Here is a 53,940-nt window from a genome sequence, read left to right as displayed (position 1 = left end):
TTGACCCCAACACCTGGTACTACCTCTATGAGTTCCAGCCCGGTCGGGGCGACAAGGAGCGCAAGGAGCTGACCCTCAACTTCGTGGGTGACAGACTGGCCACCGTGACCGGTGATTTCCCTCTCCCTGCCGCCTTCACCACACCGCTCTAGATGACATCACAAAACCGGCTTCTGCCGGTTTTGTTCTCTCTGGCCCCGGTGATGTCGCCGGGCCACACTCTGGATGCCTCATTGCCCCGAGGAGATCATCATGAGTCGATTCCTGATTGCCGGCGCCACCGGTCTGATTGGCAAAGCCTTGCTGCGCGAGCTGGGGACGGAGCACGACCTCCTCCTGCTCTGCCGCAAAACGGGCGACCCCGCTCCGGGACGCACCTGGCTGCCCACCTCGTTCGACGCGCTGGATAGATTGACGCTGCCCTCCCCTGTGGACATTGCCTTCTGCTGCCTTGGCACCACCCGCAAGGATGCCGGCTCGGCCGAGGCATTTCGCCGGGTCGATCTCGACTATGTGCTGGCCTTTGCCGCGCTCGCCCGTCGCCACGGCTGCCGCCGTCTGCTGGTGGTCTCCAGTCTGGGCGCCAACCCGGGTTCCCCTGCCCTCTATCCCCGCACCAAGGGCGAGATGGAGCAGGCCCTGCTGGCCCAGGAGTGGCAGCGGCTCGTCATCCTGCGCCCGGCCATGCTGCTCGGCCATCGCGAACCTGCGCGCCGTTCGGAGCAGATCATCCAGGCCATCTATCCGCTGGTCAAGCCCCTGCTGCGCGGGTCGCTGCGCCGCTGGCGTGCCATCGAGGCCAGTCAGGTGGCGCACGCCATGGTGCGCCTTGCCATCCAGGAGAGCGGGATAGAGACGGTGGAAAACGAGCGCCTGCTCACCCTGTGATGCCCCGTGCCGGGCGAGACGATCACAAAGGGGCGCCACGGCGCCCCTTGTCACAACCCATCACCCGTCAGGTGCCGGCATCGTCTCGCTTGCGGTGCACATCGGGCCGCCCGCCGGTGACCACATCGGCACGCCCCTCTTCCTTGGCTTTTTCCGCCCGCTTCTTGCGCATCTCCTTGGGGTCGGCGATGAGAGGGCGGTAGATCTCGATGCGATCCCCCTCCTGCACCGACTCTGTGCCCTTCACCGGACGGCTGTAGATACCGAACTTGTTGACCGACAGGTCGATCTCCGGGTGCTTTTGCAGGATGCCGGACTGTTCGATGGCCGCCAGCACGCTGGTCTCGGGCGCGACCCGGATGCACAGCACCGTCTGCCGCTCGGGCAGGGCATAGGCCACTTCGATATTGAGGAGCTCAGACACCGTAAACCACCTTGGCACGATTGGAGAAGGCAAGCACCATGGAGCTCACCAGCTCGCGGAAGATCTGGCCAAAGGCCAGCTCAATGAGCTTGGAGGTGAACTCGAAGTCGAGATCGAACTCCACCTTGCAGGCATCCACGTCCAGGGGCGTGAAGGTCCACCAACCCGCCAGCTTGCTGAAAGGCCCCTCCACCAGCTCCATCTTGATGGTGCGATTGGCATCGAGCTGGTTGCGCGTGGTAAAGGTCTTGGCGATACCCGCCTTGGCCACATCGACCGAGGCCATCATGTAGTCTTCACCCGACTCATGAACACGGCTGCCGACACAGCCGGGCAGGAACTCAGGATAGGCATCAACATCATTGACCAGCCGGAACATCTGTTCCGCGCTGAACATCACCAGGGCACTGCGAGTAATACGGGGCATGGGTTTTCCTCATCCAATCGGCCCGATTTTATCACCTTGTCAGCCAAAATCACCGCCGAAACTGTTCGCGGGTCACCAAGCAGGGCAATCGCACACTTTCCGGCCAGTGTGGTCCGCTCTCGCACCGCCCTTCCCTCAAAATCGTCATCAAACTGCTCACAAAGCCGCCACTCGGAGCGCTGTGCGTTTTACAGCCGCCGCCACCCACGTATAATGCGCCTTCCTAAACATTGCCTAAGGCCCCCGTCATGAGCAAAAAGAACAGTAAAAACAAAGCCGGGTCCAGCACCATTGCACTCAACAGAACCGCCCGTCACGAGTACTTCATCGAAGAGCGCTTGGAAGCCGGCCTGTCCCTGCAAGGGTGGGAAGTGAAGTCCCTGCGGGCGGGCAAGGCCAACATCAGCGAAGCCTATGTCATCTTCATGCAGGGGGAAGCCTTCCTGTTCGGCTCCAGCTTCCTGCCGCTGAACGCCGCCTCCAGCCACGTGGTATGCGATCCGACCCGCACCCGCAAATTGCTGCTCAGTCGCCGTGAACTCGACAAGCTCGAGAGCCTGACCGCTCGTCAGGGCTACACCATAGTGCCGCTGGCCCTCTACTGGAAAGCGTGCTGGGTCAAGGTCGAGATCGGCCTGGTGAAAGGCAAGAAAGAGCACGACAAGCGGGAAGACACCAAGGCACGGGAATGGGACCGTGAGAAGGCCCGCATCATGAAGAACAAGCACCGCGGTTGATTGTGCGCCGCCGGCCCCCATGCGGCGACCAATAAACCAGCAATCGACCGGCCAAGGCCGGTCGATTGCCATCAACGCCTTGCCATGACAGGATTTTTGCGTACAATCCCTTTTGACAACTTGGGGCTGATTCTGGATTCGACAAGATTCACGAAACCCAAGGTGCATGCCGAGGTGCGGTAGGCCTCGTTAATAAACCGCAAAAAAATAGTCGCAAACGACGAAAACTACGCACTCGCAGCTTAATAACCTGCGCTGAGCCCTTCTCCCCTAGCTTGCCTGTGTCCTAGGGAAATGGAAGGTCATCCTTCACAGGATCGTGTGGAAGTCCTGCTCGGGGCGGAAGCATTAAAACCAATCGAGCTAGTCAATGCGTGGCGTGTCTCTCCGCAGCGTGTTGGCGAATGTAAAGAGTGACTAAGCATGTAGTACCGAGGATGTAGTAATTTTGGACGGGGGTTCAAATCCCCCCAGCTCCACCAAACGTTTGGAAAGGGCCACTTCGCAAGAAGTGGCCCTTTTTGTATCCTTTTACTCACCTTCAGAGGCTGTATCCGCCCCGCGAGTGCTGTGCATCTCCAGACCAAGGGCCAAAGGCTCTGCGGGGGGTGGCTGCATTTGGCATGGGCCAGCTCCAGGTGGCGTCGCCAGCAAAAACCGGCGAGTGGAGCAGCAATTTGCCCGGGAGCTGTGGGCCACGCCATCAGCCCAGCGCCTCCATGGGGTTGAAACAACCTCGAGGGTTCGCCCCCGAGAACCTTCCACTAGCCGTTGGCTGTGGAAGGCTGGGTCAGATGAACGACGGGATTTTCGGAGAAGAGGTAGCGGTCATCCTCCATTTCGTCATCGAAGATGGTGGCCTGGAAGCGCATCTGCTTGGTGTTCTCTAGGTGCTGCCACATGGCCAGCTTGGCCGCCTGCGGATCCTTGCGCATCAGGGCCTTGAGGATCTGGTCGTGATCGTCGCACCAGCTGGAGATGGCCTTGTCGTCGATATGCTCGTGGAGCTTGCGCCAGTAGGGGTTGCGCTCGCAATGCAGCCAGGGAGCCAGGGCTTCGGGGTGGGCGAGATCGTCGTCAAGCGCGGCTCTGAGCCTTGCCTGGTGGTCACGGCAGCGCAGCGGATCGAAATCGCCGCCCTGCGGTTGTCCGCCGAACAGGTGATCGACACCACGGCGGCGGGCGCCGACTTCATCGTCAGCCCCGGCTTCAACCCGACCACGGTGCAGTACTGTCTGGACAAGGACGTCACCATCATCCCCGGGGTCAACAACCCCAGCCTGGTGGAGCAGGCCATGGAGATGGGGCTTCGCCACCTCAAGTTCTTCCCGGCCGAGCAGTCTGGCGGCACCGCCATGCTCAAGGCCCTGGGCGCCGTCTATCCGGTGCGCTTCATGCCCACCGGCGGCGTGACGCCGGCCAATCTGAAGGAGTATCTGGGGCTGAATGCCGTGATCGCCTGCGGCGGCACCTGGATGGTGCCGGCCAAGCTCATCGACGAGGGCAGGTGGGAAGAGCTGGCCGCCCTGGTAAGAGAGGCCGTGGCGGCCCTGTGATCATCGGTTGAGCGGGGGAAGGTCTGCCCTCCCCCGGATGTGTTGAAGAGCCACTTCCCGCGAAGTGGCTTTTTTATGCCCTGCCAGGGCTGGAGATCAATGTGCGGTGCGGTTGCCGCAGTCTGCCAGCGGCTTATTCCCCTGCGTCATCGGGCGTCAGCACCAGCCTGCGCCAGGGCCCCGTGATGTCGCAATGACCCGTCTCTTCGGTGTTCTCCCAGCCCAGGCGATGATAGAAAGCCATCGCCGTGGTGTTGCGCATGGCCACCTTGAGGGAGGCCGGGGAGGGGTATCCGGCCAAGCCGGCGGCAAGCAAGGCCCGCCCCATGCCCTGCCCATGCCAGTCCGCCACCACGTAGAGATGATGCACGAAGCTCTCGGCCCCCCAGATTGAGACGAATCCGCACGGGCTGCCCCCTTTCTCCGCCACCCAGATCTCCTCGCCCCGGGTCTGCTCGGCAAAATCCTCGAGCCGGAACAGGGCGGGATCAACCCAATGGAAGGCCTGGCGCCTTCCCTTGAGGAAGAGCTGCGCCAGCATGGGCTCGTCAGCTTCCGTCATCATTCTGATCATGACACCATCCTTGCGTTGCGTGCTTGTCGCTTCCCACTCTCGATGGATCCCGCCGTGCTGTCAAATCGGCAATGTGGACCCTCTTGAATACGTAACCGTGTGACACAGGGCTGCCTATTTTATCGCCTCAGGGGCTATACTGCCGAGGTCCCGTCCATGACTGGTTTGAGGTTCACTGATTTATGGATAACAAGCAAATTGAAGGCAGTATTCTGGTACCCGCCCACATTGACGATGTCTGGCGGGCCTGGACCACGGAGAGCGGGCTGCGCAGTTTTCTGGCGCCGGAGTGCCTCATGGTCCCGGAACCCAACGGACCGTTCGAGATCTATTTCAGACCCGATGCTCCCCTCGGCGAGCGTGGCAGCGAAGGGTGCCGGGTGATGGCGGTCATGCCCCATGATCTGCTCAGCTTCAGCTGGAATTTCCCTCCCCAGTTTCCCCACATTCGTCAGCAGAAGACCCAGGTCAGCCTGCGCTTCGTGCCGGAGGGCCAGGGCACCCGGCTCCACTTCCTGCAGACCGGCTGGGCGCAGGATCCGGACTGGGACCAGGGTTATGCCTACTTCCGGGAGGAGTGGCTGGAATTGAGTCTGCCAAGGCTTCAGTACCGTTTCACCCACGGCCCCATCGACTGGAACAACCCGCCGGGCAAGCAGCAGCTGAAATCCCTGGCCCAGTGACGTCCATTCAAGCGATGGGCATGGCACGAAAAAGGACCCGCTCAGGGTCCTTTTTCATGGATGGGCAGGCGGTCACTCCACCGGCTCTTCATCGAACAGGGGGTGATAGAGCACCTCGCCCCTTACCCCGTCGAGCCCGCCGGGTTGCAACTCCATCGCCATGAAACACTCCGCCGGCACCTCGTAGATGCAGTGCAGGCCGAAGTCGCTGGCAGGCCGAAAGCCGAAACGGGCGTAGTAGGCGGGATCCCCGAGCACCACCACCGCCTTCCAGTCCATCTCCAGTGCCGTGTCCAGCCCTTCCCGCACCAGATCCGAGCCAATGCCCTGTCCCTGCCAGTCGGGATGCACGGCCACGGGTGCCAGTCCCAGCCAGGGCCCTTCCTGTCCCTCAATGGTGATCGGGCTCAGCATCAGGTGCCCCATGAACTCGTACTCTTCCTCCTCGACCATGGTGACCACGGCGGCCCCACATTCTCGCAGGCGGTTGACCAGTTCGGCCTCGTCGGGACGACCAAAGGCGGCACTCACCAGCTCATAGACTGGCAGCATGTCGCCGGGACGCTCGGTTCTCAACATACAGCGTTACTCCTCGTACAGCAGGGCGGCCATTATTCCACAGAAGTGGGGCGCCTCTTCACTGCCTTTGTCTGAAAATGGGAGGGCGGACTCAGGAAAACGCCTGACAGACCCCGCACCAGGCTTCGCGATGACCGCCCTTGCGCAAGCCATCAGCGTCCGTCGTCAGGCTGTCGCAATCGCCGCAGATAGGCGAGGCCCAGATCCCCGCACTCCTTGAGCAGGGCGCCACCACCATGGGCCTGCACCCCGGGTGCCTCTGGCGCCAGCATGGCCAGGGGATAGCGCCGCACCGTCAGCCCGCTGAGTGTCTGCTCGCCCTCTGTCGCCTCCCCCGCCATGAAGAGCGCCACCCCCTCATCGTGCAGTATGGCCACGACCACTTCCTCGTCATCCAGCCAGGGGGCCAGCGCCTCTTTGCGTGCATCCGTCAGGCGCGCCGGGCGATCCAGCCGCCAGTGATCGAGCTCGAGGGCGCCATCGGCCGGATCTGGCCGACGCCCGTCATGGTGCATGCCAGTCTTTTCCATCACCCGGCCTGAGGCGAGGTTGCCCGGCATGTGGCGGGCGGTGAGGGCAGGCAGGTGCCACTGCTCGAAGGCAAACGCCCTGACCAGGCTCGCGGCCCGGGTGGCCAGCCCCCTGTTCTGCCAGGGCACGCCGACCCACCATGCCAGCTCCCCGTGCCAGTGCAGGGAGAGGGAGCCGACCAGGGGAGCGGGCTCGTCTTCACGCCCCTGGGGCAGAGTCAGGGCCCAGGTGCATCCCAGCCCGAGAGCAGCCTTGCGCCCGCTCAGGGCAAGCCAGTCCCGCGCCGCCTCCGGCGAATAGGGGTGGGGGATGTTGAGGGTATAACGGGCGAGCGCCGCATCCGAACAATAACGCAGGATGGCGCTCTCATCGCCGGGCAGCAGGGGGCGCAGCACCAGCGCGTCCTGCCCGCCAGGCTCGCGCAGCACCGGGGTCATCAGGCGGCGGGCAAGCAGGCGTTGCAGGGCAACCCCGAGGTCGTCATCGGCACCGAGGCGATGATCCGCCCCCGCGGGCCCCAGGGTGAGCAGGCCGCTCTCTCTGGCCAGGGTCAGCAGGGAGCCGGAGGCAGCGATCAGGATCTGCCGGTCCGGCTGTGTCGCCATCAGCGGGGAGGCGGCCTCACCCAGCCAGGCGGCAAGCAGGTCGCGGGCACGGAGAATGCCATCTGGCGGGCTGACCGACCAGGGAGCCATCTCCCTCGCCTCCCCTTTGCCAAGCAGCAGCCACCAGCGGTTTCCCTGGTGCTGCCAAGCCTGCAACGCCGCTTGCCAGGAGGGGCGCCAGAGCGCACCCTCGATCAACAGATCCATTCCTTCCTCCACATCCGCCCCCCGGATCAGGCACCGGGTGCCCGGGCGGCACCACACTCCTGTCTGAGGCAGCATAAGCCGCTGCCAATGAGTTGTTAAACCATATGTTTACCATGGTTAAACGGCATACCCCATGAAAAAATGCCATATGGCTGACTTGATGGCGGTCACATTCCTTCCCCTCCTCGCTTCCTATCATGCCCCCATCATGGCGTGACCAAAGACGCCCATGAAGGACAACGGATAACAAGAGAACACACTATGCAGCCAACCAGCCCACTCAAAACGGTAGTAGTCAGTACCCTGGCGACCGCCCTGCTGATCTTCGTGGCCCAATCCCTCATCGGGAAGCAGGAGATCAGACTCGGCATCGCCATCATCCCCATCCTGCCCATGCTCTTTGCCGTCATCATCGGCATGATCGTCTCCGCCAAGCCCGTCAAGGATCGCATTCCCGGCTGGAAGAGACTCTTCACCGAGCGAGAAGAGGGCTTCTGCGGCAAGATGGTGGGTTTCAGCCTGCTGATCCTCGGGACCCAGTATGCGGGGATGATCATCCCCAACCTCAAGATGATCCTGAGCGTCGGCGTACCGCTCTTCCTGCAGGAAATAGGCAACCTCCTGCCCATCCTCATCGCCATTCCGCTGGCGGTGAAGTTCGGCTTTGGCCGCCGCGCCATCGGGGCCTGCTCCTCTATCAGCCGTGAACCCTCGGTCGCGGTGATCCAGGGCAAGTTCGGCACCGGCTCCCAGGAGTACATCGGCGTGCTCGCCATCTACCTGTGCGGCTCCGTCATCGGCACCCTCTGGTTCAGCGTGCTCGGCAGCATCGCCCCCCTCACCGGACTGCATCCTCTGGCCCTGGCCGCCGGTTCCGGCGTGGGATCCGGCTCCATGCTGAGCGCCGCCTCCGGTGCCCTCATCAACGGCCTCGACGAGGCGATGGCCCAGCAGGTGCTCAGCATCGCCGCCGCCTCGAACCTGCTCTCGTCGGCCCTGGGAGCGCTCTCCCTCACCTATCTGGGTCTGCCGCTCGCTGAAAAAATCTATGCCCTGACAGCCAAAGGAAAGAAAGCATGAAAAGCATCGTGATGGATATGCGCTTCGTCTTCCTGGCGATCCTGCTGGCCATGTTCACCCAGACCCTGACCTCGGGCCTGCCGCTGTGGCAGATGGGGGACAGCTTCATCGCCATGTCCCTGGTGGTGTTTGCCTCCCTGGTGACCAAGCGCTACCTGCCCTCCTCCCTGCCGGCCTTTGCCTATGCCACCATCATCGGCATTCTCATCTGCCTGCCCGAGACCCCGGTGCGCGGCCTCTTCATCGATGCCGTGGCCAAGATCTCCTTCCTCTCCTGCTGCGTGCCGCTCCTGGCCTTCGCCGGCCTCTCGGTGGGCGGTCAGCTGGAGGAGCTCAAGAAGATGTCGTGGAAGGTGATCCTCATCTTCATGATCGTCTCCACCTGCTGCTTCTTTGGCGCCTCCCTGGTTGCCCAGCTCGGTTTCTCCATTCAAGGGATCATCTGATGAACCACTACCATATCGAACCTGACCTGTTGGCTCTGCGCGACTTCAGCTACGAAGTGCGCCACCACCTGCACCGCATCCCGGAATACTCCGGGGCCGAGTTCAAGACCTCTGCCTACTGCCGTGGGTTGATGGAAGAGTTCGGCTACAGGATCACCCTGTATCCCGGTTTCACCGGTTTTCACGGGGATCTGGCGGTCGACCCCACCCTGCCCACCATTGCCTTTCGTGCCGACATGGATGGCCTGGAGATGCACGACATGAGCGAGGTGGCGTTCAAATCCACCCATGAGGGGATGGCCCACAACTGCGGCCACGACTCCCACATGGCGATCGCTCTGACCGCCGCCAGGTTTCTGGCCGCCAACCGCGATCGCCTGCGGTACAACGTCCGCTTCATCTTCCAGATGGCGGAAGAGGACATGCGCGTCCCCGGGGCCGAAAAGATGGTGGAGCTTGGCTGCATGAAGGGGGTGGACGAGGTCTATGCCCTGCACAACGACGGCGCCATGGAGACGGGCACCATCAAGTTCAACCAGGGGGTCATGTCCTCCTGGGGGTCAGCCTGGACGCTCGATGTGCACGGCATCTCCGCCCACGGCTCCACCCCCCACAAGGGGCTGGATGCCATCCGGGAGGCAGTGCGGATCATCGAGGACATGGACTACATCGTCGCCAAGCGCACCAGCCCGTTCAGCCCGGCGGTCTTTGGTTGCGGCATGATCAACGGCGGCACCATTCCCAACGCCATCGCCGATCATGTGCAGGCCCGTGGCACCATCCGCGCCATGGATGCCGAAACCGACCAGATCCTGAAAAACAGCTTCAGGGACATCATCGCCCAGAGCGAGCTGCGCGGCTTCAAGACCACCATGGTCCATGCCGGCTACCCGGCGGTGGAGAACCACCCCCAGGCCTGCGAGCGCCTGCAACAAGCCGCCTCGGATGTGTTGTCCAGCGACGGGATCAACGCAAAGGGCCAGCCCATGACCGGCAGCGAGGACTTCAGCTACATGATCAACGCCACGCCAAGCCGCATGGGGGCCATGTTCTTCCTCGGCAGCGGCAATCAGGCCAAGGGGATCTGCAACTACCTGCACGCGAACCCCTATTACCTGGACGACGACTGCCTGCTGATCGGTGCCCAGATCTTCGTCAATCTGGCGACCCGAGCCGCCTGAGGGGTCAGTACAAGGGGATAGCAATGCAAAGAGAGGCCAACGGCCTCTCTTTTTTATGTCTCGGCGTCAGAGCCAGGGCAGAGTCGCAGACGGAGCGGGCGTTCCCTGGTTGAGCAGCGCCAGCTGCACCGTCTCCCGGCTCACATGGGGGGCATAGAGGTGGATGAAGTCGTACATGTAGTCCCGCAGGTGGGCGTGCCTGCGCAGGCACACATGGGCCACGCTCGAGGCGATCAGATGATCGATGTTGAGGCAGACCAGGCTCTCCCTGTCCCCTTCGTCGAACGCCGAGGTGGCGATCACTCCGACTCCCATCCCCAGGCGCACATAGTGCTTGATGATGTCGCTGTCGGTGGCTGTCAGCACGATGCGGGGGCTGAGACCATGGCGACCGAACGCCTTGTCCATCTTGGAGCGGCCGGTGAAACCGAACACATAGGTGATGAGGGGATACCGGGCCAGATCCGCCATGGCCAGCGGCTGGCAGTCCAGCAGCGGATGGCCGTGGGGCACCACCACGCTGCGCCCCCAGCGATAGCAGGGCACGGTCGCCAGCTCGTCGAACAGGTGCATGGACTCGGTGGCGATGGCCATCTCCACATCCCCGTTTTGCGCCATCTGCGCCAGTTGGGCAGGGGCTCCCTGATGCAGCTGGATGCTCACCTCGGGGTAGCGGCGGGAGAATTCGGTGATGACCGCCGGCAGCTTGTAGCGGGCCATGGTGTGGGTGGTGGCGATGCGCAGCACCCCGCTGGTGGCCAGCTGATCCCCGAGGGAAAGCTGGCCAATTTGCTCCACCTGGGCCACCACTCCCCTGGCCAGCTCCATCACCTGCTCCCCCATGGGGGTCAGGCCCGCCAGGTTCTTGCCCTTGCGGGTAAACAGCGCCAGCCCCAGCTCCTCTTCCAGCATCTTCATCTGCTTGCTAAGGGTCGGCTGGGAGGTATAGAGCTTCTCCGCCGTCGCCGAGATGTTGAAGTTGTTCTTCACTATCTCGGTGAAATTCTTGAGCCGGGCGATGTTCATCAGGGCGCCAGGCGCTCGATGTGCCAGCCGTCCCCCTCGCGTGTGTAATAGAAGCGATCGTGCAGACGATGCTCCCCGCCCTGCCAGAACTCGACGGTGTCGATGCGCACCCGGAAACCACCCCAGAAGCTCGGCAGCGGCACTTCGCCATTGGCAAACTTCTGCTTGAGTTCGAGGAACTTGGCCTCCAGCACGCCACGGGCCGAGATGCGGGTCGACTGTTTGGAGACCCAGGCGGCGATCTGGCTGTCCTTGGGACGGCTGTGGAAATACTTCATCACCTCGAAGGTGCTCATCTTCTCCACCCGACCGGTCACGTGCACCTGTCTGTCCAGGGTGTGCCAGGGGAAGAGCAGGCTGATACGGGGGTTGCCCTCCAGCTGATGCGCCTTGCGGCTGCCCATGTTGGTGTAGAACACCATGCCGTCGGCATCGTAGTGCTTGAGCAGCACGGTGCGCTGCCAGGGCTGACCATCAGCATCCACGGTGCCCACCACCATGGCGGTGGGATCGGTCAGTTTGGCCTCGCACGCCTGGGCCAGCCACTTCTCGAACAGGGCGAGGGGCTCGGCCGGCAGATCGGCCCGGTGCAGTCCACCCCTGGTGTATTCGCGACGCAGATCAGCCACATCCATCATCTTGATTTTCCTTCTCTCTTTCTCTGCCGCCCGTGCGGCGATGGGTGCAGGCATTGTGCGACGAGCGCGCCATGGGTACAAGCCTCGGGGCGGCCAAATGGCGGAGCAAAAAGAGAGGGAGGCTCATGCCTCCCTCTTTATGCCGATGACCGTCAGCCTACTGCTTGCCGTCAACCGGCGGGCAATGGGCCAGCATGCGCCGGTTGTAGTCCGCCGCATAGGCGCTCAGCCTGGCATGGGCCTCCTTCTGATCCGGCTTGATGACATCCCCGAATCCATCGAGATAGCGCACGCCGCAGCGCGCCTTGGCCGCCGCCTGCTGATCCGCCGCGATCCCGGGCGCCACCTCGCCGCGCCCGGCCCGCACGATCAGCCGGTAATCCTGCCTGGCAAGGCTGGCGCTGACCGCCTGATCCAGGGTGTCTGCATCGGCCTGACAACCGCCGAGCAGGGTGAGCAGCAGCACCCCGGCCAGTCTCATGCCCGCCTCCGCTGCCAGCCCAGCAACGCCAGGGCCAGGGTCCAGAAGCCGAGGGCCCCGCCGCCACCGCTTCCTCCCTCTTCACCGCGCTGGGTGACCGAGAGCTTGAGGGGACTGATGGCGAAGAAGATGTTGTCGCTGCACGCCACCTTCAAGCGTGCAGTGCCATCCTGGCCCGCCGGGATGGTGACGCTCGCCGAGCCCGAGTTGGGTTTGCCGCTGGCAAGGGAAGTCCAGTTTGCCCCCTCGTCCCGGGTCATGAAGAGATCCACCTTGCTGCAGTTGATGGGGGCTGCATTGGTGCCGGCCACTTCCCAACTGATGGTCTGCGTCTTGCCCGCCCCCAGGGGGGTCACCACCGGGCTGGTCAGGGCAAAGGCCTTGCCGGTGTTGACCACCTGGATCTTCATGTCATCGCTGGCGACACCGCCCTTGCCGTCCCGCGCCGTGAGGCGGAAGTTCAGGTCCCGGTTGGTGGCAGGCCAGGCCTCCCCTATCGCCAGGGTGTTGGTGAGCAGGGAGGTGAGACTCGGCAGGGTGCGCTCCGGCACGCTGGTCGGCGCCACGAAACGGAACAGCGGACGGCTGCCGTCGTCCACCATGGTGGCCGGGCTGCTCGACTCCGTCCCCAGATCGATCTGCTCCCAGGTGTAATTCAGCGGATCGCTGTCAAGATCGGCCCCCGCCCCCTTGAGCACGAAGGGGGTGTTGGCGGGGATGACGTAGTCATTGCCTGCCGCCACCTGGGGCGCATTGTTGACCAGCGCCAACGGGGTGCCGCAATTTGGCTCCGTGGCCATGTGGGCCCGCATCTGCTCGATGGACTTGCTGTGGAAATAGGGCTCGCTGTGGGGCTGCAGATCTTCGTCTCCGCAGATCCCCGCATAGGCCATGATGGAGCTGCCGCTGCCCGGCTCCCAGGCTTGGCTTGCCTCCCGGTTGCCGCCGCCACAACTGCCTGTGGTGCCGTTGAAGGTGTGGTCTGCCCCGAACTGGTGACCGATCTCGTGGGCCACGTAGTCGATGAAGAAGGCATCCCCCACCGGCTCGGGGGAGCCCGTCATCCCCGCCGATTTGTCAGGGGTGCAGAGTACGCCCAGCCCCGCCAGGCCGCCGCCACCGGTGTTGACCACATGGCCGATGTCGAAGGCCCCCAGCCCCTTGGTCAGGGCATCGGCCTGCACCTGCATGTTGGCATCGATATCGCCGTCATCATTGTTGAAGGGATCGTTCACCACGTCGGTGAAGATGATGGTGTCGTTGCCGCTGGCGAGCTGGAATTCGGCCGCCACGTCACGCTGGTAGACCTCGTTGACCCGGTTGAGCAGGGTGGTGATGGCGCCAAGACCCGCCTCCACGGTACCGCCGTGATACTGGGTATACTCCCCCGCCGCCGAGATGGCGATGACATAACGCTTGCGCTCGTTGCCATCCACCAGCACCTGGCGGGCCAGCTTTTTGGCCTCGCCCCCGATCACCTTGTCCGCCTCTTCTTCCAGCCGGCTGTGGGCATCCTGCTGGTAATAGACGGCATAGCCTTCCCCATTGCGAAGGGGATCGACGAACACCATCTTCCCTTCATGGCTGAACATGGCGTGGAATCCCTGGGGACCGAGATCGAAGCGCCCGGTCTCGCCCGGCGCCGCTTCGTTGTACCCCTTGAAGGCCAGGATATCGGGATATTTGGCGGCCAGATCCGCCGGCAGCAGATCATAGGGTTGCAGACTGAAGGTCACCTCCTTGCCATCCGGCAGAGGCAGAGTCAGGCGGCGCTCGCCCCCCTTCAGGGCAGCCAGGTAATCGGTGGAGACGGTGACGATGCGATACTGGCTGGCCCTCACCTCGTATCCATCGGCGGCGGTGGCCCGCGCCGTGACCGTATGCCACTCGCCGGCCATCAGGTTGCCGGACGTCATCAGACCCGCCACCAGCACCGCCAGCGGAGAATATTTCATCAACTGCATCTTTTTAATTCCTTTTTAAACGGATTCACCTGAACTGCCACGGCATCATTTGCCCGCTGGTCCAATTAGTCCAGCAACATCCTCTGTACATTCCCCGAATGGGGAAGGTTGCACCAATGCAGACTAGCCCCTATCATGGCGCGGATTTGTCCGTTTCAGAACCCCTCTTCGACGGGGCCGGTTCACTCTTTCTTTGGCCAAGGTTAATCTCATGCTCAAGTCCCCACTGTTGCCCCGTTTCGGGGATCTGGTCGTTGCCATCGTTGACGATGTGCTGGGTCAGGGTCTTACCCTCGACCGCTCCTATGCACGTCACTTCTCCGGCATCGAACTCAAACCGCAAGAACAGGCAAGGATTGCCCTGGTCACCGGCGATCTGCTGCGCCGCCTCAGCCTCTACTGCTTCCTCACCGGCATCCAGGTCCGTCAGGCGGAGAAGAATGTCTGGCCGCTGCTGCACAGCTGGCACGCCTTTCACAAGATAGATCAGCCCAACCACCCGACCCTGGATCGCTTCAACGAGGAGGCGTTCCGCCGCCGCCTGACCGAGGCCAAGAAGAACCCGGTGCTGATGGACGGCTGCCCTGCCTGGCTGGAAAAGCTCGGCAGCGAGCAACTGGGCGACGCCTGGCCGGCCGAGCGTGCCGCCCTGGCCTGGATGCCCAAGCGTTACCTGCGGGTCAACACCCTCAAGTGCACCCGGGACGAGCTGCAAGCCATGCTGGCCAAAGAGCATGTCACCACAGTGCCCGTCGACGGAGTGGAGACCGCCTTGCAAGTGACCTCGGACGCCGCCCTGTTCCGTACCCAGGCCTTTGCCGACGGCTGCTTCGAGCAGCAGGATGCCGGCTCCCAGCTGGTGGCCGCGGCCCTCGACGTCAAGCCCGGCATGCGGGTCATCGACGCCTGTGCCGGTGCCGGCGGCAAGACCCTGCACCTGGCCGCCATGATGCAGGGCAAGGGCCGTCTGCTGGCCATGGACGTGGAAGAGTGGAAACTGGAGAACCTCAAGCAGCGCGCCCGCCGCGCCGGTGCCCACAACGTGGAGACCCGGGTCATCACCAGCAGCAAGACCGTCAAGCGCCTTAAAGAAAGCGCCGATCGCGTGCTGCTGGACGTCCCCTGCTCCGGCCTTGGCGTGCTCAAGCGCAACCCGGATGCCAAGTGGCGCGACACCGCCGAGCGCCTGCCGGTGCTGGTCGCCCTGCAAGAGGAGATCCTGCAGCGTTACAGCCAGATGGTGAAGGTGGGCGGCCTGCTGGTCTACGCCACCTGCTCCATCCTGCCCGAGGAGAACCGCCAGCAGGTGGACAAGTTCCTCGCCGCCAACGAGCACTTCCGCCTGATCGGCGATCACAACGTCAGCCCGGCCGAGACCGGCTTCGACGGCTTCTACATGGCGCGCCTCGAGCGCATCGCCTGATGTCTGTCGTGGGCACAAAGAAAAGGGGAGCCAGTGGCTCCCCTTTTTGCATGGTATGGATGCGGCCTTATTCGGCGGCAGCGTCATCCTGCTTGTGCTTGGCGGCAGTTTCCTTGATCAGGGTCTGCAGCTCGCCGGCCTGGAACATCTCGATCATGATGTCGCAACCACCGACCAGCTCACCCTCGACCCACAGTTGCGGGAAGGTGGGCCAGTTGGCGAATTTCGGCAGCTCGGCGCGGATGTCCGGGTTCTGCAGGATGTCGACATAGGCGAAAGGCTCGCCGCAGGACATCAGGGCCTGGGAGGCCTGGGCAGAGAAACCGCAGCTGGGCAGCTTGGGGGATCCCTTCATGTAGAGGATGATGGGATTCTCAGCCAACTGCTGTTTGATCTTTTCAATAGTTTCCATAAATGCCTCACTGGAGCGATTTCGGCGGCCATTCTACTGCAATCCGGGCAGACCACAAACTGGCAAACCGTTGCGAATGAAAGAAGTCATGCATCAATACGCCGCAGCTTGATCCGGATCATGGCAAGAATCAAGGGTTGTTCGCCCATCTTTGATACTGCTACAATCGTCGGGCTTTGGGCCGTCTGGCCCCCTCATTTCAAGAACAATTCTTTTCAAGATAGAAAAGAGTACGCAATGTCTTGCAACCGTCGCCTTCGCACGGACCAGCCAATGGAGAGTAGAAAATGGCTTTCGAACTTCCCGCTCTGCCCTATGCAATCAATGCTCTGGAACCGCACATCTCCCAGGAAACTCTGGAATACCACCATGGCAAGCACCACAACACCTACGTGGTCAACCTGAACAACCTGGTGCCGGGTACCGAGTTTGAAGGCAAGTCTCTGGAAGAGATCATCAAGACCTCCACTGGTGGCGTCTTCAACAACGCTGCCCAGATCTGGAACCACACCTTCTACTGGCACTGCCTCTCCCCGAACGGCGGTGGCGAGCCCACTGGCGCCCTGGCCGATGCCATCACCAAGGCCTTCGGCTCCTTCGCCGAGTTCAAGGATGCGTTCACCAAGTCTGCCATCGGCAATTTCGGCTCCAGCTGGACCTGGCTGGTGAAAAAGGCTGACGGCTCCCTGGCCATCGTCAACACCTCCAACGCCGGTTGCCCGCTGACCGAAGCCGGTACCACCCCGCTGCTGACCGTCGACCTGTGGGAACACGCCTACTACATCGATTTCCGCAACCTGCGTCCGAAGTACATGGAAACCTTCTGGGCCCTGGTCAACTGGGAATTCGTGGCCAAGAACCTGGCTGCCTGATAAGCCTTTCTTGCCAAAACGCCCCGCACTTGCGGGGCGTTTTTTTATGGTCGAATACCTGCCATCGACAACAAAGGCGCCCGCAGGCGCCTTGTGGAAGATGACCGTGCTTACTGGTCTATCTCGTCCATGTAATCGTCGAGGTTGCCATCATCCGCCGCCTCTGGCTTCTGCTCCTGGAGCTCGGGTTTGCGGCCCGTCACCTTGCCATCGTTGTACTGCAAGTAGAAGTCCTTGGTCAGGGCGTAAGGATCAAGCGCGTTGTCGATGATACGCTCCTGATCGATCAGCTTGGAGCGGGTACCGAGGCCATCCAGCGCCCAGTGCACCACCTTCAGCGGGAAGGTCAGCAGGGCATAGGGGAAGTAGATGGTATCGATGGTATCCCCCACCAGTTGCCGGGTGGTGGTGGGACCGTAGACCGGCACCATCAGATAGGCGCCATCCCCGATGTCGGCCTTGCCGAGCACGGTGTCCATCTCCAGCGTGTTGCGAGCCAGGCCCGCATGCTTGGCCACGTCGAACAGACCGAGCAGGCCCACAGTGGTGTTGAGGGTGAAGCGGCCCAGGTTGGTACCGGCCCCTTTCAGATCACCCACCAGCAGGTGGTTTACCATGCTGCTCGGCTCGTCGAAGTTGTCCACGAAATTCTCGATGCTGTCCCTCACCCCTTGCGGAACATAGCGGGCATAGCCGTGTACCACGGGGCGCGCCACATAGGGCTCCAGCACGTCATAGTTGACGGCCCACATGGCACGGTTGGGCCCCTGGAAGGGGTCGCGAGGATCGCTGGCCGTGCTGGATGCCCCGGGGCGGCTCGGGGTCTCGCCGAGATCCAGGCTCTCCGGGCCCGGCTTGGGAGGGCCGCCCGCACAGCCCGCGAGCAGCAATGCCACCGCCAATGCTCCTGAACGCAGATACATATGAAAGTCCTAAGATTTTTTTGGGTATTGATATGAATTATACAGGGGGCCCACCCCAAGGAGTGGGCCAAAAGCGTATTAGAGGGCGTGATCGATGCGGATGTCAATCGGCGCTGTGGGGATGGTGCTGGTCGGCACGGTGACCGAAACCCCTTCAAAGGCGCCTTCCTTGTTCATGACGTTGCCACCTCGGGAGAGGCGCGCCTTGAACTGCAGCTCGGCATGGGCCGCCAGCTTGCTCCCCTCCATCATGGCATCCCCGTCCCCCAGGGAGAGGGTGAGCGGGAGATGCGGGCCAGCAATGCGCTTGACCGCGATGGGCATGGGCGGACCGTTGGGGATCACCGCAAAGACGAACAGATGGGCATCTTCCGGCATCTTGATGCCCGGCGCCAGGGTGATGTGCAGGGGGAACTCCCCCTCTTTCACCGCCAGCACCTCGGCTTGTGCCTGGCCTTCGGCAGACGGGGTGGTCACGGCGATGCCACGCTGGCCAAGCTGCTGCCTGGCGTACTCCATGGAGCGCTCCACCATGGTGTAGCGGGCCGAGCCCGGCTCCAGCAGCGGCAACATCCCCTGCCAGCGGTCGAGGGCGGTCTGGAAATCCTCTTTTTGCAGGGCCATGAAGGCGTGGACGGAGCGGGCCTCGATGTTGGCCGGGTCCTCGGCAATGACCGCCTGCAACAGCTGATCCGCACGGGCTTCCTCCCCCGTCATCATCAGGGCCTGGGCATAGGGCACCGCCACCATGGCCTTCTGGGGCGCGAGGGCGTAGGCACGCTCCAGCGCCTCGCGGGCCATCTCGGGATCATTGCCATCCAGGGTCAGGCGCCCCAGCAGCAGCCAGCCACGGTAGTCGTTCGGTTCTTCTTTCAGCCGGGTTCGCAGGGCCAGGGTGAAGTCCAGCAGATCCTGCTCGGTCACCCGGGCATCACGCTCCACCAGGATGCGATTGCTGAGCTCCCCCAACCGGCTGCTGGCATCCTGCCAGCGGCTCACTTCCTGCCAGGCGCCGAGCTTGGCGTAGAGGCCGATGCTCACCACCGCCAGCACCAGCACACCGGGGATCCAGATCAGGCTCTTGCCGCCACGGGCGGTCTGCTCCACGTCGGGAATGTCGTCCAGGAGGCTGCGCTGCAGCTCCACCAGGGATTCCGGCTCCTCCGCCAGTATCCCCTGCTCCCGCTCCTCCCCTATCTCCAGCAGGCGCTGGCGATAGAGCTGCTTGTTGAGGGCCGAGCGACTGATGCTCTGCCTGCCCTCGCCGCGCCACAGCGGCACGATCAGCGCCAGGCTCGCCAGCACCAGCAGGGCCGCACCCAGTATCCAGAATGGGGTCATGGTTTCTCTTCCTCTTTGAGCAGGGCGGACAGCCTGGCCTGCTCTTCTGCACTCAGGGTGCCTTCAGGCTGTTGCAAGGGAGCAGGGGCATGGCGGCGGCTTCGCACCACCACGGTGACGACGCCAATCACGATGACCAGCAAGGGGCCAAGCCAGAGGATCAGGGTCGAGGCCATCAGGGGGGGATCATAGAGAATGAAGTTGCCGTAGCGGGCCACCATGTAGTCCACCACTTCCTGCTTCTCCTTGCCCTCGCGCACCATCTGGTAGGTCTTGTCCCGCAGATCCTTGGCAAGCCCGGCGTTGGAGTCCGCGATGTCCTGGTTCTGGCACTTGGGGCAGCGCAGCTCCTTAGTCAGCTCGCGAAAGGTCTGCTCCTGGGCATCGCTCTCGAAAGTGTAGACATCGATGGCGGCGCGGGCCTGTCCGGCGCAGACGAGACCGGCCAGCAGCAACAGGGATGCAATCAGTGTTTTCATCGGGGAGGCCTCACTTCATGGCATCGAAGATGGGTTTGAGGGTACTGGCCCAGACGTCTGGGTTGATGTCCCCCACGTGGCGATAACGGATGATGCCCTGGCTGTCGATGAAGAAGGTCTCGGGCGCGCCATAGACACCGAGATCCAGCCCCAGCATGCCGTCCGGATCGTAGAGGTTGACCTGGTAGGGATTGCCAAGCTCCGCCAGCCACTTGATGGCCTTGTCACGCTCGTCCTTGTAGTTCATGCCGACGATGTAGATCCCCTGCCCCGCCAGCTCCTTGAGGTAGGTGTGTTCCCCGTAACAGGTCGGGCACCAGGTGGCCCAGACGTTGAGCAGCATGGGGCGCCCTTTGAGGATGCTCCTGTCATGCTGCTTGCCCAGGTCATAGATGTCCTGCAGGGTGAACACGGGCACCTCCTTGTCCACCATCACGGATTCGAGCTTGGTGGGATCGGAGCCAAGTCCCTTAAGAAGAAACCCAAGCATTAATAAAAACAAAATAAAGGGGATTAAAAACAACCAGGTCTTTTTGTTCATGCCTTGGCCTCCTCGTCACGACGTCCGAAGCGGTAGCGCTTGTCCAGCATGGCCAGCACGCCGCCGAGGGCCATGAAGACGCCGCCGAACCAGATCCAGCGCACGAAGGGCTTGTAGTAGATCCGTACCGCCCAGGCGCCGTTGTCGAGCTGCTCGCCGAGCGCCGCATAGAGATCCCGGGTAACCCCCGCATCGATGGCCGCCTCGGTCATCGGCATGCGGCTCACGGTGTACATCCGCTTCTCGGGCTTGAGCAGGGCTACCTGCTTGCCATCCCGGTGCACTTCCAGCACGCCCTTGAAACCGTCGTAGTTGGGGCCGTTCTTCTCCTTGATCCCGGTGAAGACGAACTCGTAATCGGCGAACTGGACGCGATCACCGGCCTGCATCCGCAGGTCCTTCTCGATGCTGTAGTTCTGGGTGCAGGCGATGCCGATGATGCTGACCGCGAGCCCCACGTGCCCCAGGATCATGGCCCAGTGGCTGTTGCCAAGCTTGCGCACGCCGGTGGCAAAACCGTGTTTGTGGGTGGCCCGCGCCCAGGTCTCCTGCACGCTGGTGACGATGATCCAGACGCCAAGCCCGATACCGAGCGCAGCCCAGGGTTTGAACGCCTCGGCAAAGAGTTTGGGCAACAGCAGAGCCGCGGCCAGGCTCAGCGCCAGGGCGAGCATCACCTTGACCTTGAGCTCACCGAGATCCTGGCGGCGCCAGCGGAACAGGGGGCCCACCCCCATTAGCAGGGCGAAGGGGATGATGAGCCAGCTGTAGATGTGGTTGAAGAAGGGGGTGCCGATGGAGATGCTGCCAAGCCCCAGCTCCTTGTGCACCAGGGGCAACAGGGTGCCGAGCAGCACGGTGAGCAGGCCCGCCACCAGCAGGATGTTATTGCCAAGGAGCAGGGTCTCGCGGCTCCACAGCTCATGCTTGCCGTGGCTCTTCACCTGGGAGCCCTTGAAGGCGAACAGCAATAGGGAGCTGCCTATCACCGCCAGCAGGAAGCCCAGGATGAACAGACCCCGGGTCGGGTCCGAGGCAAACGCATGGACCGACACCAGCACGCCGGAACGCACCAGGAAGGTGCCGAGCAGGCTCAGGGAGAAGGCCGAGAGCGCCAGCAGCACGGTCCAGGCCTTGAAGGTGGCGCGCTTCTCGCTCACCGCGAGGGAGTGGAGCAGGGCCGTGCCCGCCAGCCAGGGCATGAAGGAGGCGTTTTCCACCGGGTCCCAAAACCACCAGCCACCCCAGCCGAGTTCGTAATAGGCCCACCAGGAGCCGAGCACGATGCCTAGCGTCAGGAAGACCCAGGCCGCCATGGTCCAGGGACGGGACCAGCGCGCCCAGGTGGCGTCCAGACGCCCCGTCATCAGGGAGGCGATGGCGAAGGCGAAGGCCACCGAGAAGCCCACGTAGCCCATGTAGAGCATGGGGGGGTGGAAGATGAGACCGGGATCCTGCAGCAGCGGATTGAGATCCCGCCCGTCCACCGGGAAATACGGCAGGGTGCGGGTGAAAGGATCCGAGGTGAACAGCACGAAGGCGGTGAAGCCCACCGAGATAAGGCCGAGCACCCCGAGTACCCGCGCCACCGCATCGAGCGGCAGGCGGCGACTGAAGAGGGCCACCGCCGCCGTCCAGCCCCCCAGGGTCAGCACCCAGAGCAGCAGCGAGCCTTCATGGGCTCCCCACACCGCCGAGATGCGGTATTGCAGGGGCAGCAGGCTGTTGGAGTTGGTGGCCACGTACTGCACGGTGAAGTCGTTGTCGATAAAGGCCCAGGTGAGGCAGAGAAACGACAGCAGCAGCAGCAGGAACTGGCTGTAGGCGAGCGGGCGGGCCGCCGACATCATGCCAAGACGACCGAGATGGGCCCCGATCAGCGGGTAACTGCCCAGCAGCAGGGCGGTGGCGAAGGCCAGGATCAGTGAGAACTGCCCTAATTCCGGGATCATTGACTATTCCCTCTCGATTGCACGGAGAAACCTGCCGATTTGGCGGTATAAAGAAGTGAATTCTTGGCGCATACCGGCATCATTGCTTGGCTCCCTGCAACTGCGCCTCTGTGTATTCGGGCTTGAAGTGCATGCCGTTGGTGGCGTCGGCCACTTCCGGCGGCATGTAGTTCTCGTCGTGCTTGGCCAGCACCTCGAAGGCGGCGACCGTGGTGGCATCCTTGAGGGTGCCCTGGGCGACGATCCCCTGCCCTTCCCGGAAGAGATCCGGCAGAATGCCGTCAAACTCCACCGTCACCAGATGGCCGCCGTTGTCCACCAGCTTGAAGGCTACCTTGAGGCTCTGGGGATCCCGCACCACAGACCCCGGCACCACCAGGCCACCGATGCGCAGGCGCTGCCCCTCCTCGGGCCTGATCTTCTCCGGCCCCTTCCCTTCCACCAGCTCGCTCGGGGTGTAGAAGAGGTCGATGTTCTGGCTCAGGGCATAGAGCACCAGGCCAGTCACGCTGGCAAGGCCCAGGCTGATGGCCAGGATGATGGTGAGGCGTTTCTTGCGGCGCGGGTTCATAGGGTGTTCTCCATCTGCTGGGCTGCCTTGCGGCGTGCCTCCCGAGCCTGCTTGTTGCGCAGTTCGCCGAGCAGGCTGCGGGTCTTCAACCGGGTGGAAATGACGATGCCGACCAGGCAGAGCAGGGTCAGACCGAAGGAGAGCCAGACGTAGAAGGCATAGCCTCCCATGGCCATGAAATCACTGAACGAGGCAAAGTGCATGCTTACTTCTCCTGCCTGGCGATGTCGGCGACCCAGGGGCGGTGCCACTCCCGCATCAGCAGCTCATTGCGAAAACGCATCAGGGTCAGGGCACCGAGAAACGCGGCGAACGCCAGGATCATGATGAGCAGCGGCCACAGCATCTCGGGGGAGATGGAGGGTTTGTCAAACTTGGTGATGGTGGCCCCCTGGTGCAGGGTGTTCCACCACTCCACCGAGTAGTGGATGATGGGCAGGTTGATCACCCCGACCAGCGCCAGGATGCCGGCGGCGCGGCCCGCCACCACCTTGTCGCTGAAGGCGTTGTAGAGGGCGATGACACCCAGATAGAGGAACAGCAGGATGAGCTCGGAGGTGAGCCGGGCATCCCACACCCACCAGGTGCCCCACATGGGTTTGCCCCAGGCGGCGCCGGTAAAGAGGGCAATGAAGGTGAAGACGGCCCCCACCGGGGCGATGGCCGCCACCGTCATGTCTGCCATGCGCAGCTGCCACACCAGGCCAATGAAGGCGGCTACCGCCATGGTGGAGTAGGCGCCCATGGAGAGGATGGCGGAGGGCACATGGATATAGATGATCCTGAAAGAGTCGCCCTGCTGGTAATCGGCGGGAGCGAAAGCCAGCCCCCAGACGGTGCCGATGATGAAGGCAAGCAGGCTTGTCACGGCAAACCAGGGCAGCAGGGTGCCGGCCAGCCCATAGGCGCGCTCGGGTTTGGCATAAGGGTGCAACCATTTCCACATAGCTCACGAAACCTTTCAGTTATTAATTTTTAAGTGGCGAGGGCTACCATACCCATGGGGGAAAAACATCATATCCCCCGAAAGCAATAAGCAGCCATCCCCTTGATCTATCTCAACTATCTCGCCCCTAACAAGGCTTCAAACGAAAATCTTTTCACCAAATCAATCAGTTGACACTCACCCGCAACGCCGCCGAGATGGCCAGGGGCGTCAGGGTCAATGCCCCCACCAGCATGGCCCCCAGGATGGCGAGCTGACCGGCATAGGGCAGTCCCATGCTGGCCGCGTCGATGGCGGACGTGGCGAAGATAAGCACCGGAATATAGAGCGGCAGCAGCAACAGGCTGAGCAGCACGCCCCCCTTGCGCAGCCCTGCGGTCAACGCTACTCCGACCGCCCCAAGCAGGCTCAGCACCGGCGTACCGAGCGCCAGGGTGGCCACCACGGCCAGATAGGTCTTCAGCTCCAGGGAGAGCAGGATGGCGAGCAAGGGGGAGACCAGCAACAGCGGCAGACCGGTCAGCAACCAGTGAGCGATCACTTTGGCCAGGGCCAGCAACCCCAAGGGATGGGGCATCAGCATCATCTGCTCCAGGGCGCCGTCACTGAAGTCGTCACGAAACAGCCGCTCCAGGGAGAGCATGGCCGCCAGCAGGGCCGCCACCCAGATGATGCCGGGAGCGATGCGGGCCAGCAACTGGGGCTCGGGCCCGATCCCTAACGGAAACAGGGTGATGACGATGAGGAAGAACCAGAGCGGGTTGAAGATGTCGGCGCGCTGGCGCAGGGCCATCAGCAACTCGCGGTGAATAAGGTGTATGACGGCGCGCAGCATGGGCTACTCCTGCAACAGCGAGGTCAGAGAGAGGGTCTTGAGCCGTCCCTGCATCAGGGTCAGATCCTGGTGGGTCGTAAGGACCACCATGCCCCCCCTGTCCGCGTGGGCGAGGAACAACTGCTCCAGCACCCTGACCCCCTGCTTGTCGATGGCGGTGAAGGGCTCGTCCAGGATCCAGAGCGCCGGTCGCTCGCTCAGCCACAGCCTGGCCAGCGCCACCCGTCGCTGCTGCCCGGCGGAGAGCTGTCCCGCGGGATAGTCTTCGAAACCGGCGAGGCCGACCTGGGCCAGCACCCGCCAGAGATCCACGCCGTCCCCGGCAGGGCCATGAAGCTTCTGGTAGAAGGAGAGATTCTCAAGGGGGGTCAGGGTCGCCTTGACGCCGGGCTGATGGCCCAGGTAAAGCAGGCTGGCGTGGTATTCATCCCGGCAATGGCGGATATTCTCCCCATTCCAGCACACCTCGCCAGCAAAGGGCTGGGAGAGGCCGGTGAGCAGGCGCAACAGGCTGGTCTTGCCCACCCCGTTGGGACCCTCAATCTGCATCAAATCCCCGGCACGCACCGCGAAGGAGAGATGTTCAAACAGGGTGCGATCTTCACGCACGCAGCTCAGATTGTTCGCTTGAAGCAGCATGGGGATGTAATCGTTGAAAATGAGGCGGCCTGCATCTTAACACAGGATCCGGAGGCGTCTTTTCAAAGATGCCAATAATCAACAGGATTTGTGGGGAAGATCGCGCCCCCACCAAAGAGATTGATGCCAAAGGATTATCCACCGTCCCGGCATCGAGGAAGAGGTGGCCACGGGTCGAACAGAAAGCGGGGAGGCACCGGCCTCCCCGCGACACATCCGTCAGCTGCGTCCCTTTCGCAGGGAAATAAGCAGCTCCGCTTCCGCCTGGGGCAACTCGCACTCGCTCATCACCTCGTCCAGATCGGCACCAAGCTCCACCATCTTGGCGGCGCGGCTGTAGAGGCGGCGCTCCGGATCCTGCAACGTCAGCTCCTGCTGGCTGTCGTGGATCTTCTGCATGGCCCCTTCTGCGGCTTGCAGACGCTGACCCATGCCGATGGCACCCGTGTGCAGCTCCATCATCTGCTTGCGCAGACTCTCGAGCTGCCCCTGCAGCGCTTCCACCCTGGCCTCGGACTCTCGCTGGCGACGACGGTGCCCCAGGATCCCGTAAAGGGCCAGCACCAATGCGAGCAAGGACAACCCCAAGGCTGCAAATTCAATCATCAAACCATCACCTTACCGTCACAGGGAGGCGGACAGGTGCCATCGCCCCCGTCCGCACGTTCCCGTCCCTGTTACAGGGAACCAATGTCTTCCCACTCTTCGTCGGAGAGCAGCTTGTTGAGATCCACCAGGATCAGCAGTTGGCCGTCACGGTTGCTGACGCCCTGGATGAACTTGGCGCTCTCCTCGGTGCCCACCGCCGGGGCGGCATCGATCTCGGAGGAACGCAGATAGACCACCTCGGCCACGCTGTCCACCATGATGCCGATCACCTGCTTCTCCGCCTCGATGATGACGATGCGGGAGTTCTCGCTCACGTCCCCGGCCGGCAGGCCGAAACGGGAGCGGGTATCGATGACGGTCACCACGTTGCCACGCAGGTTGATGATACCCAGCACGTAGTCAGGTGCACCCGGGACCGGAGCGATCTCGGTGTAGCGCAACACTTCCTGAACCTGCATCACGTTGATGCCATAGGTCTCGTTTTCCAACTGGAAGGTCACCCACTGCAGCACTTCGTCTTCGGCCAGATTCTGTGCAATATTGCGCTTCTCTGTCATCTTCTTGATCCTTGTATGAACCCGTCAACGGGTAAAATTAGCAATAAAACCATGGCGATGCCGACGTTGTCAGCGGCCTTCGATGTTCACGCCCCGGCCAAGCAGCAGCAAGAGCTCCCTGACGTGCAGCAGGGCACACATCTTCTCCTTGACCATGCCGGCCAACCAGGGGCGCTTGCCCTCCTGATGGCGCCACTTCACCTGGTCCCGGTGCAGCAGTTCTGTGCCCTTCAACTGGTGACAGGCCAATCCCCAGGGTGATTCTCCCAGCATAATCAGATATTTGTAATCGTCCATCTCCAGATGCTGGCCCGGCATGACCCACTGGGCCGTGTCCACCACGTTCATCTTCTGCTCGCGGGAGGTCATGATCCCCTTGTACCAGCCTGGTTGGCCGAAGAGAGAGGTCACCTCCCCCAGTTGATGGATGCCCCCCAACTCGGTCAGAGGCACCGCAAACGTCACCCCAGCCACGTCGAAGAAGAGCGCCTGAAACTCGTTGCCGGTATCCAGGTTCTCCCAGGTCGACGGTGCGGGCGCCGCCTCAAGGGCGGGCGCGGGTTCCGCCACCGCGAGGGCGACGGGCTCGACCTCCTCCACCACGGCTTCCACCACCGGCTCTGCCAGGGCGACCAGAGGCTCACTGTCAACCACCTCCGCCTCGAGCTGGAATGGCTCGACATGCACCTCTTCGTGGCTCAGGGCATCCATCTCGAACTGGACCTGTCCCACCTGGGCAAGCAGCTCGCTCAGCTGGGCCAGCCGGGTATCGGCTTCAAGATAGGGGGTGGCAGCCACCTCCGGCACGGCGACGGTCTGACGTTGCAACGCAGGGGCCGGTGCTTCGTCTTCGGGATCTTCCCGCAGCAGGGCATCGTCCAGCAGCAGGGAGTGGAAATAGTCGTCCATGGCCCGAACCTGGGTGGTCTCTCTCACGGCATCACCTCCTGGGTCCGTTGACGCTCCAGCGCGTCGAGATGGTTGAGCAGGGTCTCATAGGCATAGGTGCCCCGGCTGCCCGGTGCATAGATGGAGGGAGGAATGTGCACCAGACTGGCATCCCTGAATTTGGTGTCGATGGGAATGACCGCATTCCACACCGCCTCCCCATACTGCTCCTTGATGGACTGCAATGTCATCAGGGAAGCGCGGGTACGCTTGTCAAACATGGTCGGAATGATGGTGTAGCGGAACTTCTCCCGCTTGGAGCGCTGCATGATCTCGAAGGTCTTCATCATCCGCTCCAGCCCCTTGAGGGCCAGGAATTCGGTCTGTACCGGCACCAGGATGCGATCGCAGGCCGCCAGCGCGTTCACCATCATGACCCCCAGTACCGGCGGGCAGTCGATGAGCACGTAGTCGAACTGATCCTGCACCCGCAGCAGAGCGCGCTTGAGCACCAGCCCCATCCCTTCCCGGTTGCCCATCACCCGATCCAGCGTGGCCAGGGTAATCGAGGCGGGCAGCAGGCTGATGTTCTCGAATCGGGTCTTGAGGGTCATCCGGTTGACCAGCTCGGCGCTGGGTTTGGCCGCCTGGAACAACTCGTACAGGGTGCCTTCCAGCCTGTCCGAGTCGAAATCGAGATAGGAGGTCAGGGAGGCGTGGGGGTCGGTGTCGATCAGCAGTACCCGCTGGCCACGCTGGGCCAGAATGCCCGCCAGGGAGACGACCGTGGTGGTTTTACCGACTCCACCTTTCTGATTGGCAACCGTCCAAACAATCACTGTATCAATCCTGCCTTGTTGTTATGCGTATGCCCCCACCGGGCAGCGCGATCACCCTGATCTTTTCACTGTCGACACTCTGCGGTGCGTCCTGCACCGGTGCCACCGTCAGCAGTTTGACGGGGGCTGGCGGCACCCAGGCGAACCTGGATATGGCGACCACCACCTTGCGATTCTGTAATCGTCCCTGCTCGGTGCCATTGTCGACGAAGGGGGAGAACTCTCCGTACGCCTCGTAGGCGAGCCGACCGGGAGCCACCCCCTTGCCCACCAGGGCATTGAGCACTGCCTCGGCACGGGCCGCTGACAATGTCCAGTTGGAGCGGAAAATTTCGTTGTTTATCGGTTGGTTATCCGTGTACCCCCGCACCCTGACATAGTTATCGACCGGTTTGAGAATACCTGAAAGCGTATCAAGCACGGGTGCGGCATTGTTCCCCAGAAAAGCGCTGCCACTGTTGAACAGGAGACCTGAACTCAGCTCCACCGTCAGCCAGTTGTCATCCTGCGCAAGCTTCACCACCCCCGCATCGACCAGGGCGCCCATGGACTCCTGGATCTGCATGTCGATCTGCGCAAGAGCCGTGCCATCTTGCGAGACGGGCGTACCCGTGATGGGGGCCCGCGAAGGGGACGCAGAGGCCTGGCTCTCCAGCAGGCTGGGGGCGGCCGAGACCGGGTTGTCCAGCAAGGAATTGCCCCGCCCTTCCAGCAGGCCGTCGCTGCGCGGCACCTGGTTGAAGGCCTGGGTCATGCCCTCGATGACGGCGCGGTACTCCTCCTTGTTGACGATGGCAACGGAGTAGAGCACCACGAAAAGGGCGAAGATGAGCGTCATGTAATCGGCATAGGAGACCAGCCAGCGATCGAGATGCTCTCGCCCTTGCAGGTGCAAACGATAGCGCTTGCGCATGGCTACTCCCCTTTCAGATAAGCCCGTAACCGCCTTTCAACCTGCGGGCCGTTCTCCCCGTGGGCGATGGCCAGAAGCCCCTCCAGGGTCATCTCCTGATAGAGGCCGTAATGGTAGTGGAAGGCGCGCAGCCGATTCGCAATCGGCAGATAGAGCAAGTTGGCAAAGCCCACCCCGTAGATGGTGGCGACGAAGGCCACGGCAATGCCCGCCCCCAGGGTGCCTGGCTCCTCCAGATGAAACATGGCCTGGATGAGGCCAATCACGGCCCCGATGATGCCGATGGTGGGACTGTACCCCCCCATGGACTCGAACACCCTGGCCGAGTGCTCGTTGCGCTCCTGCTCGATGTCGATGTCCGCCTCCAGCAAGCTGCGGATATCCTCGATGGAGACGCCATCAACAATCATGGAAAGCCCCTGGCGGGTGAAGGGATCGGGCTCGGCCTCGGCCTGGTTTTCCAGCGCCAGCAAGCCTTGCTGGCGGGCGAACTGGGCCCACGCCTTCAGGCGCTCGGCCTGCTCCGCAAGATCCAGCTGCGGCGGAAACAGCATCCAGGTTGCCTGCCTCAGGGCACTGAGCAGGTACTTGCGGGGAGTCTGCAAGATCACCGCCCCCCAGGTTCCCCCGACGACGATGACAAAGGCCGGGCCATCCAGCAGGGTCAGCAGGCTCCCGCCATGCCACCACTGGGCGATGGCGACGGCCCCCAGCGCCAGCACCAGGCCGAGCATGCCCATGGTCAGCGACCCAACTCGACCAGAATGCGCTGGGCCACTCGATCCAGCGGCAGGGATTCGCTTGCTATGCCCGCCTTGGCAACAGCCTGGGGCATGCCATAGACCACGCAGGAGGCTTCATCCTGCGCCCAGATGGTCGCCCCCTGCTCCTTGAGCAGACGGGCACCGTCGCGGCCATCCGCGCCCATGCCAGTCAGTACGATGGCCAGCACCTTGTCGCCATAGGTCTTGGCGGCGGAGGCGAAGGTGATGTCCACACAGGGTTTGTAGTTGACCTTGTCATTGCCATCGATGATGCGAAGACGGGCACCGGGCCCGCGCCCTTCCAGCAGCATCTGCTTGCCACCTGGGGCAAGATAGGCCTGACCCGGCTTGAGCACATCGCCGTCCTGCGCCTCCTTGACGCCTATCTGGCACAGCCCGTTGAGGCGGGCGGCAAAGGCAGCGGTGAAGGTGGCCGGCATGTGCTGGATCAGCAGAATGGGATGAGGGAAATCTCCCGGCAGCTTGGTCAGCACGTTCTGCAGTGCCACCGGCCCGCCGGTGGAGGTACCGATGGCAACCAGCTGGTAACTCTTGCCACTGCGCTTGAACGCGGCGGGAGCCGCCGCTGCCCGCGCAGGCTCGGGCTGGCGTTCGGCCAAGGGACGATTCAGGGTCCCCGTGACGGCGGGCCGTACGGCAGGCTCGGGGGCACGGGGCCGGGTCGCCATCAGGAAGCGTTTGCGAGCGATCTCCTTGACCCGCTGCTGCAGCAGGTTCACGGCTTCGTCCTTGTCGCGGGCGATGTCTTCAAACTTCTTGGGCAGAAAATCGAGGGCGCCCGCATCCAGCGCATCCAGGGTTGCCTTGGCTCCCTCGTGAGTCAGGGAGGAGAACATCAGGATGGGGGTCGGACACTTGGCCATGATCTCGCGCACGGCGCTGATGCCGTCGAGCACCGGCATTTCAATGTCCATGGTAATGACATCGGGCCGCAACTGCTGCGCCTTGTCTACCGCCTCCCGCCCGTTCTGAGCCGTGTCGATCACCGTCATCAGGGGATCCTGATTGATGATTTCGCTGACCCGACGGCGGAAGAAACTCGAATCGTCGACCACTAATACCTTGACTGCCATTGTTATTCTTTTAACTCCTTGAGCCTGGCGCTCAGTGGCGACGGGCATAGGCCTTGAGCAGGCTGGGCACATCCAGAATGAGGGCGATGCCGCCGTCGCTGGTGATGGTGGCGCCAGCCATGCCGGGGGTTCCTTGCAGCAGGTTGTCCAGGGGCTTTATCACCACCTCTTCCTGACCGATGAGGTTGTCTACCACGAAGCCGACCTGCTGGGTGCCGATCTGGACGATGACCACGTGGCCCTGGTCCTGGCGGGCCGTCTTGCCGGCACCGCGTACCAGCCACTTGTGCAGGTAGAACAGCGGAATCGCCTTGTCACGGACGATGATGGTGAGCTGGCCATCCACCACGTTGGCCTTTTTCAGATCCAGGTGGAAAATCTCATTCACGCAACCGAGGGGCAGGGCGAAGGTCTGTTGACCCACCTCCACCATCAGGGTCGGCAGAATGGCCAGGGTCAGGGGAACCTTGATCTCGAGACGGGTGCCCTTGCCCCAGGTGGAATCGATGTGCACCGAGCCATTGAGGCTGACGATGCTGGTCTTCACCACGTCCATGCCTACTCCACGGCCGGAGATGTCGGAGATCTCCGACTTGGTGGAGAAGCCGGGGGCGAAGATCAGGTTGTAGGCATCGTTGTCGCTCATGCGCGCCGCGCTGTCAGCATCGAGCACGCCACGGCTGATGGCGATGGACTTGAGCTTCTCCGGGTCCATCCCTGCGCCGTCATCCTCGATGCAGAGCAGAATGTGGTCCCCTTGCTGGGAGGCGCTCAGGGTGATGGTACCCTGACGGGGTTTGCCCGCTTTCTCGCGCACGTCCGGCATCTCGACGCCATGGTCGCAGGAGTTGCGCACCAGGTGAACCAGGGGGTCGGCCAGGGCCTCCACCAGGTTCTTGTCCAGATCCGTGTCCTCACCCACCATCACCAGCTCGATCTCCTTCTTGAGGGTACGAGCCAGGTCGCGCACCACACGCGGGAAGCGGCCGAATACTTTCTTGATAGGCTGCATGCGGGTCTTCATGACCGCGCCCTGCAGATCGGCGGTCACGACGTCGAGGTTCGCGACAGCCTTGGACATCTCTTCGTCATTGCTGGCGATGCCGAGGCTCACCAGGCGGTTTCTCACCAGCACCAGTTCACCCACCATGTTCATGATGACGTCCAGGGTCTTGGTATCCACCCGCACCGTGGTATCGCTCTGTACCGCGCTGCTCTCGGCGGGAGCGGCCTGCTTGGCAGGGGCGGCCTTGGCTGGCGTTGGGGGCTCTGCCGGCGCGGGTTTGGCGGCCACCGGCGCCTTGGGCGGCGTCACCGGGGCTGCGGGGGCAGCGGGTGCCGGAGCCTTGGGTTCGGGAGCGGGCGCAGGAGCAGATGCCAGACTGTGCTGGGGCCCCTGCCCACGGCCGTGCAGTTCATCCAGCAGGCGCTCGAACTCATCGTCGTCGATGAGCTCGTCCACCTCTTTCTGGACCGACTGCAAAGGTGCCAGATCGGGGGCACCACCGTGCTGGCCCTGACCATGGAGCTGGTCGAGCAGGGCTTCGAATTCGTCGTCTGTGATGTCACCTGAACCGCTCAGCACGGGGGCGGCTGAGACCGTCGGCGCTTTGCCGACACCGTGCAGCTCATCGAGCAGGCGTTCAAATTCGTCGGCGGAGATCTCGTCGATGGAGCCACCGCCATTGACGGCGACAGGCGCCACCTCGGCGATGACCTCGGGTTCTGGTGCGGGTTCGGGCTCAGGCTCGGGTGCTGGCTGGGCCGCCACGCTGGCGGTACGCAGCTGCTCCTGCCCTTCCGGCTTGCACAGCTCGTGCAGATCGTGCAGCAGATCGGGAGAAGCGGGGCTTATCTCTTCGCGGTTCTGGACCTGGGCAAACATGACGTTGATGGCATCCAGCGCCTGCAAGATGACATCCATCAGCTCGGCACTGAGGGTCCGCTTGCCGTTGCGCAGCATGTCGAACAGGTTCTCGGCACCGTGACAGACATCCACCAGTTCGGTGAGGGAGAGGAAGCCCGCTCCCCCCTTGACGGTGTGGAAGCCGCGGAAGATGGCGTTCAACAGGTTCTTGTCATCGGGCCGCTTTTCCAAGTCGACCAGTTGTTCAGACAACTGTTCCAATATTTCTGATGCTTCGACCAAAAAGTCTTGCAGTATGTCTTCATCAACTTCGAAGGCCATGCGTCACTCCATTAGAATCCCAGGCTAGACAGCAGATCGTCCACATCATCTTGACCATTGACCACATCTGAGCGGGTCTGCGGGTTCATGATGGGGCCTTCCGCTTCGATGCCGCTCACTGGCAGGCTACGTGCCGAATTGTCGCTAACGCCCTCACCGAACATGGTCAGCATCTCTATCAACTTCGTTTCAACTTCCTGCACCAGTTTGATCACCTTGCGGATCATCTGACCGGTCAGGTCCTGGAAATCCTGAGCCATCAGAATTTCCGTCAGCAGTTGTCGTAACTTATCGGCATCCGTCTCAGAAGCCTTAATAAAATCATTCAGTTGATGGCACAGCGCCTTGAATTGACCCAGCTCGAGATCCCGGCTCATCAGGGCATTCCAGTTGGGCATGACCAGCTGAATGTTGTCGTTGAGTCGATCGGCGATGGGAAGGCTTGCCTCGACCGCATCCATGGTGCGATTGGCCGCCTTGTCCGTCATGTCGATGACATAGCTCAGACGCTCCCGGGCATCCGGGATCTCATGGGTGGCCAGGTCGGGGATCCTGGGATCCAGGCGAAAATCCTGCAATGAGTTGTGCAATTGGCGGGTCAGCTGCCCCACCTTGTCAAACAGGGCCGCCGCATTGGGGGCACACACATCGGCGAGGATGGTATCGGCCTGTTCAAACTCTTCCCGCTCCAGGTGGGCAACCAGCATCCTTGCCTGGTCAAGCGAGATCATGGCACTCGTTTTGGCCTTCATCCCTGCCGCTCCTTAGCCGATACGTTCAAAGATTTTGTCGAGCTTCTCTTTGAGGGTGGCAGCGGTGAACGGCTTGACGATATAGCCATTGACCCCGGCCTGGGCGGCTTCGATGATCTGCTCGCGTTTGGCTTCGGCAGTCACCATCAGAACCGGCAGGTGCTTGAGCTTGTCGTCGAGGCGAATCGCCTTGAGCAGGTCGATGCCCTGCATGCCAGGCATGTTCCAGTCGGTGACCACGAACTGGAAGTCGCCATTTTTCAGCATCGGCAACGCCGTGTTGCCATCGTCTGCTTCATGGGTATTGTTGTATCCCAGGTCACGCAGCAAGTTCTTGATAATCCGGCGCATCGTTGAAAAGTCATCGACGATGAGGATTTTCATGTTCTTGTCCAAAGTTCCTCCTAAATAGCCGCCAAGACGGCTCACTTACATGATGCAGATCGCAGGTTTTATGGTGCGGATTATGCCTTAGAGTTGTGCTCCAGTGTAGCCAGTACAACCACTTATAAATTCCAATCTCGCAAACGGGCGCGCAGCCTGTGCATGGCCTGACTATGAATCTGGCTCACGCGAGACTCACTCACACTCAATACTTCACCGATCTCGCGCAGATTCAGCTCTTCATCGTAATAAAGGGAAAGCACCAGCGCCTCCCGCTCCGGCAGGCGGGCGATGTGCTCCGCCAGGGCCCCCTGGAAGCGCTCGGCCGCCAGATCGTCGAATCCTCCCTGACCGTTGCCTTCATCGGGATGACCGATGACATCCTCGCTGACGCCCAGATCCTCGATGCCGATGATCTTGCCGCAGGAGACATCCTGCAGCATGGCATGGTACTCCCCGAGGGACACCCCCATATTGGCGGCCACCTCGGTGTCTCTGGCATCCCGGCCATGGGCCTGCTCCACGTTCTCGATCGCTTCTGCGATGGCACGGCTGTTGCGGTGCACCGAGCGGGGCACCCAGTCTCCGCGGCGGATCTCGTCGAGCATGGCACCACGGATGCGGATGCCGGCATAGGTTTCAAAGCTGGCGCCCTTGCTGCCGTCAAAGTTGCGGGAAGCTTCGAGCAGCCCAATCATACCTGCCTGGATCAGGTCATCCAGCAAGACACTGCTTGGCAGGCGAGCCAATAAATGCTGGGCAATCCGCTTGACCAGCGGAGCGTGTCGCTCGACCAGCACGTAGGAATCCTGATGACGCAAGTATGCTTGGGCTTTATTCACGGGAGTCTTCCTGTGTTATGACCGGCTTTTGCAACAAGTTTTCCAGGAAAAATTCGAGGTGGCCGCCCGGCTGATTCGGGATGGGCCAGCTCGCCGCCTTGTTCGCCAGAGCACGAAATGCCAGGGCGGCAGGGGATTTTGGAAACGCCTCAACTATCAGTTTCTGCTTGCGCACCGCGGCCCGCAGGTTGGTGTCGTAAGGCACGCAGGCCACCAGCTCCAGGGAGGTATCCAGGAAGCGGTCGGTGACCCGGGTCAGCTTGGCGAACAACTCCTGCCCCTCGCGCAGGGAGCGGACCATGTTGGCCACCACCTTGAAGCGGAACACACCGTGATCCTTGGAGAGGATCTTGATGAGCGCGTAGGCATCCGTGATGGAGGTGGGTTCATCGCACACCACCACCATGATGTCCTGGGCGGCACGGGTGAAACTCAGCACCATGTCGGAAATCCCCGCCGCCGTGTCCACCAGCAACACGTCCACCTGGGTCTTCATCTCGCTGAAGGCGCGGATGAGCTCGGCATGTTGTACCGGGGAGAGCTCGACCATGGACTGAGTGCCCGAGGTGGCCGGCACTATCATCATGCCGTAGGGCCCCTCGACGATGATGTCGTCTATGGTGCACTCCCCGGCCAGCACATGGGAGAGGTTGCGATGCACCCTCAGCCCCAGCATGACGTCGACGTTGGCCAGACCAAGGTCGGCGTCCAGCACCAACACACGCTTGCCCTGGGCGGCCATGGCTCCCGCCACGTTCAGGGTCACGTTGGTCTTGCCGACGCCCCCCTTGCCTCCGGACACGGCGATCACTTTCACTCGATTGTTTTGACGCATTTTGCGCAGACCACTCGCCTGATCCATATACATGTTACTCATAAAACTCCGAATCTTCGGATTCGCCAAAACCCGATCCCCAGAAATAGGGATCTTCTGCTTCCCGTTCCAGCGACCCCATGGCGGCACCGACCAGCAGCGCCGCGTTGGCAACTTGAATATCTTCCGGCACCCGTTGCCCGTCGGTGATGTAACTGATGGGCAGGGCGTTTTGAATGCACACGTTGATCACTTCGCCCAGATTCAGGCTCTCGTCGAGCTTGGTCAGAATGCAGCCGGAGAGCGGGATGCGCCGGAAGTGATCCACCGCCTCCTGCATCACCCGTCGCTGGGAGGTGGCCGACATGACCAGATAACTGCGGATGCGCACCTTGGCATTCTTTACCAGGGTGTCGAGCTGTTCGGTCAGGCGGATATCCCGCTGACCCACCCCGGCGGTGTCGATGAGCACCAGCCGGCGATGGCGGAACTGATAGAGGGCACTGGCCAGCTCTTCGGCGTCCCGCACCTGACGCACCGGGCAACCCATGATGCGACCATAGGTCTGCAGCTGTTCGTGGGCCCCGATCCGGTAGTTGTCCGTGGTAATGAGCGCCACCTGCTCGGCGCCATACTTCATGGCAAAGCGGGCCGCCAGCTTGGCGATGGTGGTAGTCTTGCCCACCCCGGTCGGTCCGAGCAGGGCCACCGCCCCCCCCTGACGCAGGATCTCGTCCTCGCTGATCTTGAGCTGGGCCGTCAGCACCTCGGCCAGCTGGGCCATGGCTTGATGGATCGGCATGTCTTCGGGGATGAGGCCCGCCAGCTGATCGGCGAAGGCGTCGTCGAACCCCATCTTCTTGAGTTCCTTGATGAGCAGGGCGCGCATGGGTTCGCGGCGCTCCACCTCCTGCCACATCAGGCCGGAGATCTGGTGCTCCAGCAGCTTGCGGATGCTGGCCATCTCCTTGCGCATCCCCTCCATCTCCTGATCCCGCTGGGCGGACTGGGCCTGGCGCGGGGCGGCGGCAGGACGGGCCTTGGGCTTGGCGGGCTCGGGAGCGGCGCCCCACTGGCCCTGTTCGGCCAGGGTTCTGGGAGCACTGGCCGCGCCCGCCAGTCCGGCGGACTGGGTGCCGGCAGCGCCATTGGCGGGCCAGGAGGCCGAGGCTGGCTGACCGTTACCTCCGTTGCCAGACCATGATCCCGGTGCGGCATTGCCACCCGCCGGGTTGGCCGGATTGAGCTTCTGCTGGCGTGCCAGCAGGGCCGCCAGGGTATCGGCGTAGTATTCGTTCTGTTCCTTGGGTGGCGCCGACCTCGTCATCTGCTTGCCCGCAGACGAGATATTGACGCTCTCTTCATTCAACTGACGGCGAACCGGCGCGTCTTTGGGCCCCGGTACCTGGGATTGATAATCGACGGCCGCGACTATCTCCACCCCACCGGTGACCTTTTTGTTGGACATGATGACGGCATCGGGTCCGAGAGTCTCCTTGACCTCGGCCAGCGCCGTGCGCATGTCTTTGGCAAAAAACCGCTTAATCTTCACCCGTCATCTCCGCTAACTAGCCCTGTCCCACCGCACTGACGATGCGGATCTGCTTGTCGTCAGGCACTTCCTGATAGGACAGCACGCGTAATCCAGGAATGGCATTCTTGACAAATTTCGCCAGGGTATTGCGCAATATCCCCGATGTCAGAAGCACGGCCGGCTGGCCTTCCAGTTCTTGTCGTTGAGTGGCTTCCACCAGGGAGCGTTGCATCCGCTCCGCCAGTCCCGGTTCGATACCGGCGCCATCTCCCCCACCTGCTTGCAGGGATTGATGCAATATACGTTCCAGTTCTGGTGACAAGGTGATCACCGGCAGCTCGGGTTCGGGGCCGGCAATCTCCTGCACAATCAATCTGCGCAGGGCGATCCGGCAGGCTGCGGTCAGCACTTCCGGGTCCGGGCTGCGGGGCGCATATTCCACGAGGGTCTGCAGGATAGTGCGCATATCGCGAATTGGCACGCCTTCATTGAGTAAATTCTGCAATACCTTCACCAGGTTGCCCATGCTGATCACCTCGGGAACCAGTCCTTCCACCAGCTTGCTCTGATGCTTCCCTATCATGTCGAGCAGTTGTTGCACCTCGTCATGACCCAGCAGCAGCGCCGCATGGTTGGAGAGGATCTGGCTCAGGTGGGTAGCCACCACGGTGGCCGCATCGACCACGGTGTAGCCAAGGGTCTGGGCCTGGGAGACCTGCTCCTTGGCGACCCAGACCGCCTCCAGCCCGAACGCCGGGTCCTGGGTAGCGATACCGTGGATCTGGCCGAACACCTGCCCCGGGTTGATGGCCATCTCCTTGTCGTGATAGACGGTGGCTTCCCCCGTGCTCACGCCCATCAGGGTGATGCGGTACTGGTTGGGGGCAAGATCCAGGTTGTCGCGAATGTGGACGGCAGGCACCAGAAAGCCCAGCTCCTGGGAGAGCTTCTTGCGCACCCCCTTGATCCGGTTGAGCAGCTCGCCCCCCTGATTCTTGTCCACCAGAGGTATCAACTGATAACCCACCTCCAGGCCGATGATGTCCACCGGCATGACGTCGTCCCAGCTGAGATCCTTCTGCTCCACCGGGGCATCCCCCTGGGCCGGCATGAGTTCGCCGCTCGCCGCCTTCGCCTTGTTCTGCTTCTCGCGGCGCAGCAGCCACCATGCGCCCGCCGCCGCCACCGCCCCCAGGCTCAGGAAAGCCAGGTGCGGCATGCCGGGTACGCTGCCCATCATCAGCAGGATGCCGGCGGAGATCACCAGCGCCTTGGGATTTTCGAACAGTTGGCCGAGTACCGCTGTCCCCATGTCCTGGTCGGTATTCTGACGGGTAACGATGATGGCCGCGGCAATGGAGAGCAGGAGCGAGGGGATCTGGGCGACCAGACCGTCACCGATGGCGAGCAGGGTATAGACCTGGGCCGCTTCGCCGAAGGTGAGCTGGTGCTGCATCATGCCGATGATGAAGCCGCCGATGATGTTGATGAAGAGGATCATGATGCCGGCGATGGCATCCCCCTTCACGAATTTGGAGGCACCGTCCATGGAGCCATAGAAGTCCGCTTCCTGAGTCACGTCCTGACGGCGCTTCTTGGCCTCTTCCTGGTTGATGAGACCGGCGTTCAGGTCCGCATCGATGGCCATCTGCTTGCCGGGCATGGCGTCAAGGGTGAAGCGGGCGCTCACCTCGGAGATCCGGCCCGCACCCTTGGTGACCACCACGAAGTTGATGATCACCAAGATCATGAAGACGATGATGCCCACGGCATAGTTGCCGCCGATCACCACGTTGCCGAACGCCTCGATCACATGGCCTGCCGCCGCGCTGCCGTTGTGGCCTTCCAGCAACACCACCCGGGTGGAGGCAACGTTGAGGGCGAGCCGCAGCAGGGTGGCAATCAGCAAGACGGTGGGAAAGGCGGCAAATTCCAGGGGGCGGCGGGTATAGACCGCCACCAGCAGCACCACGATGGAGAGGGCGATGTTGAAGGAGAAGAGGATATCCAGCATCAGGGGCGGAATGGGGAGTACCACCATCCCCAGAGAGGCCAATACCAGCAGCGGCGTCCCTACCCCTCTGCTGAGCAGCCACTTGTACTCTTTGAAACGGCCCAGTCCCGCTTTGAATCCCATCGTGCATCTCAATGATAAACTGCCAATAGCGGATTAAAGCAAATATCAAGCCAAGGATTCAATATATTGATTTATATGGTTTTTATTTTAACGCTGTCAGAAGTCCGTCGTTGGCGTCACGGGGAATGGTGACAGGGGGGAAGCTGCCTTCACCAAGCAGGCCAAAGGCCAGCCCAGGCCATGGGGCGAGGCGACGCGCCTCGACAGGGAGATGCGGCCTTGTTTGCGACACAAGGGAGAGATCGGATGGTGGGGCTATCCCACCGCTTTATTTGCGAAACACGGGGGGCACAAGGGAGAGCACCCGGGATCAGGCTGCCTCCACTGCGTTATTTGCGAAACTCGGGGGGAATGGGCAGATCCGTGGCGATGGGGGTCGGGCGCCGGCCGCGGCCACGGCGGAACTTCTTGAGCTGATAGACATAGGCCAGCACCTGGGCGACGGCGGCGAAGAGCCCCTCCGGGATCTCCTGGCCAATCTCGGTGGCGTGGTAAAGGGCCCGGGTGAGCGGCGGGGAGGACATGACGGGGATGTCGTATTCGCGCCCGATCTCCCGGATCTTCATCGCCACCTCGTCGACCCCCTTGGCCAGTACCTTGGGCGCCGCCCCCGGCTTGCCCGCATCGTATTTGAGCGCCACCGAGTAGTGGGTCGGGTTGGTGATGATCACATCGGCCTTGGGGACATCCCCCATCATGCGGCGCATGGCCATCTGCATCTGCAACTGGCGTATCCGCCCCTTGACCTCGGGCTTGCCTTCGCTGTCCTTGAACTCGTCCTTGATCTCCTGCTTGGTCATCTTGAGCTGGCGATTGTGGTTCCAGCTCTGGAACGGCACATCGATGGCGACAATGGGGATCAGGGCGCAGCAGAGGATGATCAGCATCCAGAGCAGCAGGTCCAGGGCATCGACGATGCCGCCGGGAAAGCCCTCAAGAGAGAGATTCAGCAGATGGTTGAACTGGCTCGACAGCATCCACCAGGCGAACAGACTGATAAACACCACTTTTGCGATGGATTTGACAAGTTCCACCAGAGATTGCACCCCGAACATCCTTTTGATGCCGCTCAGGGGGCTCAGCTTGCTCCACTTGGGCAACATGGCCTCGGAGGAGAAGTTCATCCCGCCGAGCAGGGTGTTGCCGACGAAGGCGGCGATGATCACCAGCATGAACAGCAGCCCCAGAGGCTGGATCAGCTCCCCCAGCAGGGCAGGCACCATGGCCCCCATGGCATTGGGGTCGAATGCCTGATCCCGGTCCAGGGTAAAGCCCATGGTGAGCACCTTGATCATGGCCCCTGCCAGACTCTCCTTGATCATCAGGAGGCCAAACACGGTCGCCAGCAGGACGCTGGCGGTACCCAGCTCCTTGGAACGTGCAATCTGCCCTTTTTCCCGGGCTTGTTGCAGTCGTTTGCCCGTGGGTTGTTCTGTGCGTTCCTGATCGGTATCAGCCATGCTGGCCTCCTGCCGGCATCAGCCGACTGGCGGCCCGCCAGACTGGCAGCAAAAGGGCCGCAACCCGGAGGGCCTCAGTCATGCTGGCCCCCGAAGCACTGGACGTTGATGAGCTCGCAGCTGGTCTCCTGCACCCGCTCCCAGAGCGCGTCGAAGTGCCCCATGAAGCCACCGATGGTGAGCCAGAGGATGAAGAGCCCCGACATCATGCTGACCGCAAAGCCGATGCTGAAGATGTTGAGCTGGGGGGCCGCACGGGTCATCACCCCGAACGCGAAGTTGATCAGCAGCAGGGCGATGATGGCCGAGAGCGCCATCACCAGAGAAGCCTGATACATGACCCCGAGAAAGCTCACCAGGCTGCGGATGGCAGGCAGGGTGAGCCCGCTGTCAGATACCGGCAGGGTTTCGAAACTCAGCACCACCATGCGCAGCATCAGCAGGTGGCCGTCCACCGCGAGAAACACCAGAGTCGCCAGCATCAGGTAGAACTGGCCCACCACGGGAGCCGACTGGCCGTTCATGGGATCCACCAGGGTGGCAAAGCCCAGGCTGGTCTGCATGGCGATGACCTGACCCGCCATCACGAAGGTCTCCAGCAGGAACTGGGTCATGAGGCCGAGCGCGATGCCGATGAGCAGTTGCTGCCCCAGCACCAGGAAGCTGCCGAGAGAGAAGAGCTCGATCTTCGGCATCGGGGGCAGCAGGGGGGCGATGATGAGGGTGATCGCCAGCGCCAGGCCGATACGGATATGGGCGGGGGCGAGCCGGCTGCCGAAGACCGCCATCACCATCAGGAGACTGCTCACCCGGGCCAGGGGCCAGAGGATGGAGGAGAGCCACTCCATGATGAGCGCCGTGGTGTAGGTCATGACAGCAACACTCCCGGCAGGGGCAAGCCAACGGGAGGACGCAGGCACCGGTCTGCCAGAGCGAAAGGGTGGCCCTTGGCTAGCATCAGCCCACCACCTCGGGGATCTGGCTCACCATCAGCTGGAAGAAGTCCATCAGACTCTGTAATCCCCAGTGAGCCCCCGCCCCCAAGGCCAGCAGGGTGACCACCAGACGGGGCAGGAAGCTCAAGGTCTGTTCGTTGATGGAGGTGGCGGCCTGGAAGATGGCGACCACCAACCCCACCATCAGGCTCGGCAGGATCACGGCGCACACCATGATGGTCACCAGCCAAAGCGCCTCGCGAAAGACGTCGACGAAGGTTTCAGGACTCATTGCTCGCTCCTTTTGATGGGTTTGCCCAGGGCCGCATCCTCCTGGCCTCCTCCTTCGAAAGAAAGAGAGGCCTCTTCGCTTCCTCCCCGAGTGAAGGGGAGAGCCGGGGGGAGGGTCTGCCCTCCCCTAACCACCCGAGCCCAGCCCGAAGCTGGTGGCCAGGGAACCCAGAATGAGGTTCCAGCCATCCACCATGACGAACAGCATCAGCTTGAACGGCAGGGAGACCAGCATGGGGGAGAGCATCATCATCCCCATGGCCATCAGGATACTGGCGACCACCAGATCGATGACCAGGAAAGGCAGAAACAACATGAAGCCTATCTGGAAAGCGGTCTTGAGCTCGCTGGTGACAAAGGCCGGGATCAGCACCCGTAGCGGCACGTCCGCAGGCTCGGCCACCTGCACGTTCGCTATCTCCATGAAAGTATTGAGATCCTTGACCCGGGTCTGGGCCAGCATGAACTGGTGAATGGGCAGCTCCGCCTTCTCCAGGGCCTCCTTGGCCCCGATGGTCTCGGCCAGATAGGGCTGCAACGCCTCGTTGTTGATGCGATCCAGCACCGGCGACATGATGAAAAACGACATGAAGAGGGCGATGCCGATCAGCACCTGGTTGGAGGGGCTCTGCTGCAGACCGATGGCCTGGCGCAGGATGCCGAGCACCACGATGATCCGGGTGAAGGAGGTCATCATGATCACCATGGCCGGCAGGAAGGAGAGCGCGGTCATCAACGCCAGCACCTGCAGGGTCAGGCTGTACTCCTGACTGCCATCCGCCATGGTCTTGACGGTGAGTGCCGACATGCCGTCCTGGGCCATCGCCAGGGGCGAGAGCACCAGGGAGAGCAGTGCCAGCCACCGGGTCCAGTTAACGTTTTTCATGCTTGCCCATCAGTTTGCCCAATTGCTCGGAGAACGCCTGGGGCTGGCTCTCGTCCAGCGGCTCCTCCAGGCGATAGAGGAAGTTGACCTGCTGCGGCGTCACCCCGACCAGCAGCTGCTGGCCGCCCACCTTGACCACCATCAGCTTCTCCTTGTAGCCAAGGGGCAGGGTGGCGATGACCTTCATCTGGCCCCCTCCCATCACCTGGGAAAGCTTGCTCTTCTTGAGCAGGAAGCCGAGCACCAGGATGAGGCCGATCACCATCAGGCTGGAGAGCAGCCAGGAGGTGAGGCTGGGGGGATTCGCCCCTACCCCCGGGTTGGCCAGGGCTGGCAGGGAAAACAGCCACAACGGGAGCACACGGATCATTTGAGCTTCTTGATCCTTTCAATCTGGCTGATGACGTCGGTGAGACGGATACCGAACTTGTCGTTCACCACCACCACCTCGCCGTGGGCGATCAGGGTGCCGTTGACCAGCACGTCCAGGGGTTCACCCGCCACCCGATCCAGCTCCACCACCGAGCCCTGGTTCAGTTGCAGCAGGTTGCGAATGCTGATCTGGCTGCGGCCCACTTCCATGGCGATGGTCACCGGGATGTCCAGAATGGTGTCCAGCTTGCGCCGCTCTTCGGCGCTGATGGGGGCTTCGTCCTTCAACTCCTCCAGGGGGGCAGGCTTGGCTTCGGCCGTGACCTGCTCCTCCAGTGCGGCCGCCCAGGCGTCAGCCATCAAATCCTGCTCGTCATCGGTTCCGCTCATCTTCAATTCCTCAGTGTTGCAACACCTCCCCCGAGGGGAGGATCAATCAGGGTGTTTGTCAGAGATGCTTCGCTCGAGCTCTTCCAGCTCGGCTTCGCCATCAATGCGCACGCCCCCGCGGGTCACCAGATGCATCTCTGTCTTGACCCCGTCAGGGCGCTTGATTTTGTCGGTGATCTTGAGCGCCACGTTCTCCTTGGTGCGCCCCATCTTGGCGTGGAAGGTGGGCAGATCCTCCACAAAGACCAGCAGGTTCTCCGGCATCTCCACCGGGATGATGTCCCCGGGTCTGAGCTCCATCAGCTCACGCAAGGAGAGCTCGGTCTCCAGCAGCTTGGCCTTGAGCTCCACCTTGACGTCCATGATCTCGTCGCGCAGGGCCTTGCTCCAGCGCACGTCGGTATCCCCCTTGTCGCTCTGCACCCCCGCATCCAGCAGTTCGCGGATGGGTTCCAGCATGGAGTAGGGCATGGCCACGTGGAAGTCGCCGCCGCCGCCGTCCAGCTCGATGTGGAAGGAGCTCACCACGATCACCTCGGTGGGGCTGACGATGTTCGCCATGGCCGGGTTCACTTCGGAGTCGAGGTATTCAAAGCCCACGTCCATCACCGGCGCCCAGGCATCTTTGTAGTCCTCGAACACCAGCTTGAGCAGCATCTGGATGATGCGCCGCTCGGTGGGGGTGAATTCCCGCCCCTCGATCTTGGCGTGGTAGCGGCCATCACCGCCAAAGAAGTTCTCCACCAGGATGAAGACGAGCCGCGCCTCCATGGTGATGAGCGCCGTCCCCTTGAGGGGGCGGAAACGCACCATGTTCAGGCTGGTGGGCACGAACAGGGTGTGGACATATTCGCCAAACTTGAGCATCTGCACGCCGTTGATGGAGACCTCGGCGGTGCGTCGCATCATGTTGAACAGGCTGATGCGCATGTGGCGGGCAAACCGTTCGTTCACCAGCTCCAGGGTCGGCATGCGGCCGCGGACGATGCGGTCCTGGGAGGAGAAGTCGAACTGGGCGATACCGGGATCCCCGGCTGATCCCAGCTCCTCCTCCTCGACATCGTCGACCCCGTGCAGCAGGGCATCAATCTCGTCCTGACTTAACAGATCGCTCACGCTTCACCTTTCATTGCATGACAAAGCCGGTAAACAGCACTTGTTCGATTACGGGAGAAGAGACCAGGTCGTTCAGCACCCGGCGGCACTCTTCCAGCGAATCCTGACGCAGCTTCTCCTTGCCCTCGAAGGTCATCAGCTGTTCGGCGGTCGCCGAGCTGAAGACCCGCAGCAAGGTGCCTTCGATCAGGGGAATGTTCTGTTTGGCCAGGGTTTCGTCGGCGGTACCGCGCACCATCAGCTGGATCTTGATCTGCACCAGCCGATCCCGCTGGCCTCCCGCCACGTTGAACACGAAGGGACGGGGCATGCCCACATAGAGCGAGGGCTGGGGCGTGTTCGCCTCAGGCTTGGCCTCGCTCTTTTCGGCGGCGGGCTCATCCCCACCGGCGAGCATGAACCAGGCGCCGGCGCCGCCCCCGCCAAGGAGCACGACGGCCAGGGCGACTATCATGATCAGCTTCTTTTTCTTGCCTGCCGCCGGATCCTTCAGCGTCAGTTCGTTATCGTCTGCCATCCCTTGTCCACCCTAGTCTCAAACTTGTTCGGTATCATAAACTTACTTAAGAATGCATCAAGCATAGAAATCGATTCCGGCATCGTTTGCCGATTCCACCAGCAGCGTGAGGTTGCGAGCGCTCCCCTCGGCCTCTCTGCCATCGCTGCCGCCGCCATTTCCCCCCTGTCGCCCCTGGTCACCGAAACCGGACTGACCCTGGGAGGATGACTGCCCCTGCTGCTGGAAGGCTTGCTGCTGCGCCTGTTGTTGCACCACGGTCTGGCCGAGCTGGATCCCCTGCCCTGCCAGCATGTCGCGCAGGCGCGGCATGGCCTGCTCCAGCATCTCACGGGTCTGGCCATGCTGCACCACGAAGTGCACGCTGGCCTGGCTGGAGGCATCCATCTGGATTTGGATCTTCATCTTGCCAAGCCCCAGGGGGTCTAGCTGGATCTCCGCCTGTTGCAGCTTGTCCGCCAGCATCAGGTTCACCTTGTGGTGCAGCTGCTCGGGGGCCTCAGGGGTCGCCAGCTTGAGGTGGGGCAGGCTCTGAGGTTCCCGTCTGACGGTCGACTCGGCCAGCGGTCGGTTCTCGCCGACCTGGCTCTGTGCCTGATGCAAAGGCTGGCTCCCCTCGGCGGGTTCACTGCCCTTGACCTCCATCCCCGACTGTTTGCCCAGCTCTTCGAGCCGGGACTTGTCCACCGCGGGCTTCACCGACACGGCAACGCCGGCGGCCACCACGGGGGCGCTCTCCATCTGGTCCAGGCCTGCCGAGAGGGCCGTCAGGGGAGCCTGTGCCCCCTGGGATTCATGACGAGCCAGGATCTGCGGCGCCACCTGCACGGGGGCCGTGTCCTCCGTCGTCACGGGCTGGCTGCTCCCTGCATTCACCGCAGGCTCGGCCCCTGCACGGGCTCCCTGCCCGCTCGCGGCCTCAGCCTGTCTGGCTTCACCGGCGACAGGGGCGTCCTTCTCTGCCCCTGCCGCAGTGGCTGGCGGGGCGGACTCCGGTGTGGCCACAGGGGCCGGCCCCTGCGCCACCGTCCGGATCACGCCATCGCCATAGGCGCTGGTGGCACGGGAAGCGGTTGCCCCCTGTCCGGCCGACGCCAGGGGATTGGTCACCTGTGCCTCTTGCGATGAGTCAGCCCGAGTGACAGTGGGAGCCTGGGCGCTTTCTCCTGCCACCACTTTGGCGAGCAGGGCAGCACGCTCCTGACCCGAGAGAGGGGGCTCGACCCCCTTGGCATCCGGCTCCGCTCCCTTGCCTGCCATCGGCTGGCGGGTCGCTCCGCCCTGGTCAGCCACGGCAGTGTCATCGGCCAAGGGGGGCTCTTCCGCCCCCAGCGGCAGAGCACCCTGACCGCTCGGCACGGCGCTGGCGCCTTGGGCCGCACCGGGAGCTGCTTTCGCTTTGTTCCCTTCCTGCTGACGCTCTGGCGCCATCTGCGGCAGGGAGGCGCTCCCCTCTGCCGCCTCCACGTCCTCTGCCATTCCCACCCCCTCTGCCATCCCAGAAGCAGCGGCGCCAGGCGGCAAGGGGTTGCCGTCCACAGGCGCCGCCGCCTCACCGGCCATGGCGGGCGATGTCGGGGGCACCACCAGGCTCACATCCTGGCGCAGGGAGGCTTGCAACTGTTGCAGGAAGTCGTCGGGAGGCAACTCCCCCTCGTCGTCCGCCCCCTTCAAGGAAGACGCAGACTCGGTGGCGGGCTCGTCAGACGCCAAAGATTTGGCAGCTGGGGCAAGCCCCTCCCGGGCGCCCTCGGCGGGGCCCTGGAGTGGTGGATTGCCCTGACTGGCTGGCGCCTTGCCCATCAGCTGGGCCATGGCCATGGCTTGCGAGAAGGCGGCCTTGCCCTCGCCTGACGGCTGCACGCCCCCTTCGCCCCCGACGGTGGGAGCCAGCAGGGTGGCGCTGCCATCGGCAGAAGGCGCCTGGGGGAGAGTGCTAATCAAGGGGGTCTGTATCATGCTGGGATCCCTGACGACGATTCGGTGACGGCCGCACGTGCGGTCATGGCTTGGCCCATCGGCCTCGCATGACCGGAAGAAAGCAAATTACAGGCCAGATTGGTGATAACGACGCAGGATGGCGTAGTCATCCAGCATCTTCTGCTCCTGGCGCTGGGCCTTCTGGCGCACCTTGTCCGCCTTCTTCTCCAGCAGCAGCTCGACCGCCTTGCGCCGCTGCTGGGCTTCGAGCCACTGGGTGCGGCACTCGGCCAGTGCCTCGCGCACCTGCAACACCCCTTGGTACTGCTGGGTCGCCGCGTTTTCGAGCTTATTGATGAAGGCGTGATACTGGCTGTTCTGCTGGGGGCTGATCCCCTGCAGACCGCGCTCCGTCCACTGCTGGTGGTAGATCTGGCGGTACTGGTTGAGGGCGTTTTGCTGATCCATGAACAGCTTGAGATCCTGCTGGGCCTTGGCCAGCGCCATGGCGGCCTGCTGTTCGGCCTCCTCCAGCCGACTCGCCAGCAACGTCAATCCTTTACTCATAAGGGCTCTCCACCGGTCAACGCATCAGGGGCATGGCCACCAGTTGCAGGGATTGCAGGCCTTCATCGTAGTGAATGACCTCGCGCATTTTCTGCTGCAAGAACTGATCCAGATAGGGTTTCTGGATGATGGCCCGGTCGATGCGCGGATCCGATCCCTGGCTATAGGCGCCGATGGTGATGAGATCCCGGTTCTGCTGGTAGAGGGAGTAGAACTGCTTGAAGGTGCGCGCCAGCTCCATGTGCTCCGGTGAGGTCACCATGGGCATGACCCGGCTGATGGATTTTTCGATGTCGATGGCCGGATAGTGGCCCGCATCCGCCAGCTCCCGCGCCAGCACGATGTGGCCATCGAGGATGGCCCGGGCCGCGTCGGCGATGGGATCCTGCAGATCGTCCCCCTCCGTCAGCACGGTGAAAAAGGCGGTGATGGAGCCCTGGCCGTCGCTGCCGTTGCCGGCCCGCTCCACCAGCGCCGGCAATTTGGCAAACACCGAGGGGGGATAGCCCTTGGTGGCCGGCGGCTCCCCCACCGCCAGTGCAATTTCCCGCTGTGCCTGGGCGTAGCGGGTGAGGGAGTCCATCAGCAGCAGCACGTTGAGCCCCTGCTCGCGGAAATACTCGGCGATGGCGAGCGCCGTCTCGCACCCCTTGAGGCGCATCAGTGGCGAGGCATCGGCAGGGGCGGCCACCACCACGGCGCGCTCGCGCCCCTCGGCGCCGAGGATCTCCTCGATGAACTCCTTCACCTCCCGGCCCCGCTCGCCGATGAGGCCCACCACGACGACATCCGCCACCGAGCCCCGGGTCATCATGCCAAGCAGCACGGATTTACCGACACCGGAGCCGGCGAACAGCCCCATGCGCTGACCCCGGCCCACGGTGAGCACGGCATTGATGGCCCGTACCCCCACGTCCATGGGTTGATGGATGGGGCGACGGGCCAGGGGATTGATGCGGTGCTGGGCGAACTGCACCGTCTGGGACGAGAGGATGGGGCCGAGCCCGTCCAGGGGCTGGCCGATGCCGTCGATGACCCGGCCAAGCAGACTCATGCCCACCGGAATGCCGTGATCTTCGGTGACGGGCACCACCCGGGCGCCGGGAATGACACCCTTGAGCTGCTCGCTCGGCATCAAGAACAGGCGATCCCCGGCAAACCCCACCACCTCGGCCTCCAGGGCCCCATCCTGGGTATCGATGCGGCACAGGGAACCGATGGCGGCGCGGCAGCCGATGGCTTCCAGGGTCAACCCCACAACCCGGGTGAGCTTGCCTGCCACCGGTGGTATGGGGGCCTGCTCGCGAACCCGGTAGCCTTTAAGCCGATCAAGAAGGGGTGCCGTCATGTCGCCTCCGACGATGAGTGCCTGATGATGCCGTCAGCAGGGCGCTGCACGACGGGTTCGAACCGGGCCATGGCTCAGCTCGCGTTGTCACGCAGGAAATTGCGCAGCAGTTGATCGATGCGCCCGGAGAGGGTGAGATCGATGCTGGAAAGCTCGGTGGCCAGTTGCAGATCGCCGGGGGAGAAGGTGGGCTCGCTTTGCAGCCGCCAGTGGCGCCTGGCGCACTCCTCGGCGCCAAAGGCGGCCTCTACCCGGGTCACGTCCTCCGGGTGCAGCATCAGGGTGACCCCCTGCTCGGCGGCAGGGAGCAGGGCCAACCCCTGCTTGAGGGCCTCCAGCAGCAGCGTGGGGGAGGTTTGCGCCTCATGGCGGATGAGGGCGCGGGCGAGCTGTTGTACCAGGGCGATGAGCTGCTGCTCCACCGCCTCGTCCATCTCGCCAAGGGGAGTGGCCAGGCGTGAGACCAGGGCTTGCCAGCGGGCTATCTCCAGCTCCACCTGCTCCCGCCCCATGGCGAGTCCCTCTTCCCTGCCCTGCACCAGCCCGGCCTGGTGGCCCTGCTGCAAGCCTTCGAGCTTGCCCTCTTCCAGCCCCTTGGCAAAACCGGCCTCGCGCCCATCGCGCATCCCCTCTTCCCAGGCGGCCTGACGAATCGCCTCCACCTCTTCGGCGGTGATGCTGGGGGCGGGTTCTTCGGGTTGTTCTTCCGGCAGGGCCGTATCGGCCTGCTCCTGACGATACCAGTCAGGAGCCAGCCCCAGGGCATTGGTCTCGACCTCGGCTTCGGTCTCCATCTCTGGCCAGCCCCAGGTCTCAATCTGCGCCGTGTCGGACTCGGGCCTCAGATAGCCGCGCAGTTTGCTGTTCTTGTCATTCATGTGCCGAAGAGACTCCTATCTAGGGCCGGGTACAGGGGCCGACATCATCGCACATTCCATGGCCCATGGCTTAGAGGAACTCTTCGCCACCACCCGCCCCCAGCATGATCTCGCCCGCATCCGCCAGGCGGCGCGCCGTGGAGAGGATCTCCTTCTGGGCGGCCTCCACCTCGGAGACCCGGATCGGCCCCATGGCCTCGAGGTCGTCCGCCAGCATCTCGGCGGCCCGCTTGGACATGTTCTTGAATACTTTTTCCCGCATCTGGTCGTCCGACCCCTTGAGGGCCCGTTGCAGCAGATCCCCGGGCACTTCCCGCAGCAGGGTCTGGATGCCCCGATCGTCCACGTCGATGAGGTTTTCGAACACGAACATCAGATCCTGGATCTGCTGGCTCATCTCCTCGTCCGACTCGCGGATGGAGTCCATCAGCTGCCCTTCGATGTTGGTGTCCAGGTAGTTCATGATGTTGGCCGCCGCCTTCAGGCCGCCCATCTTGGCCGCCTGGGCACCGGCCGCACCGGCGAACTGTTTCTCCATGATGTCGTTGAGCTCCTGCAGCGCCGCCGGTTGCACCTCTTCGAGGTTGGCAATGCGCATCACCAGATCCAGGCGCACCTGCTCCGGGAACTGGCTCAGGATCTCGGCGGACTGTTCCGGCTCCAGATAGGAGAGGACGATGGTCTGGATCTGCGGGTGCTCGTTCTGGATGATGCTGGCCACCTGGCGGGCATCCATCCACTTGAGGGAGTCGAGGCCGCGGGCACCTGACCCCAGGATGATCTGATCCACCAGGTTGCTGGCCTTGTCCTCCCCGAGCGCCGCCACCAGGGCTTTGCGCACGAAGTCTTCACTGCCGATGCCGATGTTGGTGTACTTCTGGATGTCGTCGATAAATTGACGATGCACCGCCGCCACCCGATCGTGGCTGAAATCCGACATGGAGGCCATGGACATGCCGAGCCGCTGCACCTGCTTGGGCTCGAGGTGGCGGAAGATCTGGGCCGCGTCCTCCTCGTTGAGGCTCAGCATCAGTACCGCCGCCATCTCCATGCCCCCCATCTGATCCAGGATCAGGCGCTGGCTTTCGGTGATGTCGTTGCCGGTGACCTGGCTTTTATTCTCTTCAGGCATCTTTGGTTACCCATTCTTTGATGACCTGGGCAGCCAGGTCAGGTTCGTTCGCTACCAGGGCGCGCACGGCCTTGAGCAGATCCTCGTCACGGTGCAGGTCAGGCAGCTTGAGCTGACCATCCCGCAGACCGAATACCGGTTCGGCCTCGGCCTGGGCGGCCAGCAGGCTCAGTTCGTCGTCGCCACCCAGCACGGTGTGGTTGTCGAAGTCCAGCTCCCCTTCCGGCTTGGCGTCCGGGTAGAGCAGGCGCTTGAGCATGGGCCGCACCACGGTGACGATGAGCACTATGATGACCAGCACGGAGGCGGCGATGCGCACCGCGCGCCAGAACCAGGGCTGCTCGTAGAGGGGGATGTCAGCCACGGTCTCGAGTTCCGGGCGGTTGAACGGAATGGCGACCACCTCCAGGGTATCCCCCCGGGTCACGTCAAAGCCCAGACCGCCGCTCAGCAGACGGCGCAGGGTATCGAGTTCGGCCTGGCTGCGGGCTTCCCGGGTCACGGCACCGTCGGCGCCGGGGATGGCCTTGTAATCCACCGCCACCGACACCGTCATGCGGCGAATGCCGCCCTGCTGGCGCCGGATGTGGCTGACGGTGGTGTCCAGTTCGAAGTTGCGGGTCGCTTCCTTGCGGGAACGGCCGGAAGAGGCGGTTCCTTCTGCGCCGGCTGCCTGCTCGGGAATGTTGGACGCAGCGGGCGGCTGGTTGGAGAGGGCGCCGGGCACCCCGCCGTTGCTGCCGCTGGCGCTGTTCTCTTCCATGGTCATTTCGGAGCGCACCGCCGGCAAGTCCGGGTTGTAGGTCTTGCGGGTCTGTTCCTGCTGGGAGAAGTCGAGGGAGAGATCTACCTCTGCCGTATAGTTGTCGGCCCCCAGCACCGGGATCAGGATGGCGTCAATTTTTTGTTTGTATTCGAGCTCCTGCTTCTGCTGCATCGCAAACTCCTTGCGGGTCTGGGCAGAGAGGGGATCCTGGGAGCCGGAGTTGAGCAAGCGACCGTTCTGGTCGGTCACGGTGACGCGGGTCGGCTCCAGACCGTGAACGGCGGAGGCGACCATGTCGACGATGGAGTCCACCTCACCCTGGCCCAGGGCGTTGCCCTTGAGGCTCAGGACCACGGTGGCGCTGGGCTTGCGTTCGTTGCGGGCGAACACGTTGTCTTTCGGGATGGCCAGCAGCACCTGGGCCTTGGCGACGTTCTGGAACTGCTCGATGGCGCTCGCCAGCTGACGCTCGCGGCTCAGTTTCAGGCGCTCGCTCTCCATGCGCTGGCTGACGCCGAAGCTGGAGTCCTTGAGCAGGATGGCTTCGCCGTCGTTGCTGGCGTCGCTGTTGTTGGCCAGACCGGCGCGGGTCAGGCGCAACCGGATGTCCGCATAGTTTTCGGCACTGACCAGCACACTCTTGCCATCCACCTGATAGGGGATCTTCTGCTGATCCAGGTAATCCAGGGTGGAGACCAGCTCCTGGGTGGTGAAGGTGCCGAGGGGACGCATCTCCGGCTCCTTGCCCCACAAGAGGATGAAGACGGCGATGGCCAGACAGATGGTCAGCCCCAGGATCAGGGTGATCTGGCGCAACACATCGGTGTTGGACAGGAAGCCCAGCGCCGAGCTCTTCTGCTCGTGCTCGTCGAGGGCGGCCGCCCCCTCGTTGTTGATCAGCAGATCGCCGTTTTGATCAGTTGCCACGGTTTATGTCCTTATTGCTGACATCTTCATGATGCTCGGTCGCCATGGGCCCGAGTTACACCGGCATGTTCATGATGGTCTTGTAGGCATCGACCATCTTGTTGCGCACCTGCACCGTCGCCTCGAAGGCGATGGAGGATTTCTGGCCGGCGATCATCACCTGGGAGAGATCCACCGACTTGTCGCCGAGATCGAAGCGGGTACGCAGATCGTTGGCGGTGCCCTGCAACTCGTTGACGTTGTCCAGGGCCTGTTGCAGCATCTGGCCGAAATCCGAACTGACCGGACGACCGGGCTGGGTCAACGGCGTGGCACCGGCTTCCACCTTGAGGGCCTGCATCTCTTGCATCAGGCTGCTTGCGCTAATTTCCATCTTCCCTTCCCAGACAAATCATTGACACTGACTGGCTTTAAGCAATAAAGGTGCCAACCAGAGCGAGATCTCGAGATCAGGGATAAAAGCGGGGCGCGATCAGGCCGACGGGCACCAGCCATCCGGGGAGCAGGCCACAGAGCCGGGGGGATCGCCCAGCAACAGCCGCAGGTAGATGCTCTGCTTGTCCCACTCCCGGCGGTGGGCAGCCATCCGATCCTGCTCGGCCTCATGGGTCATCTTGCTCTCCTTGTCGCCGGACTCTGTGCGGCGCCCATGAAAAAGAGGGCCCAAGGCCCTCTTTTTACTGCAAATCCCGACAAGTAAACAGGGTGCATCTCTAGCCATCCATGAAAGACCGGGTCAGATCGGCAGGGGTTACTTGTTCAGGTCTTCATCCAGCCAGTACTTGGAGCCCGAGATGTTGGCGTCAAGCAACAGTCCCTTCTCGCCAATCTGGTAGATGGCCATGCCGCCATTGTATTTGGCGGTGAGCTCGGCGCTCTCCTTGCCCGCCACGGCGCCCACCTCGGAGGTGGCTTCCCACCCCTTGCTGACGAAGGCATCGAACCTCGCCTTGTCCTCGAACAGGATCACCTGCTGGTAGAACTTGCCGCCGATCCCGGCCGCAAGACCGGCACCGAACATCTTCATGTAGGTGTGCTTGCCACTGGTGCGATTGACGGCCACCCCGGCCCCCTGATTGGTGTGGATCATCAGGGAGAACTTGCGCGAGTCGAACACCGCATAGCCATAAGCCTTGTCAAACAGCAACTTGGCCGAGGG

General features: G+C 62.7%; 62 protein-coding genes and 1 other RNA gene (2 of these 63 only partly in view). 11 read left to right on the top strand and 52 right to left on the bottom strand.

Features of this window, described 5'->3' with window-relative positions; all coding sequences use genetic code 11:
- Together AB5Y53_RS17555 and AB5Y53_RS17550 are read left to right on the top strand one after the other, a co-directional pair.
- A protein-coding gene (locus tag AB5Y53_RS17555) for an outer membrane protein assembly factor BamE (RefSeq protein ID WP_029314185.1) crosses the window boundary here: on the top strand, positions 1–152 show its 3' portion. The gene continues 187 nt to the left of window position 1, outside the view; only the last 152 of its 339 coding nucleotides appear in the window; the start codon falls outside the window, past its left edge; it ends in the stop codon at positions 150–152.
- Positions 153–252: 100 nt separating this feature from the next.
- Positions 253–888: an NAD-dependent epimerase/dehydratase family protein gene (locus AB5Y53_RS17550; RefSeq protein WP_368182707.1), complete on the top strand. Its 636-nt coding sequence runs from the start codon at positions 253–255 to the stop codon at positions 886–888.
- A 67-nt stretch (positions 889–955) separates the two neighbouring features.
- On the opposite strand, the gene AB5Y53_RS17545 is transcribed toward AB5Y53_RS17550, so the two are convergent.
- Together AB5Y53_RS17545 and AB5Y53_RS17540 are read right to left on the bottom strand one after the other, a co-directional pair.
- Positions 956–1,312, bottom strand: coding sequence for an RnfH family protein (locus tag AB5Y53_RS17545; protein WP_039039886.1), 357 nt, complete (start codon positions 1,310–1,312; stop codon positions 956–958).
- Positions 1,305–1,739 carry an SRPBCC family protein gene (locus AB5Y53_RS17540; RefSeq protein WP_010673974.1) on the bottom strand — a complete coding sequence of 145 codons (435 nt, stop codon included), beginning with the start codon at positions 1,737–1,739 and terminating at the stop codon, positions 1,305–1,307. The genes AB5Y53_RS17545 and AB5Y53_RS17540 overlap by 8 nt, the downstream gene beginning before the upstream one ends.
- A 248-nt stretch (positions 1,740–1,987) precedes the next feature.
- Between AB5Y53_RS17540 and smpB the strand changes: the two genes are divergently transcribed.
- Together smpB and ssrA are read left to right on the top strand one after the other, a co-directional pair.
- On the top strand, positions 1,988–2,476 hold the full coding sequence (gene smpB / locus AB5Y53_RS17535; RefSeq protein WP_368182705.1) for an SsrA-binding protein SmpB: 489 nt from the start codon (positions 1,988–1,990) through the stop codon (positions 2,474–2,476).
- A 122-nt stretch (positions 2,477–2,598) separates the two neighbouring features.
- Positions 2,599–2,958: a transfer-messenger RNA gene (gene ssrA, locus AB5Y53_RS17530) on the top strand.
- Between the two features lie 282 nt (positions 2,959–3,240).
- Here ssrA and AB5Y53_RS17525 read toward each other — a convergent pair.
- Positions 3,241–3,516 carry an FCD domain-containing protein gene (locus AB5Y53_RS17525; RefSeq protein WP_319883349.1) on the bottom strand — a complete coding sequence of 92 codons (276 nt, stop codon included), beginning with the start codon at positions 3,514–3,516 and terminating at the stop codon, positions 3,241–3,243.
- Here AB5Y53_RS17525 and eda point away from each other — a divergent pair.
- Complete coding sequence (eda, locus tag AB5Y53_RS17520; RefSeq protein WP_368182703.1) at positions 3,511–4,032, top strand: bifunctional 4-hydroxy-2-oxoglutarate aldolase/2-dehydro-3-deoxy-phosphogluconate aldolase; 522 nt, start codon at positions 3,511–3,513, stop codon at positions 4,030–4,032. The two genes, AB5Y53_RS17525 and eda, sit on opposite strands and share 6 nt — an antisense overlap.
- A 133-nt stretch (positions 4,033–4,165) precedes the next feature.
- On the opposite strand, the gene AB5Y53_RS17515 is transcribed toward eda, so the two are convergent.
- The gene (locus AB5Y53_RS17515; protein ID WP_041212649.1) at positions 4,166–4,606 is read right to left on the bottom strand and encodes a GNAT family N-acetyltransferase; all 441 of its coding nucleotides are present in this window, start codon (positions 4,604–4,606) and stop codon (positions 4,166–4,168) included.
- 182 nt (positions 4,607–4,788) lie between these two features.
- Between AB5Y53_RS17515 and AB5Y53_RS17510 the strand changes: the two genes are divergently transcribed.
- Positions 4,789–5,289: an SRPBCC domain-containing protein gene (locus AB5Y53_RS17510; protein ID WP_010673967.1), complete on the top strand. Its 501-nt coding sequence runs from the start codon at positions 4,789–4,791 to the stop codon at positions 5,287–5,289.
- A gap of 72 nt (positions 5,290–5,361) precedes the next feature.
- On the opposite strand, the gene AB5Y53_RS17505 is transcribed toward AB5Y53_RS17510, so the two are convergent.
- The gene (locus AB5Y53_RS17505) at positions 5,362–5,868 is read right to left on the bottom strand and encodes a GNAT family N-acetyltransferase (RefSeq protein ID WP_039039889.1); all 507 of its coding nucleotides are present in this window, start codon (positions 5,866–5,868) and stop codon (positions 5,362–5,364) included.
- Positions 5,869–6,020: 152 nt separating this feature from the next.
- Positions 6,021–7,211: a GNAT family N-acetyltransferase gene (locus tag AB5Y53_RS17500; protein ID WP_368182702.1), complete on the bottom strand. Its 1,191-nt coding sequence runs from the start codon at positions 7,209–7,211 to the stop codon at positions 6,021–6,023.
- A gap of 261 nt (positions 7,212–7,472) precedes the next feature.
- On the opposite strand from AB5Y53_RS17500, the gene AB5Y53_RS17495 reads away from it, so the two are divergent.
- Genes AB5Y53_RS17495 through AB5Y53_RS17485 form a run of 3 tightly spaced genes read left to right on the top strand, consistent with a single transcriptional unit; the run spans position 7,473 to position 9,918 of the window.
- Positions 7,473–8,291 (top strand): DUF3100 domain-containing protein, encoded by an 819-nt coding sequence (locus AB5Y53_RS17495; protein ID WP_368182700.1) that lies wholly within the window; start codon positions 7,473–7,475, stop codon positions 8,289–8,291.
- The gene (locus tag AB5Y53_RS17490; protein ID WP_010673962.1) at positions 8,288–8,737 is read left to right on the top strand and encodes a hypothetical protein; all 450 of its coding nucleotides are present in this window, start codon (positions 8,288–8,290) and stop codon (positions 8,735–8,737) included. The genes AB5Y53_RS17495 and AB5Y53_RS17490 overlap by 4 nt, the downstream gene beginning before the upstream one ends.
- Positions 8,737–9,918 carry a M20 family metallopeptidase gene (locus AB5Y53_RS17485; RefSeq protein WP_202040934.1) on the top strand — a complete coding sequence of 394 codons (1,182 nt, stop codon included), beginning with the start codon at positions 8,737–8,739 and terminating at the stop codon, positions 9,916–9,918. Before AB5Y53_RS17490 ends, AB5Y53_RS17485 begins: the two co-directional genes overlap by 1 nt.
- A 66-nt stretch (positions 9,919–9,984) precedes the next feature.
- Here the strand turns inward: AB5Y53_RS17485 and AB5Y53_RS17480 are convergent, their stop codons facing one another.
- The 4 genes from AB5Y53_RS17480 to AB5Y53_RS17465 form a co-directional block, all read right to left on the bottom strand.
- A complete protein-coding gene (locus tag AB5Y53_RS17480) occupies positions 9,985–10,944 on the bottom strand; it encodes a LysR substrate-binding domain-containing protein (RefSeq protein WP_010673960.1) in 960 nt (319 codons plus the stop codon).
- Positions 10,944–11,582 (bottom strand): pyridoxamine 5'-phosphate oxidase, encoded by a 639-nt coding sequence (pdxH, locus tag AB5Y53_RS17475; protein WP_128313476.1) that lies wholly within the window; start codon positions 11,580–11,582, stop codon positions 10,944–10,946. Before pdxH ends, AB5Y53_RS17480 begins: the two co-directional genes overlap by 1 nt.
- A 157-nt stretch (positions 11,583–11,739) precedes the next feature.
- The gene (locus AB5Y53_RS17470; protein WP_039039894.1) at positions 11,740–12,063 is read right to left on the bottom strand and encodes a hypothetical protein; all 324 of its coding nucleotides are present in this window, start codon (positions 12,061–12,063) and stop codon (positions 11,740–11,742) included.
- Positions 12,060–14,027, bottom strand: coding sequence for a reprolysin-like metallopeptidase (locus AB5Y53_RS17465; RefSeq protein ID WP_368182696.1), 1,968 nt, complete (start codon positions 14,025–14,027; stop codon positions 12,060–12,062). The genes AB5Y53_RS17470 and AB5Y53_RS17465 overlap by 4 nt, the downstream gene beginning before the upstream one ends.
- A 211-nt stretch (positions 14,028–14,238) precedes the next feature.
- On the opposite strand from AB5Y53_RS17465, the gene AB5Y53_RS17460 reads away from it, so the two are divergent.
- Positions 14,239–15,450, top strand: coding sequence for an RsmB/NOP family class I SAM-dependent RNA methyltransferase (locus AB5Y53_RS17460; protein ID WP_368182694.1), 1,212 nt, complete (start codon positions 14,239–14,241; stop codon positions 15,448–15,450).
- Positions 15,451–15,517: 67 nt separating this feature from the next.
- Here AB5Y53_RS17460 and AB5Y53_RS17455 read toward each other — a convergent pair whose 3' ends face one another.
- A complete protein-coding gene (locus tag AB5Y53_RS17455) occupies positions 15,518–15,862 on the bottom strand; it encodes a Grx4 family monothiol glutaredoxin (protein WP_010673955.1) in 345 nt (114 codons plus the stop codon).
- Positions 15,863–16,149: 287 nt separating this feature from the next.
- On the opposite strand from AB5Y53_RS17455, the gene sodB reads away from it, so the two are divergent.
- A complete protein-coding gene (gene sodB / locus AB5Y53_RS17450) occupies positions 16,150–16,734 on the top strand; it encodes a superoxide dismutase [Fe] (protein ID WP_010673954.1) in 585 nt (194 codons plus the stop codon).
- 110 nt (positions 16,735–16,844) lie between these two features.
- Here sodB and AB5Y53_RS17445 read toward each other — a convergent pair whose 3' ends face one another.
- The 41 genes from AB5Y53_RS17445 to AB5Y53_RS17245 form a co-directional block, all read right to left on the bottom strand.
- Positions 16,845–17,657 carry a VacJ family lipoprotein gene (locus AB5Y53_RS17445; protein ID WP_029314176.1) on the bottom strand — a complete coding sequence of 271 codons (813 nt, stop codon included), beginning with the start codon at positions 17,655–17,657 and terminating at the stop codon, positions 16,845–16,847.
- Between the two features lie 78 nt (positions 17,658–17,735).
- Positions 17,736–18,998 (bottom strand): c-type cytochrome biogenesis protein CcmI, encoded by a 1,263-nt coding sequence (ccmI, locus tag AB5Y53_RS17440; protein WP_052815848.1) that lies wholly within the window; start codon positions 18,996–18,998, stop codon positions 17,736–17,738.
- Positions 18,995–19,477: a cytochrome c-type biogenesis protein gene (locus AB5Y53_RS17435; protein ID WP_039039897.1), complete on the bottom strand. Its 483-nt coding sequence runs from the start codon at positions 19,475–19,477 to the stop codon at positions 18,995–18,997. The genes ccmI and AB5Y53_RS17435 overlap by 4 nt, the downstream gene beginning before the upstream one ends.
- A gap of 10 nt (positions 19,478–19,487) precedes the next feature.
- Entirely contained in the window at positions 19,488–20,018 is a 531-nt protein-coding gene (locus AB5Y53_RS17430; protein WP_102948480.1) for a DsbE family thiol:disulfide interchange protein, read from the bottom strand.
- Positions 20,015–21,970 carry a heme lyase CcmF/NrfE family subunit gene (locus AB5Y53_RS17425; RefSeq protein WP_368182693.1) on the bottom strand — a complete coding sequence of 652 codons (1,956 nt, stop codon included), beginning with the start codon at positions 21,968–21,970 and terminating at the stop codon, positions 20,015–20,017. The genes AB5Y53_RS17430 and AB5Y53_RS17425 overlap by 4 nt, the downstream gene beginning before the upstream one ends.
- 79 nt (positions 21,971–22,049) lie before the next feature.
- Positions 22,050–22,541: a cytochrome c maturation protein CcmE gene (gene ccmE, locus AB5Y53_RS17420; protein ID WP_039039900.1), complete on the bottom strand. Its 492-nt coding sequence runs from the start codon at positions 22,539–22,541 to the stop codon at positions 22,050–22,052.
- Entirely contained in the window at positions 22,538–22,744 is a 207-nt protein-coding gene (ccmD, locus tag AB5Y53_RS17415; protein WP_039039901.1) for a heme exporter protein CcmD, read from the bottom strand. Before ccmD ends, ccmE begins: the two co-directional genes overlap by 4 nt.
- A 2-nt stretch (positions 22,745–22,746) precedes the next feature.
- Positions 22,747–23,487: a heme ABC transporter permease gene (locus AB5Y53_RS17410; RefSeq protein ID WP_010673946.1), complete on the bottom strand. Its 741-nt coding sequence runs from the start codon at positions 23,485–23,487 to the stop codon at positions 22,747–22,749.
- A gap of 166 nt (positions 23,488–23,653) precedes the next feature.
- A complete protein-coding gene (gene ccmB / locus AB5Y53_RS17405; RefSeq protein WP_010673945.1) occupies positions 23,654–24,322 on the bottom strand; it encodes a heme exporter protein CcmB in 669 nt (222 codons plus the stop codon).
- A 3-nt stretch (positions 24,323–24,325) separates the two neighbouring features.
- Positions 24,326–24,961 carry a cytochrome c biogenesis heme-transporting ATPase CcmA gene (gene ccmA, locus AB5Y53_RS17400; protein WP_039039903.1) on the bottom strand — a complete coding sequence of 212 codons (636 nt, stop codon included), beginning with the start codon at positions 24,959–24,961 and terminating at the stop codon, positions 24,326–24,328.
- Positions 24,962–25,180: 219 nt separating this feature from the next.
- A complete protein-coding gene (locus AB5Y53_RS17395) occupies positions 25,181–25,567 on the bottom strand; it encodes a DUF2802 domain-containing protein (protein ID WP_010673943.1) in 387 nt (128 codons plus the stop codon).
- A gap of 71 nt (positions 25,568–25,638) precedes the next feature.
- Entirely contained in the window at positions 25,639–26,127 is a 489-nt protein-coding gene (locus AB5Y53_RS17390; RefSeq protein ID WP_010673942.1) for a chemotaxis protein CheW, read from the bottom strand.
- Between the two features lie 69 nt (positions 26,128–26,196).
- On the bottom strand, positions 26,197–27,063 hold the full coding sequence (locus AB5Y53_RS17385) for a chemotaxis protein CheW (RefSeq protein ID WP_010673941.1): 867 nt from the start codon (positions 27,061–27,063) through the stop codon (positions 26,197–26,199).
- Positions 27,060–27,854 carry a ParA family protein gene (locus AB5Y53_RS17380; protein ID WP_010673940.1) on the bottom strand — a complete coding sequence of 265 codons (795 nt, stop codon included), beginning with the start codon at positions 27,852–27,854 and terminating at the stop codon, positions 27,060–27,062. Before AB5Y53_RS17380 ends, AB5Y53_RS17385 begins: the two co-directional genes overlap by 4 nt.
- A gap of 4 nt (positions 27,855–27,858) precedes the next feature.
- A complete protein-coding gene (locus AB5Y53_RS17375) occupies positions 27,859–28,767 on the bottom strand; it encodes an OmpA family protein (protein WP_368182690.1) in 909 nt (302 codons plus the stop codon).
- Between the two features lie 2 nt (positions 28,768–28,769).
- Entirely contained in the window at positions 28,770–29,507 is a 738-nt protein-coding gene (locus tag AB5Y53_RS17370; RefSeq protein ID WP_041212636.1) for a flagellar motor protein, read from the bottom strand.
- Between the two features lie 2 nt (positions 29,508–29,509).
- Positions 29,510–30,625, bottom strand: coding sequence for a chemotaxis response regulator protein-glutamate methylesterase (locus tag AB5Y53_RS17365; protein ID WP_041215583.1), 1,116 nt, complete (start codon positions 30,623–30,625; stop codon positions 29,510–29,512).
- A 31-nt stretch (positions 30,626–30,656) separates the two neighbouring features.
- Entirely contained in the window at positions 30,657–32,813 is a 2,157-nt protein-coding gene (locus AB5Y53_RS17360; protein ID WP_368182687.1) for a chemotaxis protein CheA, read from the bottom strand.
- Positions 32,814–32,824: 11 nt separating this feature from the next.
- Entirely contained in the window at positions 32,825–33,565 is a 741-nt protein-coding gene (locus tag AB5Y53_RS17355; RefSeq protein WP_041212633.1) for a protein phosphatase CheZ, read from the bottom strand.
- Positions 33,566–33,577: 12 nt separating this feature from the next.
- Positions 33,578–33,961 carry a chemotaxis response regulator CheY gene (cheY, locus tag AB5Y53_RS17350; protein ID WP_010673934.1) on the bottom strand — a complete coding sequence of 128 codons (384 nt, stop codon included), beginning with the start codon at positions 33,959–33,961 and terminating at the stop codon, positions 33,578–33,580.
- Positions 33,962–34,071: 110 nt separating this feature from the next.
- Complete coding sequence (locus AB5Y53_RS17345; protein WP_029314170.1) at positions 34,072–34,791, bottom strand: RNA polymerase sigma factor FliA; 720 nt, start codon at positions 34,789–34,791, stop codon at positions 34,072–34,074.
- Positions 34,784–35,659 (bottom strand): MinD/ParA family protein, encoded by an 876-nt coding sequence (locus AB5Y53_RS17340; protein WP_041212631.1) that lies wholly within the window; start codon positions 35,657–35,659, stop codon positions 34,784–34,786. Before AB5Y53_RS17340 ends, AB5Y53_RS17345 begins: the two co-directional genes overlap by 8 nt.
- A 1-nt stretch (position 35,660) precedes the next feature.
- Complete coding sequence (flhF, locus tag AB5Y53_RS17335) at positions 35,661–37,157, bottom strand: flagellar biosynthesis protein FlhF (protein ID WP_041212630.1); 1,497 nt, start codon at positions 37,155–37,157, stop codon at positions 35,661–35,663.
- 16 nt (positions 37,158–37,173) lie between these two features.
- A complete protein-coding gene (gene flhA, locus AB5Y53_RS17330; RefSeq protein ID WP_010673930.1) occupies positions 37,174–39,276 on the bottom strand; it encodes a flagellar biosynthesis protein FlhA in 2,103 nt (700 codons plus the stop codon).
- 329 nt (positions 39,277–39,605) lie between these two features.
- Positions 39,606–40,736 carry a flagellar biosynthesis protein FlhB gene (gene flhB, locus AB5Y53_RS17325; protein ID WP_010673929.1) on the bottom strand — a complete coding sequence of 377 codons (1,131 nt, stop codon included), beginning with the start codon at positions 40,734–40,736 and terminating at the stop codon, positions 39,606–39,608.
- A 74-nt stretch (positions 40,737–40,810) separates the two neighbouring features.
- Complete coding sequence (gene fliR, locus AB5Y53_RS17320) at positions 40,811–41,608, bottom strand: flagellar biosynthetic protein FliR (RefSeq protein ID WP_010673928.1); 798 nt, start codon at positions 41,606–41,608, stop codon at positions 40,811–40,813.
- A gap of 85 nt (positions 41,609–41,693) precedes the next feature.
- Positions 41,694–41,963, bottom strand: coding sequence for a flagellar biosynthesis protein FliQ (gene fliQ, locus AB5Y53_RS17315; RefSeq protein WP_010673927.1), 270 nt, complete (start codon positions 41,961–41,963; stop codon positions 41,694–41,696).
- 126 nt (positions 41,964–42,089) lie between these two features.
- Positions 42,090–42,848 carry a flagellar type III secretion system pore protein FliP gene (gene fliP / locus AB5Y53_RS17310; protein WP_010673926.1) on the bottom strand — a complete coding sequence of 253 codons (759 nt, stop codon included), beginning with the start codon at positions 42,846–42,848 and terminating at the stop codon, positions 42,090–42,092.
- A complete protein-coding gene (gene fliO / locus AB5Y53_RS17305) occupies positions 42,835–43,218 on the bottom strand; it encodes a flagellar biosynthetic protein FliO (protein WP_010673925.1) in 384 nt (127 codons plus the stop codon). Before fliO ends, fliP begins: the two co-directional genes overlap by 14 nt.
- Entirely contained in the window at positions 43,215–43,610 is a 396-nt protein-coding gene (gene fliN / locus AB5Y53_RS17300) for a flagellar motor switch protein FliN (RefSeq protein WP_010673924.1), read from the bottom strand. The genes fliO and fliN overlap by 4 nt, the downstream gene beginning before the upstream one ends.
- Positions 43,611–43,652: 42 nt before the next feature.
- On the bottom strand, positions 43,653–44,726 hold the full coding sequence (gene fliM, locus AB5Y53_RS17295; protein WP_041212627.1) for a flagellar motor switch protein FliM: 1,074 nt from the start codon (positions 44,724–44,726) through the stop codon (positions 43,653–43,655).
- A 10-nt stretch (positions 44,727–44,736) separates the two neighbouring features.
- Positions 44,737–45,243, bottom strand: coding sequence for a flagellar basal body-associated protein FliL (gene fliL, locus AB5Y53_RS17290; protein WP_010673922.1), 507 nt, complete (start codon positions 45,241–45,243; stop codon positions 44,737–44,739).
- A 57-nt stretch (positions 45,244–45,300) separates the two neighbouring features.
- A complete protein-coding gene (locus AB5Y53_RS17285) occupies positions 45,301–47,202 on the bottom strand; it encodes a flagellar hook-length control protein FliK (RefSeq protein ID WP_368182685.1) in 1,902 nt (633 codons plus the stop codon).
- A gap of 87 nt (positions 47,203–47,289) precedes the next feature.
- Positions 47,290–47,730 carry a flagellar export protein FliJ gene (fliJ, locus tag AB5Y53_RS17280; RefSeq protein ID WP_039039911.1) on the bottom strand — a complete coding sequence of 147 codons (441 nt, stop codon included), beginning with the start codon at positions 47,728–47,730 and terminating at the stop codon, positions 47,290–47,292.
- A gap of 16 nt (positions 47,731–47,746) precedes the next feature.
- Positions 47,747–49,078, bottom strand: a complete 1,332-nt coding sequence (fliI, locus tag AB5Y53_RS17275) for a flagellar protein export ATPase FliI (RefSeq protein WP_029314163.1) — start codon at positions 49,076–49,078, stop codon at positions 47,747–47,749.
- Between the two features lie 74 nt (positions 49,079–49,152).
- Positions 49,153–49,956, bottom strand: a complete 804-nt coding sequence (fliH, locus tag AB5Y53_RS17270) for a flagellar assembly protein FliH (RefSeq protein WP_368182682.1) — start codon at positions 49,954–49,956, stop codon at positions 49,153–49,155.
- A 70-nt stretch (positions 49,957–50,026) separates the two neighbouring features.
- Positions 50,027–51,088: a flagellar motor switch protein FliG gene (fliG, locus tag AB5Y53_RS17265; protein ID WP_010673917.1), complete on the bottom strand. Its 1,062-nt coding sequence runs from the start codon at positions 51,086–51,088 to the stop codon at positions 50,027–50,029.
- The gene (gene fliF, locus AB5Y53_RS17260; RefSeq protein ID WP_010673916.1) at positions 51,081–52,781 is read right to left on the bottom strand and encodes a flagellar basal-body MS-ring/collar protein FliF; all 1,701 of its coding nucleotides are present in this window, start codon (positions 52,779–52,781) and stop codon (positions 51,081–51,083) included. The genes fliG and fliF overlap by 8 nt, the downstream gene beginning before the upstream one ends.
- A 55-nt stretch (positions 52,782–52,836) precedes the next feature.
- Positions 52,837–53,154, bottom strand: a complete 318-nt coding sequence (fliE, locus tag AB5Y53_RS17255) for a flagellar hook-basal body complex protein FliE (protein ID WP_029314161.1) — start codon at positions 53,152–53,154, stop codon at positions 52,837–52,839.
- A 99-nt stretch (positions 53,155–53,253) separates the two neighbouring features.
- Entirely contained in the window at positions 53,254–53,394 is a 141-nt protein-coding gene (locus AB5Y53_RS17250; RefSeq protein ID WP_368182680.1) for a hypothetical protein, read from the bottom strand.
- Between the two features lie 138 nt (positions 53,395–53,532).
- Positions 53,533–53,940, bottom strand: the 3' portion of a protein-coding gene (locus AB5Y53_RS17245) for a hypothetical protein (RefSeq protein WP_368182678.1). The gene runs 369 nt beyond the window's last position; the window shows 408 of its 777 coding nt (coding positions 370–777); its start codon lies off the right edge, out of view; the stop codon is at positions 53,533–53,535.

The sequence above is a fragment of the Aeromonas sp. R7-5 genome (genome assembly GCF_040908015.1).
GTDB lineage: Bacteria > Pseudomonadota > Gammaproteobacteria > Enterobacterales > Aeromonadaceae > Aeromonas > Aeromonas caviae.
Note: the sequence above shows the minus strand (reverse complement) of the source record. Positions and strands in the feature narration are given on the sequence as shown.

What these genes read in the sequence shown, in the direction of transcription:
- AB5Y53_RS17550 (WP_368182707.1), top strand. Translation starts at nt 253, where the DNA reads ATGAGTCGATTCCTGATTGCCGGCGCCACCGGTCTGATTGGCAAAGCC.
- AB5Y53_RS17540 (WP_010673974.1), bottom strand. Translation starts at nt 1,739, where the DNA reads ATGCCCCGTATTACTCGCAGTGCCCTGGTGATGTTCAGCGCGGAACAG.
- smpB (WP_368182705.1), top strand. Translation starts at nt 1,988, where the DNA reads ATGAGCAAAAAGAACAGTAAAAACAAAGCCGGGTCCAGCACCATTGCA.
- eda (WP_368182703.1), top strand. Translation starts at nt 3,511, where the DNA reads ATGCAGCCAGGGAGCCAGGGCTTCGGGGTGGGCGAGATCGTCGTCAAG.
- AB5Y53_RS17515 (WP_041212649.1), bottom strand. Translation starts at nt 4,606, where the DNA reads ATGATCAGAATGATGACGGAAGCTGACGAGCCCATGCTGGCGCAGCTC.
- AB5Y53_RS17510 (WP_010673967.1), top strand. Translation starts at nt 4,789, where the DNA reads ATGGATAACAAGCAAATTGAAGGCAGTATTCTGGTACCCGCCCACATT.
- AB5Y53_RS17505 (WP_039039889.1), bottom strand. Translation starts at nt 5,868, where the DNA reads ATGTTGAGAACCGAGCGTCCCGGCGACATGCTGCCAGTCTATGAGCTG.
- AB5Y53_RS17500 (WP_368182702.1), bottom strand. Translation starts at nt 7,211, where the DNA reads ATGGATCTGTTGATCGAGGGTGCGCTCTGGCGCCCCTCCTGGCAAGCG.
- AB5Y53_RS17495 (WP_368182700.1), top strand. Translation starts at nt 7,473, where the DNA reads ATGCAGCCAACCAGCCCACTCAAAACGGTAGTAGTCAGTACCCTGGCG.
- AB5Y53_RS17490 (WP_010673962.1), top strand. Translation starts at nt 8,288, where the DNA reads ATGAAAAGCATCGTGATGGATATGCGCTTCGTCTTCCTGGCGATCCTG.
- AB5Y53_RS17485 (WP_202040934.1), top strand. Translation starts at nt 8,737, where the DNA reads ATGAACCACTACCATATCGAACCTGACCTGTTGGCTCTGCGCGACTTC.
- AB5Y53_RS17480 (WP_010673960.1), bottom strand. Translation starts at nt 10,944, where the DNA reads ATGAACATCGCCCGGCTCAAGAATTTCACCGAGATAGTGAAGAACAAC.
- pdxH (WP_128313476.1), bottom strand. Translation starts at nt 11,582, where the DNA reads ATGATGGATGTGGCTGATCTGCGTCGCGAATACACCAGGGGTGGACTG.
- AB5Y53_RS17470 (WP_039039894.1), bottom strand. Translation starts at nt 12,063, where the DNA reads ATGAGACTGGCCGGGGTGCTGCTGCTCACCCTGCTCGGCGGTTGTCAG.
- AB5Y53_RS17465 (WP_368182696.1), bottom strand. Translation starts at nt 14,027, where the DNA reads ATGCAGTTGATGAAATATTCTCCGCTGGCGGTGCTGGTGGCGGGTCTG.
- AB5Y53_RS17460 (WP_368182694.1), top strand. Translation starts at nt 14,239, where the DNA reads ATGCTCAAGTCCCCACTGTTGCCCCGTTTCGGGGATCTGGTCGTTGCC.
- AB5Y53_RS17455 (WP_010673955.1), bottom strand. Translation starts at nt 15,862, where the DNA reads ATGGAAACTATTGAAAAGATCAAACAGCAGTTGGCTGAGAATCCCATC.
- sodB (WP_010673954.1), top strand. Translation starts at nt 16,150, where the DNA reads ATGGCTTTCGAACTTCCCGCTCTGCCCTATGCAATCAATGCTCTGGAA.
- AB5Y53_RS17445 (WP_029314176.1), bottom strand. Translation starts at nt 17,657, where the DNA reads ATGTATCTGCGTTCAGGAGCATTGGCGGTGGCATTGCTGCTCGCGGGC.
- ccmI (WP_052815848.1), bottom strand. Translation starts at nt 18,998, where the DNA reads ATGACCCCATTCTGGATACTGGGTGCGGCCCTGCTGGTGCTGGCGAGC.
- AB5Y53_RS17435 (WP_039039897.1), bottom strand. Translation starts at nt 19,477, where the DNA reads ATGAAAACACTGATTGCATCCCTGTTGCTGCTGGCCGGTCTCGTCTGC.
- AB5Y53_RS17430 (WP_102948480.1), bottom strand. Translation starts at nt 20,018, where the DNA reads ATGAACAAAAAGACCTGGTTGTTTTTAATCCCCTTTATTTTGTTTTTA.
- AB5Y53_RS17425 (WP_368182693.1), bottom strand. Translation starts at nt 21,970, where the DNA reads ATGATCCCGGAATTAGGGCAGTTCTCACTGATCCTGGCCTTCGCCACC.
- ccmE (WP_039039900.1), bottom strand. Translation starts at nt 22,541, where the DNA reads ATGAACCCGCGCCGCAAGAAACGCCTCACCATCATCCTGGCCATCAGC.
- ccmD (WP_039039901.1), bottom strand. Translation starts at nt 22,744, where the DNA reads ATGCACTTTGCCTCGTTCAGTGATTTCATGGCCATGGGAGGCTATGCC.
- AB5Y53_RS17410 (WP_010673946.1), bottom strand. Translation starts at nt 23,487, where the DNA reads ATGTGGAAATGGTTGCACCCTTATGCCAAACCCGAGCGCGCCTATGGG.
- ccmB (WP_010673945.1), bottom strand. Translation starts at nt 24,322, where the DNA reads ATGCTGCGCGCCGTCATACACCTTATTCACCGCGAGTTGCTGATGGCC.
- ccmA (WP_039039903.1), bottom strand. Translation starts at nt 24,961, where the DNA reads ATGCTGCTTCAAGCGAACAATCTGAGCTGCGTGCGTGAAGATCGCACC.
- AB5Y53_RS17395 (WP_010673943.1), bottom strand. Translation starts at nt 25,567, where the DNA reads ATGATTGAATTTGCAGCCTTGGGGTTGTCCTTGCTCGCATTGGTGCTG.
- AB5Y53_RS17390 (WP_010673942.1), bottom strand. Translation starts at nt 26,127, where the DNA reads ATGACAGAGAAGCGCAATATTGCACAGAATCTGGCCGAAGACGAAGTG.
- AB5Y53_RS17375 (WP_368182690.1), bottom strand. Translation starts at nt 28,767, where the DNA reads ATGCGCAAGCGCTATCGTTTGCACCTGCAAGGGCGAGAGCATCTCGAT.
- AB5Y53_RS17370 (WP_041212636.1), bottom strand. Translation starts at nt 29,507, where the DNA reads ATGGGCATGCTCGGCCTGGTGCTGGCGCTGGGGGCCGTCGCCATCGCC.
- AB5Y53_RS17365 (WP_041215583.1), bottom strand. Translation starts at nt 30,625, where the DNA reads ATGGCAGTCAAGGTATTAGTGGTCGACGATTCGAGTTTCTTCCGCCGT.
- AB5Y53_RS17360 (WP_368182687.1), bottom strand. Translation starts at nt 32,813, where the DNA reads ATGGCCTTCGAAGTTGATGAAGACATACTGCAAGACTTTTTGGTCGAA.
- AB5Y53_RS17355 (WP_041212633.1), bottom strand. Translation starts at nt 33,565, where the DNA reads ATGAAGGCCAAAACGAGTGCCATGATCTCGCTTGACCAGGCAAGGATG.
- AB5Y53_RS17340 (WP_041212631.1), bottom strand. Translation starts at nt 35,659, where the DNA reads ATGTATATGGATCAGGCGAGTGGTCTGCGCAAAATGCGTCAAAACAAT.
- flhA (WP_010673930.1), bottom strand. Translation starts at nt 39,276, where the DNA reads ATGGGATTCAAAGCGGGACTGGGCCGTTTCAAAGAGTACAAGTGGCTG.
- flhB (WP_010673929.1), bottom strand. Translation starts at nt 40,736, where the DNA reads ATGGCTGATACCGATCAGGAACGCACAGAACAACCCACGGGCAAACGA.
- fliR (WP_010673928.1), bottom strand. Translation starts at nt 41,608, where the DNA reads ATGACCTACACCACGGCGCTCATCATGGAGTGGCTCTCCTCCATCCTC.
- fliQ (WP_010673927.1), bottom strand. Translation starts at nt 41,963, where the DNA reads ATGAGTCCTGAAACCTTCGTCGACGTCTTTCGCGAGGCGCTTTGGCTG.
- fliP (WP_010673926.1), bottom strand. Translation starts at nt 42,848, where the DNA reads ATGAAAAACGTTAACTGGACCCGGTGGCTGGCACTGCTCTCCCTGGTG.
- fliO (WP_010673925.1), bottom strand. Translation starts at nt 43,218, where the DNA reads ATGATCCGTGTGCTCCCGTTGTGGCTGTTTTCCCTGCCAGCCCTGGCC.
- fliN (WP_010673924.1), bottom strand. Translation starts at nt 43,610, where the DNA reads ATGAGCGGAACCGATGACGAGCAGGATTTGATGGCTGACGCCTGGGCG.
- fliL (WP_010673922.1), bottom strand. Translation starts at nt 45,243, where the DNA reads ATGGCAGACGATAACGAACTGACGCTGAAGGATCCGGCGGCAGGCAAG.
- AB5Y53_RS17285 (WP_368182685.1), bottom strand. Translation starts at nt 47,202, where the DNA reads ATGATACAGACCCCCTTGATTAGCACTCTCCCCCAGGCGCCTTCTGCC.
- fliJ (WP_039039911.1), bottom strand. Translation starts at nt 47,730, where the DNA reads ATGAGTAAAGGATTGACGTTGCTGGCGAGTCGGCTGGAGGAGGCCGAA.
- fliI (WP_029314163.1), bottom strand. Translation starts at nt 49,078, where the DNA reads ATGACGGCACCCCTTCTTGATCGGCTTAAAGGCTACCGGGTTCGCGAG.
- fliH (WP_368182682.1), bottom strand. Translation starts at nt 49,956, where the DNA reads ATGAATGACAAGAACAGCAAACTGCGCGGCTATCTGAGGCCCGAGTCC.
- fliG (WP_010673917.1), bottom strand. Translation starts at nt 51,088, where the DNA reads ATGCCTGAAGAGAATAAAAGCCAGGTCACCGGCAACGACATCACCGAA.
- fliE (WP_029314161.1), bottom strand. Translation starts at nt 53,154, where the DNA reads ATGGAAATTAGCGCAAGCAGCCTGATGCAAGAGATGCAGGCCCTCAAG.
- AB5Y53_RS17250 (WP_368182680.1), bottom strand. Translation starts at nt 53,394, where the DNA reads ATGACCCATGAGGCCGAGCAGGATCGGATGGCTGCCCACCGCCGGGAG.